We start from the raw sequence: 54,192 nt of genomic DNA, 5'->3' as shown, positions 1-54,192 counted from the left end.
GCCGGCCTGGAACCGGTGATCGCCCGGCTGGCCGCCGAGGGGGTGCCGTGCGAGCCGATCCGCACCGACGAATACACCGGCCAGCGCTTCACCTTCTTCGCCGACCCCGACGGGCTGCCGCTGGAGCTGTACGAAATCGGCTGAATGAGTCGCTGATGTCGCGACCGACGCGTTCCGTACCGGAGCGAATGGGTATACAGTCCGGCTGTACCGGCCCCGCGCCGGCATTCACGGACATCCCTGGGAGGGGAACATGCGCAAGACCTTCAAGACCCTGCTGCTGGCACTGCCGCTGATGATGGCCGCGATGTCGGCCAGCGCCGCCGACGGTGCCGCCGGCCGCTGGAAGACCATCGACGACAAGACCGGCAAGGTGAAGTCGATCGTCGAGATCACCCAGGCCGCCAATGGCACGCTGACCGGCAAGGTGGTCGAGATCCTGCATTCGGACAAGGGCCCCAACCCGGTCTGCGACGGCTGCGAGGGTCCCAACCACAACAAGCCGGTCAAGGGCATGACCATCCTGTGGAACCTGGCGCAGGACAAGGGCAGCAAGACCAAGTGGTCCGGCGGCACCATCCTGGACCCGGCCAATGGCAAGACCTACAAGTCCAAGATCGAACTGCAGTCCGGTGGCGGCAAGCTCGAGGTGTCGGGCTGCATCACCTTCATCTGCCGCAGCCAGACCTGGCTCCGCGATTAAGCCACCCGCGGGCGGAATTGCTGGCAGATCAACGGCCTGGGGCCGGAGCGGGGTGACCGCTTCGGCCCTTCGCCTTTTCAGGGAGCATGCGATAATCCCGCGTTCCCCCGGCCCCCATGCAGATCATGACCCGCACCGCTCTTGTCACCACCGCACTGCCCTACGCCAACGGCCCGCTGCACCTGGGCCATCTGGTCGGCTACATCCAGGCTGATATCTGGGTGCGTGCGCGGCGAATGAGCGGCGGCAAGACCTGGTTCGTGTGCGCCGATGACACCCATGGCACCCCGATCATGCTGGCCGCGGAAAAGGCCGGGGTGACCCCGGAAGCCTTCATCGCCAACATCCAGGCCAGCCACGAGCGGGATTTTGCCGCCTTCGGCGTCGATTTCGACCACTACGACTCGACCAATTCGGCCGGCAACAAGGCGTTGACCGAAGCGTTCTACCTCAAGCTGGAGGCGGAAGGCCACATCGCGCGCCGTTCGGTGGCGCAGTTCTATGACCCGGCCAAGGGCATGTTCCTGCCCGACCGCTACATCAAGGGCATCTGCCCCAACTGTGGCAGCGCCGACCAGTACGGCGACAACTGCGAAGTGTGCGGCGCCACCTACGCCCCGACCGAACTGAAGGACCCGCGCTCGGTGATCTCCGGGGCGACCCCGGAAATCCGCGATTCGGAGCACTTCTTCTTCGAGGTCGGCCGCTTCGAGTCGTTCCTGCGCGAATGGCTGGCGGGCGACGTCGCGCTGCCGGGCGTGAAGGCCAAGCTGGGCGAGTGGCTCAATGCCGAGGGCGGCCTGCGTGCATGGGATATCTCCCGCGACGCGCCGTACTTCGGCTTCCAGATTCCCGGCCACCCGGGCAAGTATTTCTATGTCTGGCTGGACGCGCCGATCGGGTACCTGTCCAGCTTCCAGGCGCTGTGCGCGAAGAACGGCGAAGACTTCGACGCGCACCTGCGCGCCGGCACCAGCACCGAGCTGCACCACTTCATCGGCAAGGACATCGTCAATTTCCACGGTCTGTTCTGGCCCGCCGTGCTGCATGGCACCGGCCACCGCGCGCCGACCCGGCTGCATGTGAACGGCTACCTGACGGTGGAAGGCGCCAAGATGTCCAAGTCGCGCGGCACCTTCGTGATGGCCCGCACCTACCTGGACGTCGGCCTGGAGCCGGAGGCGCTGCGCTACTACTTCGCCGCCAAATCCTCGGGCGGCGTGGACGATCTTGACCTCAACCTGGGCGACTTCATTGCCCGGGTCAACGCCGACCTGGTCGGCAAGTTCGTGAACCTGGCCAGCCGCTGCGCCGGCTTCATCAGCAAGCGCTTCGACGGCCGCCTGGCCGACGCGCTGCCGGACGCCGGCCAGTACGACCGCTTCGTCGCCGCGCTCGCGCCGGTGCGCGAGGCCTATGAGCGCAACGACCCGGCGGCGGCGCTGCGGCTGACCATGGCGCTGGCCGATGAAGCCAACCGCTACATCGACGAACAGAAGCCGTGGGTGATCGCCAAGCAGGACGGCGCCGATGCGCAGCTGCAGTCGGTATGCACCCAAGGCCTGAACCTGTTCCGCGTGCTGGTCACCGCACTCAAGCCCGTGCTGCCGTCCACCGCCGCGCAGGCCGAGGCCTTCCTCGCCGCCCCGGTGCAGACCTGGACCGACATCGCTTCACCGCTGCTTGCCCACACCATCGCCGTGTACAGCCCGCTGTTCACGCGTATCGACCCCAAGATGATTGATGCCATGACCGACGCTTCAAAGGACACCCTCGCCGCCCCGGCGCCGACCGCCCCGGCAACGCCCGCCAAGCCGGCGGCGCCTGCTGCCACACCGGCCGCCGCGCCCGCTGCCGCTGCTGAAGGCCCGGCCTATATCGGCATCGACGATTTCGCCAAACTCGACCTGCGCATCGGCAAGGTCGTGGCCTGCGAGTTCGTGGACGGTTCGGACAAGCTGCTGCGCTTCGAGCTGGACGCCGGCGAGCTGGGCACGCGCCAGATCTTCTCCGGCATCCGCGCCAGCTACGGCGAGCCGGAGAAGCTGGTCGGCCGCAGCGTGGTGTTCATCGCCAACCTGGCCCCGCGCAAGATGCGCTTCGGCCTGAGCGAAGGCATGATCCTGTCGGCCGGTTTCGATGGCGGCGCGCTGGCGCTGCTGGACGCCGACAGCGCCGCGCTGCCGGGCATGCCGGTTCGTTGATTCGGGCCCGACGCGGAGGGTAGACATGGAGTTGGCCCTGATCGACTTCGACAACACCGTCACCGACTGCGATACGTATGCGCGGTTCCTGCGCCGCGTGGCCACGCCCGAGCAGCTGGCCCAGGCGTGGTGGAAGGTAGGCCCGTGGCTGCTGGCCTACCGGTTGAAGCTGATTTCCGCCAGGCGCATCCGCGCGCGCGTGACCTGGCTGGTGATGCGCAACCGCCATGCGGACGATATCGCCGCCCAGGCCGCCGGGTTTTCCCGTGAAGTGCTGCCCGAGGTCGTGCGTCCGAAGATGCTGGAGCAGATCCGCTGGCACCTGCAGCAGAAGCACACGGTGGTGATCGTGTCCGGTTCGCTGGATCTGTACCTGCGCACGTGGTGCGAGGCATTGGGGCTGGAGATGATCTGCAACCGGCTGGAAAGCCGGGATGGCCGCCTCACGGGGCGCTATGCCGATGGCGACTGCGCGCCGCACAAGGTCGAGCGCATCCGCGCGCGCTATGACCTGTCGCGCTACGTTCGCATCCATGCCTACGGCGACAGCAGTGAAGACCGCCCGATGCTGGCCCTGGCGCACGAACGCTGGTATCGCGGCAAACCCTTGAAATGAAGCACCCGCGCAGCCGACGCCACGCATGACATCCTCTCCGCTACCCCTGGTTGAACGCCTCGACCGCTTGTTGCCGCAGACCCAATGCGGGCAATGCGGCTACGACGGCTGCCGCCCATATGCCGAAGCGATGGCGAGCGGCGCGGCGGGCGTGGAGCGCTGCCCGCCCGGTGGCGACGCCGGCGCGCGCGCGTTGGCGAAGGTGCTGGAGGTAGCGCCCGTGCCGTTTGACCGCAGCCGTGGCGAGCACACGCCCGCCCAGGTGGCGGTGGTGATCGAGGCCGATTGCATCGGTTGCACCAAGTGCATCCAGGCCTGTCCGGTGGATGCGATCGTGGGCGGCGCGAAGTACATGCATACGGTCATCGCCGACCTGTGCACCGGCTGCGGGCTTTGCATTCCACCGTGTCCGGTGGATTGCATTGATCTGGTGCTTACGGCAACGCGGCCGTAATCACGATCTCCACCTTCCAGCTCGGGTCAGCCAACTTGGCTTCGACCGTCGCACGGGCCGGGGTCATGCCGTTGACCACCCATTCGTCCCACGCCGCGTTCATGCCGGCGAAATCGCCGATGTCGGCCAGGTAGACCTCCGCGCGCAGCACGTGCTGCTTGTCACTGGCCACCAGCGCCAGCAGCTTGTCGATCTCCGCCAGGACCTGCCGGGTCTGCCCGGTGATGTCCTGGCTGGTGTCTTCGGGGATCTGCCCGGACAGATAGGCAACCTTGTTGTGCACGGTCATCTCGGACATGCGCGGACCGACGTCGAAACGTTCCAACATGGCGATGGCTCCTCTGTGATGGTGTGGCCATTGTCACCGATGCGGCCACAGACCGCACAGTCACCCCGCTTGGCAAGCGCCGGCCAGAAGCGCACGATTCGCCCGCGAGGCACTGTGGGTGCCTTGACCCTTTCGTCGCCTGCGCCGGAGCATGCTGTCCCGATGACCGAACCCTCCCCTGCCCCCTCGTCCCGCGTCGGCTGGCGCCGCGCGGCGACCGTCATCTTCAGCCTGGGGATCCTTGCGCTGGCCCTGCGCGGCCTGGCGAACGAGTTCGACGATCACGGATATCGTGCCATTCGCGACGCGTTCCACCAGCTCGGTGCCGGGCAGATCGCACTCACCGTGGTGCTTGGACTGGCCAGCTATGCCTGCCTGATCGGCTTCGATGCCATCGGCCTGCGCCGCAGCGGCAAGCGTCTGCACCCGGCACGCGTCGGCATCACCGCGTTCCTGGCCCACACGCTGGGGCAGACGCTGGGCTTCGCGGCGCTGACCGGCGGTGCGGTGCGGCTGCGCGGCTATGGCGGCGCCGGGCTCACCCTGGCCGAGATCGGCCAGGTGGTGCTGATGAGCACACTGGGCTTCATGTTCGGCGCGTGGCTGCTGCTGTCGCTGGCCTTCCTGCTGGAGCCGGGCGCCGCCGCGCTGGCCCTGCCGGTGTCGGCGCAGGCGGTGCGCGTGCTGGGCGCGGCGGGATTGCTCGCCTACCTCGGCACGGTGCTGCTGGTCGGGCGCGAGGGCCGCAGTTTCCAGATCCGCGGCCACGCACTGTGGCTGCCCGACCGCCGCACCATGCTGGGGGTCACCGTGCTCAGCGTGGTCGAACTGGTGCTGGCCAGCGCCGCGTTCTATGTGCTGTTGCCGATGGATACGCCGACCGGCCTGCCGGGCTTCGTCGGCCTGTATCTGGTCGCTGTGCTGGCCGGCTTGATTTCCAGCGTGCCGGCCGGGCTGGGCGTGTTCGAGTGGAGCCTGCTCAAGCTGCTGCCGCAGGTGGCGCCTGCGGCGGTGCTCGCGGCGGCACTGATCTACCGGGTCACCTACTACGTGCTGCCGCTGCTGCTGGCCACTGTGCTCGGCGTCGCGCCGGCGTTGCGCAAGCCGCTGCGGGTCAGCGCCGGGGCCACACGCGCCGGCTGGACCGCGCTGCGCCCGTGGCTGCCTCAGATCATCGCGCTGGCGGTGTTCAGCGTGGGTGCCGCGCTGGTGATCGACGGCACCCTGCCCACGCCGCGCCGACACCTGCTGCACGCCTCGCTGCCGGTGCTGGAAACTTCGCACCTGATCGGCAGCCTGGCCGGCGTGGTGCTGCTGCTGATCGGCCAGGGCCTGCAGCGGCGCAGCCATGCGGCCTGGATGCTGGCGTTGGCCATCTGCGTGATTGCACCGCTGCCGATCTGGCTGCGCGGCGGCCAAGTGCTGATCGCACTGGCGTCGGTGCTGGTGGCAGCGGCGCTGTGGGCCTCACGGCGCGAATTCTACCGGCAGGGCGCGCTGCTCGACGAAGCGTGGTCGTGGCCGTGGATCCGCAACCTGGGGTTGGTGCTGGTGGCGGTGATCTGGCTGCTGTTCTTCGTCTACAGCCATGTCGAATACCAGAATGAACTGTGGTGGCAGTTCGCCGCGCAGGGCAATGCACCGCGTGCGCTGCGTGCGCTGCTGGTGGTGGCCATCGCGCTGGCCATCTTCGGCCTGGCCCGGCTGCTGCACAGCACGCGTACGCCGCTGCCGTCGGCCGATGCCGCAACGCTGGACGCGCTGGGCCCGATCCTGGCGGACGCACAGGACACCCAGGCCTGCCTGGTGCTGACGGCCGACAAGGCGGTGCTGCGCGACGATGCACAGCGCGGCTTCGTGATGATGCAGCGCTACGGCGGCTCGCTGATCGCGATGGGCGACCCGGTGGGGCCGCCGGAGGTGGCCCGTGCGCTGATCTGGCGGTTCCGCGAGGAGGCCGACCGGCTGGGGCTGCGGCCGGTGTTCTACCAGGTGGGCGAAGCCTACTGGCAGACCTATCTGGACCTGGGTCTGACCCTGGTGAAGCTGGGTGAAGAGGCGATGGTGCCGTTGCAGGGCTTCACGCTGGAAGGCCGCGAGCGTGCCGACCTGCGCCAGGCGTGGAACCGGGGCAAGCGTGGCGGGCTGAGCTTCCGCGTGGCCACCCCCGCCGAAGTACCGGCGCTGATGCCGGCGTTGGCCGCCGTGTCGCAGCAGTGGCTGGACGAGAAGGCGGGCGATGAAAAGGGGTTCTCGCTGGGCAGCTTCGACCCGGTCTACCTGGCGCGCTTCCCGGTGGCGGTGGTCGAGGCCGAAGGCCGCATCGTCGCCTTCGCCAATCTGTGGCAGGCGCCGGCCGGGCAGGAACTGTCGGTGGACCTGATGCGGCACGTGGACGATGCGCCCAAGGGCACCATGGATTTCCTGTTCATCGAACTGTTCCTGTGGGGCAGCGCGAACGGCTTCCAGCGCTTCTCGCTGGGCATGGCGCCGCTGTCCGGACTGGCCCAGCACCGGCTGGCCGGGCGCTGGAACCGCTTCGCCAACGTGGTGGCGCGGCACGGCGAACGCTTCTACGGCTTCAGCGGCCTGCGCCGCTTCAAGTCCAAGTTCGCGCCGGTGTGGCGCGCCCGCTACCTGGCCGCGCCGGGCGGCATGCACCTGCCTGCGGCGCTGCTGGATGCCACCCGGTTGATCTCATTGGATCCGCGCCGAGGAAAGAATGAGGCCCCAGTGAGATGAACGCATCGCCATGCGCCCATGTCTTTCAGCGCACGTAACACAGCTTGAAATGCAAGGGCGCACGTACACGTCAGTGAACGCATCGGCATGCGCCCATGGCTTACCGCACACCACGTAGCACAGCTTGAAATGCACGAGAACGCGTCCCCACCCACCCATGGCATCACCGCTCGGGAATGTGCTCCAGCAGCGTCTTCGCCAACCGATCGTAGTCACCCTTGAAGTGATGGTCGCCAGGCAACCCGATGACGGTTGCCTGGCCGGCCGGCAACGCCGGGCACAGCGCGTCATCATCGTCCTGCCCGTACAGGCACAGCGTGCGGTCGGCCGGTAGACGAGCGATTTCCGGCGCAATCGGCAGGCCGCCGCCGCTGCTGCCCAGCCAGTTGCTGACGTGGAACTCGTAATCCGCGGTGCGCCCGACCGACATCAGCCCGATCAGTGCCACCGTATCGCGCGTGGCCGGGTCGAGCTGGTTGATCGCGGCGGGCAGCACGTCGGCGCCCTGCGAGAAGCCGACCAGGACCAGCCGCTTGCGCTGCCACTGCGTACGGTAGTGGTGGGCGATGCGCTCCAGATCGCGGGCGAAGCCCTCCGGCGTGCGTTCGGTCCAGAAGTAGCGCAGGGAATCCACCCCGACCACCGATACCCCGGCGTCGCTCAGGGCAGACGCTACTTCCTTGTCCAACCCCGCCCAGCCACCGTCGCCAGAGACGAAGATGGCCAGCGTGTCGCCCGCCACGCGGGACGGAATTTCCACCACCGGCAGCCCCTTCAGGTCGTCCGGCGGCGGCGCCAGGCTCACGCCCTTCTGCGCGCCGATCACCTGTGCCGCGGCCAGCAACCCGGGCAGGTCGTCACCGGCCGCGGTGCGCTTGAACTCGCGCCCCATCGCCACGCCGCGCACGAACGCGGAGGCCTTGCCGGCCGCACACTGGCGGTCACCGGCGGCGTTCAACCAGGGGAAATTCAGCTCCGCCGGCTGCAGGCGGCCATGGCTGACGCCCGCGCCGCAGACCTTGCGCTCGCGCACGCCCTCGGGGCAGAAGTCTGTCGTGAGCAGGCCGGCAAACACCTGGGTATCGGCCTGCGCCGCCACCGCATAGGCCAGCTCGGCGCCCGCGCCATCCCCGCCAATCAGTGGCAGGTGGTAACCAGGCACATGCAGGTACGCCTGGAAAAAGCGCGAGAAGTTCTCCACGTCGCCGGCGCCGAAGGCGCAGTTGCCGCCGCCTTCCCGGGCCAGTACCTGGCGCAGCCGCGCCACGTCCACCCGCGCTACCAGCGCGCCCTGTGCACGCAGCGCGTCGATCCGCTGCTGGGTGCGTTCGCCTTCGCGACCGCCGTCGAACCACACCACCACACGCTGCGGATGGCCCTCGGGCACGTACAGCGGGACGTCATTGAAGCGCCCGTGGCTCACCTGCTGCGGCGCCGCCGAGGCGGACAGCGCGCTCATCACCGACACCAGGCCCAGCACCACACCCAGAACCCTGCCCACACTGGCTTGCCGCATCGTCACGCATCCCGGAAAAGTCGCTCAACGATACGCCAACCTGAGTAGAACGGGCGCGTCGCCACACCTGCAGCGCTGCCACGGCCAGCCACAGCACCACCACCGCGATCACCAGTTTCTGACCGGCACCGCGCGGCGGGCCGCGCCACAGCACGTGCAGCCACAGCAGCGCGAAGCACAGCCACGCCCACCACCAGCCGGCCGTGGCCCAGCGCGCCCATTGCGGGTCGGCGCGCAGGTACCAGCTCTGCAGCAGCATCGCCACGCTGACACACAGGAACGCGGTGTTGGCCGCCACGCCGTGGATCAGCGGTGCCAGCAGGGGCGCCCGCTCGGGCAACCAGCTGTCGCCAATGGCCACACCCAGCAACCCCAGGCCCGCCATGCAGAACAACAGCGGCGCCGCCACGCTGCGCCGCGGCGAGCGGTGGGCGCCATGCAGCGACCAGGCCAGCAGCATGATGGCCACCGCCAGCACGCAGTAGGCCGTACGCAGCGCCAATCCCCACGGCCCGTGCAGGTACAGGCTCAGCGTGGCCTGCACCCAGTCCAGGTCCTGCCGTGCCCACTGGGTCCAGAGAGCGGTGAGCACGAAGCCGGCCAGCGCCAGCAGCGCCAGCCCACCCACCCAGGCCTGCGCAGGCTGGCTCCGAGGGGAATGGGCAGAAGGGTTCATGCGCCGCTGCGCTCAGGATTCGGCGTCGGGATGACGCAGCCGCCACGCCGCCAGCGCCGCGCGGTAGCGCTGCAGCTCATCGGTGTACAGGTCCAGCACGCAGAGCGGGCAGCCACTGCCGCAGCACTCGTTGGGGCCGGGTTCTTCCGGCGGCTGCGGGCGCGGGTCGGTATCGGGAACGGTGGGCAGGAAGGGAACAGGCATGGGCGCGGCGGGAAGGAATCAGCCCGTACAGTGTAATCGACCGGTCTCAAACCCCCAGGCGGCGCCGTAGGTTGGCACGCGCGGCGGCATCCAGCCGCGCGTGGAAGAAATCGCTCAGGAAGATCCGCGGGCTGCGCAGCAGGTGCTTGAGGAAGCGCCGGCGGTTGAGCCGGAACAGGAAGCCCGGCACGTGCCCGGCATATTCCTCGGCGATGCCGCGGTCATAGGCGTCGAACACGTCGGCCGGCGCTCCCAGGATCGCCATGTCGCAATCCAGGAACAGGGCCGCGTCCGGGTCGCCGTCGAGGTCGGCGGCGGTCAGCGTGCCATGCCGGGCGGTCAGCAGGATCAAGGCCTCCACCTGAGCCACGTCCACGCCCGCGCCCGGCAGCCAGCGCTCGATCTGCGCGCGGGCCAGCGCCGCCGAGCGCGCCTCGTTGTCGCTGCGCCCGGCGTCATAGATGGCGTCGTGGTACAGCGCGGCCAGCTGGACTTCGCGCGGCCGTCGCCAGCCGGGGCCCTCGGCCACGGCCTGGCAGTGCTGCAATACCGCGCGCACATGCGGGTAGCCGTGGTAGGCCCGTGGCGGCATGGCATAGGCAGCTTCCAGGTCGGCCTGCATGGCCGCCGGCAGGGAGAGCGGTTCGAAGGACATGGCCGCATGATTGGCTGCCGCGGGCCGTGCTGGCAAGCCCGGCCCGGTCATTTTTTCGCCACGGCTGGCAAAGTGCCGCGCGGCGGGCGCTGACCAGAGTTACCCACAGGTTTGCCCCGCGCTGGTCCACACCTGCTGTGGATGGCCGCATCCGCCGATGAAAGGCGCGCCAGCCCGCGCCATCGGGCATAGACTGGAATGGCGAACGACCCGCCTACCCAGCGAGGTGAGTGTGATGTCTGGCTGGAAACTCCTGGCCCTGATGGCCCTGCTGGTCACTGCGCCTGGCTTCGCGGCGCCACCTGCCACTACGGTGCCTGCCGCTGCGGCGGCGCCCGCTCCGGCTGCCGCGCAGCGAAGCGAACCGGTCCCCTCCCCCGAGCAGATCCTGGCCATTCCGCCGGATCTGCGGGCGATGCTGCAGCAACGGGTGATCGCCCCGGCGGTTTCGCGCGAACAGCGGGTGGCGCTGCTGGTGCATCTGATCTTCGATGAAGACGCCATGCACCTGGAATACGACCCCTACGCCACCCACACGCTCACCGAGACGTGGCAGACCCACCGCGCCAACTGCCTGTCCTTCACCCTGATGTTCGTCACCCTCGCCCGCGCGGCGGACATCGATGCGCGCGTGCAGGAGGTGGCCCAGGTCGTGACCTGGCATCAGGACCAGGGCGTGATCTACAACGTGGGTCACGTCAATGTCGGGGTGTCCTTCAATGGACGCACCGCCGTCGTCGACCTCGACCGCGACGTACTGTACGACCGCTACGGGCCGCGCCCGATCACCGATGCACGCGCGATGGCGCACTTCTACAACAACCGCGGCGCCGAACACATGGCCGACGGGGATACCGCGCAGGCACGCGCCTATCTGGACGCGGCGCTGGCGATGGCGCCGGCCTTCCCGGCGGGCTGGAACAACCTGGGCGTGCTCGATACCCGCGAAGGGCATCTGGACCAGGCCCGGCAGGACTACGAGAAGGCGCTGCAGTTGCAGCCACGGCACGCGGCGGCGCTGACCAATGCCAGCGCGCTGTACCGCCGGCTGGGCGATGAGCACCGCGCAACGCAGTTGGCGCAGCGGCTGGCGCGGGTACAGCAGGACGATCCGTTCGCGCAGTTCCGTTTCGGCAACGAGGCCGAGCAGCGCCACGACTACGCCCAGGCCATCCACTATTACCAGCGCGCGGTGCGGCTCTACAGCACCGCGCACCAGTTCCATTTCGGCCTGGCGCGCGCCTATTTCCTGGCCGGCGACAGCCGCCGCGCGTCACGGGAGATGCTGCGCGCGCGCGACCTGGCCGGCGAGGATGCCGATGTGCTGCGGGCGACCTACCAGGCCAAGCTGGACACGCTGCAGAAGTGGCGCCAACGCACTGCGGCCAATTGAGGCCGGCGTGCCGCCTGCAGGTGTAACGACCAACGGTCGTTACCTACCCGTTGATGCGCAACGACCAACGGCCGTCACCTACGCCTTCTTCAAAAAACAGGTCTTGAGGACCAGGCCTTTGATCTTGTCGGAATTGCCCTCAATGTGCTCTGCATCGTCCTCGACCAGGCGGATATTGCGGATCACGGTGCCCTGCTTGAGCGGGATCGAAGAGCCCTTGACCTTCAGGTCCTTGATCACGGTGACGGTATCGCCACTGACCAGCGTGTTGCCGTTGCTGTCCCGTACGACCTGCGCCTGGCCACCGGTATCGCCGGCCGCCCACTCATGGCCACAATCGGCGCAGATCCACAGCGCGCCATCGGCGTAGGTGTTTTCCAGGGAGCATTGCGGACAGGCAGGAACGGCGGACATGGTGAAGCCTTCAGGGTCGGAACAGTGGCTATTGTAACCGCCCAGCCCGTTCGGGCCTTGCACCGGCGGTCCGCTTGCCGCAAAGTGCGCGCCCCCTGACCTTCGGCCCGGCCCCGCATGAAAATCGGCATCGACTTTGGCACCAGCAACTCCGCCGCCGCCGCCGTGGTGGACGGACGGGTCGTGCCGATCCGGTTCGGCGAGGCCGAACAGTTCCGCACCACGGTGTACTTCCCCGAAGTGATGCGCGACCCCAACGACTTCGAACTGACCCCGGCGCTGGAGCACGAGCTGGCACGGCTGGTGGACGCGGCGGCGCGCGATGCGCGCGCGGCCGGGCAGGAGCGCGCGCCCGACGCGCTGCGCCGCGAGGCGCTGCGGGTGGTGCGGCGACAGTGGATGGAAGAACAGATGCAGGCCCCGCTCAGCTCCACCAAGCTGCTGCAGAACGCGGTCTACGGTGACGAGGCGCTGGAAGCCTACTTCGAAGAGAACGAAGGCAACCTGGTGCAGAGTCCGAAGTCGATGCTGGGCTACAACCTGCACCCGCGCGCACGCCAGACCATCACCGGCATCGCCACCCACATTCTGGAACACATCCGGCTGACCGCATCGCGCCAGCTGGAAACGCCGGTACGCACGGCCACGCTGGGCCGCCCGGTGCAGTTCCGCAGCTCGATCGGCGCGGCAGGCAACGACCAGGCGCTGGACATCCTGCACACCGCCGCGATCGCGGCCGGCTTCGACAGCGTGGATTTCCTTGAAGAACCGGCGGCCGCGGCGATGCACTACCACGCCGAAAGCGCACAGGAGCACGACGCGGTGGTGGTCGATATCGGCGGTGGCACCACCGATGTAGCGCATGCGCGGGTGGGCGGCGCGCAGGCCCCGAAGATCCACCGTGCGTGGGGTATCGCCCGTGGCGGTACCGATATCGACCTGGCCTTGAGCCTGGGCGGCTACATGCCGCTGTTCGGTCGCGGCGAAAGCCGGGTGCCGGCGCACCACTATGTGGAAGCGGCGATGGTGCAGGACATGACCCGCCAGCGCGACTTCCGCCAGCACAACTACCGCGACGCGGAAGCGCCGTGGGGCAAGCGCCTGCAGGCACTGCAGGAAACCGGCAACACCGCGCGGCTGTACCGTGAGGTGGAACGCTGCAAGATTGCATTGAGCAGCGATGAACAGCACGACAGCGCGCTGGGCTTCATCGAACGCGACCTCGGCGTGCGGATCGACAGCCCACGCCTGCAGGCCGCCGCCGGCGGCTACCTGGCCGAACTCACCGCGCTGCTGGAGCAGGTACGCGCGGATATCGGGCATGACCCGGCGGCGATCTTCCTGACCGGCGGCATGTCGCGCGCGGGCTACCTGCAGGCGGCCGTGGGCGCGGCCTTCCCCGCCTCGACCCTGGTGCGCGGCAACCCCTCGTTCGGCGTGGTGCACGGCCTGGCTTGGGCGGCGGCGGGCTGATCCCTTGCGCCACAAGGGTTTCCAGCCGTGAAACCCTGCCATTAACAAAACGTTACGCCGAAAGCGCTATCATCTTTCGGCTTCGATGCGCAATGCGCGTGTCGCTCCGGGCCTCGTACAGGCCACCCTCCTCGTCGATGCTGCCGCCTGCTGGATCCGTCCGGGGCGCCGGGATCGTCTATCGCTGTCAAGAGAGATTCGATTGGGCGAACGCCTGGCTTCACCAGCCCCTGCCTCACCTGCCGAGCCGGACCCCATCGACTGCCGCCGCTGCGACGCGGTGTGCTGTCGGCTTTCGGTCACGGTGATGCCCGATGACGCGGTTCCCGGCCATCTGCTGGATACCGACGAAATGGGGCGGACCGTCATGGCCCGCAATGAGGAAGGCTGGTGCGCCGCGATCGACCCTTACCATCTTCGCTGCACGATTTACTCGCAGCGTCCCGCGATCTGCCGCCAATTTGCGATGGGCGGCGATGACTGCCGCCATGTGCGGCAGGACTACCGTCGACAACAGCACGATGCGTCGACGATTTTTTCCACGTTACACCCATGACAGGAGCATCCATGGCCCGTACGCCAAAGACCTCCCCCAAGGCAGCCAACACCGTTCGCGTTGACCGCAAGCAGGGTTCCAACACTGCACTCAGCAGTGCCAGCATTGCTGCCGACCTGGCCGCGTTCCGCAAAAGCGGCGGCAAGATCGAAGTTCTGGGCAACACCCTGGCGCTGAAAAGGGCCGGCTGACGCCGCAGCCGTCCGCACCGGCCCCAGGCCGGTGCGGGGGCCGCACTCAGCGGCCGTCGAGCGTGACCCGCACGTTGCCCGAATGGGCGTTGATCGAAATATCGCCGTCGCCTCCGCCCAGCCGCGTATCCAGGCTGCGGCCCGGACCGTAGCGCGGCCGCTCCACCTGGCCCGCATCCGACTGGATGTCGCCACTGAAGGTCTTCACCGCCAGCTGCGCCGACACCTTGGCCGGCAGCTTCAGCGCGATGGAACCACTCACCGTCTGCAGCGTCACCTTGCCGCCCGGCGCCAGTCCCGTCGCGCCCACCGTCAGGCTGCCTGACACCGCTTCGGCGGCAAGCCGCTGCACCTGCGCGGCATCCAGGCGGATGCTGCCCGAGACGGTCTCGGCCGCCACTTCACCGGCAATGCCCCCACCCGCCTGGATGGAACCACTGACCGCGCGCAGCGCCATGCGCTGGGTATTCACCTGCGAACGGATGCTGCCGCTGACGGTGGTCAGCGCGGTCTCGGCACTGCGGCCGGCCGCGGCGATATCACCACTGACCGCATTGGCCTGCAGCCGACGCAGTTCGACATCGGCCACGTCGATGTCGGCGCTGACCGTACCCAGCTGCACCTCCACCGAGCGCGGCACCCGCAGTTCCAGCGTGGCACCGCCGTTGTTGCCGTTGCGCGGATAGATCACTTCCCAGCGGACCCGGTTGGTGCTTTTGTCCTGCTGCAGGCGGAGGCCGTCGGCCATGCTGCCGCTCAACGCCACTTCATTGCGGTCCCAGCCGCGCACGCTGACCTTGCCGGCGATGTTGCTGATCTCAACCCGCCCGCCTGCCGCCAGCGGATGGCGCTCGTCGACGCGGGTGGCCGCCTGCGCCGCCAGCGGCAGCAGCAGGCCCAGGGCAACGATCAGACGCAATGGGGTATGCATGGGACTCTCCTTCAGGATGGCAGGCCAGCGGCAATCACTGCCTGCTGGGTAAGTTCAAGGCGCAGCGCGTAGGTGCGCTGCAGTTGGTTGAGCAGGTAGCGCGAGCGCGGGTTCTCGGCGATCGCGGCACGGATGTGGGTGGCGCTCGAATCGAGTTCGTGCAGCGCCGGTTGCCAGTCGGAACCGATCTGCGCCGGCGGCAGCGTGGCCATCGCCTGCTGGTACTCGGCGGCGATGGCGTCGGCCTGCCGCTGCAGCGGCGACGGACGCGGCGTGGGCGGCGTCGGGGTGGGCACCACCATCAGCACGGCCAGTGCGGCGGCCAGGCCAAGACCTATGCGCAGGGGCCAACGCCGCGCTCGCCGGGTAGGCAGCACCGTCGGTTGCCCGGTGTGCCGGGCGGGCAGCTGCGCGGCAATCTGCTGCCAGGCGTGCGCCGGCGGCACCCGTTCGCTGGGCAATGCGCGCAGGCGCGCCTGCAGGTCGGCGTCGATATCGTGATCGTGATCGTGGGTGGTCATGCGGGTTCTCCCAGACGCGCACGCAGCAGGCCGCGCGCGCGATGCAACTGTGCCTTGGAACTGCCGACAGCCATCTGCAGCTGCTCGGCGATTTCATGATGTTTCCAGCCTTCGATGTCATGCAGCACCAGCACGGCGCGCGCACGCGGCGGCAGGGTTTCCAGCGCCCGTTCCAGGTCCAGCGTGGTGCCGGCGCAGCGGTCCACCGACGGCACGGCGGCGAGCAGCTCCCAGCCATCGTCACCCGCCTCGCTGGCCTCGCGGGTCGCGCTGCCGCGTAGTTCCATCAAGGCTGCATTGACGCCCAGCCGGTGCAGCCAGGTGCCCAGGCTGCTGTCGAAGCGGAACCCCGGCAGCGCGCGCCAGGCCTGCAGGAAGGTTTCCTGCAGCGCGTCTTCGGCACGTGCGGCGTGGCCGCCACAGAGCCGCCACAGCACCGCATACACACGTGGCGAATGCCGCCGGTAGATGCGTTCATATGCACCGGTGTCGCCGGCCACCGCGGCCCGGACCAGGCTGGGGTCGTCGGCGTGGTCGGCGTGGTCGGCGTCGGTGGCGGCGCGGGTGGCGGGCATGGTCGTGTCGAGCATATCCCTTGGATGCAGCCGGGGGCCCAAAAGGTTTAAAGCGATTGACACGTTATCGGTATAAACCTTTTCGGCAGTGGCGGCATCCAACCCTGTGTCCCCCGCACGGCGCCGCCCCAGGAGTTCCCATGTCGCCCAGTTGTCTTGCGCTGCTGCTCTCGCTGGCCAGCGCCTGCACCGTGCCGTGGAGCCCGGTGACGCTGCGGGTATCGCTGCCACCGCGGCCGGACCTGTGCATGCAGTACCAGCAGCACGCGCCGATGTGCGTTTCACAGCTGATGGCCGCGCTCGAACAGCCCCACGGCCTGCCCTGACCCAGCGCGCTAAAATGCGGTTCCCCCGGCACTACCGCTGCAAGGAACCACGCCACGCATGAAAGACCACCTGCCCGTCTGGACCCACGAGTGGCTGCAGTACGGGGCCCCGGCCCTGAAGATTCTGATCACGCTGCTGGTAGCGTGGCTGGTGCGCCTGGTCGCGCGCCGGCTGCTGCGCCGGGTCGGCGAGCACTACACGCTGCCGCCGGAAATGGTGATGGGCGCGCGCCGCGTGTTCACCTTCGTGGTCTATTTCACCGTGCTGCTGGTGGTGCTGCAGATCATCGGCGTGCAGGCCAGCGTGCTGTGGACCGCGTTCACCGGTTTCGCCGCCGTGGGTGCGGTGGCGTTCTTCGCCGCGTGGAGCGTGCTGTCCAACATCTTCTGCACGCTGCTGATCTTCACCACGCGACCGTTCCGCCTGCACGATTACATCGAGATCCTGGAGAACGGCGAGAAGCCTGGGTTGAAGGGGCGCGTCATCGACGTCAACCTGATCTACACCACCCTGCAGGAGAACGGCGGCGGCCACGAAGGCACCGTGCTGCAGATTCCGAACAACATGTTCTTCCAGCGCACGGTGCGCCGCTGGCGCGATCCGTCGCAGGCACCGGGCGGGATCCAGGGTGACGGTTGATCCGGCGTACCGACCAACGGTGGGTACCTACCGCAAGGACAGTCAGCGAAGCTGACTGTCCTTGCTGCCCCTCCGGTTGATCGTACCGGCATCCTGTTGCGCGGCGTCTTCGGCTTCCTGGCAGCGCACGCACAGGCGCACGCCGGGCACGGCACGGCGGCGCGCCTCGGGTATCGGCGCCTCGCATTCCTCGCAATGGGTCAGCCCCGGGCCCTGGCGCAGCTGCGCGCGCGCACGCTGGATGGCCTCGTCGACGGTTGCGTCGATCTGGTCCTGGACGGCGCCGTCGCCTGCCCACCCTGTCGCCATGCCGTGTCTCCCATGCCGTTGCCGGACAACCAGCATAGAACCGTCCGGTCGGCCCCGGTTTACGGTCGGCTGAACACCCGGGCCATGGGCTGAACCCTTCAGCCCGGGATCACCAGATCAGGTCGTCGGGAACCTGGAACTGGGCGTAGTAGGCATCGTCGTCCGGGTTGCCGGTACTGGGCTCGATGGCAGGCGCGCGATCCTTGCCGTTGTCGAGCACGATCGCGGCAGCATCCCGCTCGCGGATCTTCTCGGCGGCCGGCCGGGGCACCAGCTCGAATGCCTCGCCCAGCCGCACAATGACCAGGCTGCCCACGGCCAGCTGACGGCGCAGGGCCTCGTTGACAAGCATCGTGCGGATCACGGTGCCGTCGTTGAAGCGGTACTCGCTTTCGCCTTCGCGCTTGATCCGGTTGCTTTCAATGATCTGGCGCACCTGCGCCTGCAGTTCCTGCAGGCGGTTCTTTTCCTTGCGTTCGGCTTCCAGCGCGCGGTCGCGCTCGGCCTTCTCCAGGCGCAGCCGCTCGGTCTCGCGCTGGCTGTCGGTGGGGGCGGCCGGGGCCTTGCCATGGCGGGCCTTCACCTGTTCACGCGCGGCCTGCGAGACCTGGGACTTCTTGACCAGCCCGGCCTTGAGCAGCTGTTCCTGCAGGGGATTTGCCTTCGCCATTGCCTTTGCATCTGTTGGTACGGGATTCCGGGGGCCATCATACTGCCCTCACCGCCGCTCCCCAACCGCCGCATGACCGCCCTGAAGTACCTCGCCGGCTACCCCGACGCCCTGCAGCAGCAGGTGCGCGAGCTGATCGCGGCCGACCGCCTGGGTCCGTGGCTGGAACGCCGCTATGCCGAGCTGCACACGGTGCGCAACGACCGCCAGTTGTACGACTACACCCAGGCGCTCAAGGAGCGCTACCTGCGCCAGTCGGTGCCCTTGTCAAAGGTGATCTACGACAGCCGCCTGCAGGTGCTCAAGCACGCGCTCGGCACGCATACCACGGTGTCGCGGGTGCAGGGCAGCCGGCTCAAGGCGAGCCGCGAGATCCGCATCGCCAGCGTATTCCGCGAGGCGCCCGCGCCGTTCCTGAAGATGATCGTGGTGCACGAACTGGCGCACCTGAAGGAGTCGGACCACAACAAGGCGTTTTACCAGCTGTGCACGCACATGGAAGCGGACTACCACCAGCTGGAATTCGACCTGCGCCTTTACCTGACCCACCTCGAACGGGCCAGCGGCTGACCCTCAGCCGATCCCGGCCCAGCGCAGCAGGGCGGCGGCCACCGCCCCCAGCACCACCACCAGCAGGAACGGCAGGCGCAGCAGCAGGGCCACGGCGGCCACCGCCAGCGCCCCCAGCCGCGCATCCAGCGCCACCGACGCGCCGGCCGCCACCGCATTCATGGCGGTCAGCGAGGCCAGCAGCCCGATCGTCAGCGTGCCGGCCACGCGGGTCATGCGCGGCGATTCCAGCCAGCGCGCCGGCACCAGCCAGCCGGCCAGCTTGATCGCATACGCCGCCGCGCAGCCCAGCAGCAACCATCCCCACAGGCTCATGTGCGCTCCTGCGTCGAACGCGGTTCCACATCCGGCTCCAGGCCTTCATCACGCGGTCCGGGCACGAAGGCGCCCCACAACGCGGCCACTGCCGCCGCCAACAGGATCGGCACGCCCGGCGGTACCCACGGCAGCGTCAGCACGGTGACCAGGGCCGCCACGATGGCGATGGCCACCGCGTCGCGCTGGCGCAGCCGCGGCCACAGCAGCGCCAGGAACGCCGCCACCGCAGCGCCATCCAACCCCCATTGGCGCGGGTCGCCCAGCGCATCGCCGGCCATCGCGCCCACGGCGGTGAACAGGTTCCAGAGCAGGAACACACCGATGCCGGCGGTCCAGAAGCCACGCCGCTGTTCCAGCGGCACGGTCTGGCTGGAGGCGGTGGCCGCCGACTCGTCGATGGTGATCTGGGCGCCCAGCGCGCGCCGCCAGCCACGCAAACCCAGCATGCGGTTCATCTGCATGCCGTACACCGCATTGCGCACGCCCAGCAGGGTGGCGGCGGTAAACGCGGCCGAACCGGCGCCGCCGCCGGCAATCACGCCGATGAACGCGAACTGCGAGCCACCGGTGAACATCAACAGGCTCAGCGCCTGTGCCTGCCACGGGCTCAACCCGGCCGCAACGGCAAGGGCACCGAAGGAAATGCCGTACAGGCCGGTGGCCACGGCGATGGAAAGGCCGACTTTCACGGCGGGGGAGGCATGCCAGTTCATGTTGTGATGATGCCAGTCCCGACCCGCCGCCGCAGCGACCCGGCGCGCAGTCCCGGCGCCGAGCCAGTACACTCCCCGCCCGCGTCCCGCTTTGTGCTGCCTGCCTCATGACTGATCCGATCCGACTCGACAAACGCCTGACCAGCCTGATCGGCTGCTCCCGGGGCGACGCACAGCGTTACATCGAAGGCGGCTGGGTCACCGTCAACGGCCAGGTCGTGGAACAGCCGCAGACGATGGTCACCGACGAGGTGATTCTGCTGCGCGACAACGCCGAGGCGACCCGCGCCGAAACGGTAAGCATGCTGCTGCACAAGCCGGCCGGCATGCGCGCCGACGAACTGAGCGCGCTGGTCACGCCGGACAGCCGCAGCGAACTGGACGCCACCGGCGTGGCACTGCTGCAGCGGCATTTCCATGCGTTGCAGCTGGTGATGCCGCTGGCCGACGAGGACAGCGGGCTGGTCGTGGTCAGCCAGGACGGCCGCGTGGTGTCGCACCTGAAGGATCGCGGCGCCACCCTGGAGCAGGAATACCTGGTGGAGGTCAGCGGCGAACTGGTGCCCTACGGCATGAAGCGGCTCGCCCACGGCCTGAGCTTCCGCAACTGGCCGTTGCCGCCGTGCAAGGTGAGCTGGCAGAACGAGACGCGCCTGCGTTTCGCGATCAAGCCGGTGGCCCCCGGCCAGCTGCGCGACATGTGCCGCCAGGTCGGCCTGGAGGTGGTCAGCGTCCGCCGCCTGCGCATCGGCCGGGTGGCGATGGGCAAGCTGGCACCGGGCCAGTGGCGTTACCTGGCGCCGGACGAGCGTTTCTGATTCCCGCGCGGTCCCGGCACTCGCCGTGCGCACGCGGGCCGCTTAGGATCGGGGCATGACCGACAAGAAGCCGTTGTGGCGCCGATGCCTGCGCGGACTGTGCGTGGTGCTGGCGCTGCTGATCCTGCTCGTGCTCAGCGGCCTGCTGCTGGGCGACCACCTCACGCCCAAGGCGATGGGGCCGAACAGCCGCGTACTGCCGCTGCAGCCGGCGCAGAGCGTGATCGACCGCGAACTGGTGCGGCTGCAGGCCGAGCATCCGGACCAGTCCGGAGTGGCGTTCCTGTCCGAGGGGCTGGATGCCTACGCCGCCCGCGCGGTGATCACCCGCCACGCGGCGCGCAGCCTGGACCTGCAGTACTACATCTGGAAAGACGACCTGATCGGCCACCTGATGGCGCAGGAACTGTACCAGGCGGCCGAACGCGGCGTGCGGGTGCGCCTGCTGCTGGATGACATGAACGCGCAGGACAAGGACGCGTTGATGATGGCGCTCGATGAGCATCCCAATATCGAGATCCGCCTGTACAACCCGTTCCGCAACCGCGACGGGCTGTGGCGGGTGGTGGAGATGGTGCAGCGGTTCTTCAGCGTCAACCACCGCATGCACAACAAGTCCTGGATCGCCGATGGTCGGGTCGCGATTGTCGGTGGGCGCAATATCGGCGAGGAGTACTTCAGCGCGCGCAGCGATGTGAACTTCCGCGACCTGGACCTGATCGTGGCCGGCAAGGCGGTAGCGCAGGCCAACACGATCTTCGACGAATACTGGAACAGCGAGGCTGCGGTGCCGGTCGGCGCCCTCGCCTTCCACACGCCTGCGCAGCTGCGGCTGTTGATGCTGGAATCGGCGCACGAGGCCAAGCTGGCCGCGGCCCAGCCCTATCTGCAGCGGGTGGAGCGTTCGGCGTCGGCACGCTCGTTCTATCGCAATGCCGTCGATCTGCACTGGTCGCCCGGGGTGGAGATCGTGTCCGACCCGGCGATGAAGCACCGCCGCGACGACAAGGCCAACTGGCTGGTCACGCGACTGGTGCGCGAGCTGGAGGAGACCCAGCACAAGGCGTTGCTGATCTCGCCCTACTTCGTGCCCGGCGAAGAAGGCACGCGCGGAATGGGCGCGATGGTGAAGCGCGGCGCGTACGTCGGCGTGGTGACCAATTCGCTGGCGGCCAACGACGTGGCGGCGGTGCACAGCGGCTACATGCGTTACCGCGCCCCGCTGCTGCGCGATGGCGTGCACCTGTACGAGCTGCGGTCGCGCCGGCATGAAGGCGGCGGCAGTGGCGGCCTGTTCGGCAGCAGCGGCGCGAGCCTGCATACCAAGGCGTTCATGATCGACGACCAGCGCGGCTTCGTGGGCTCGTTCAACCTGGACCCGCGCTCGGCGTACCTCAACACCGAGATGGGCGTGCTGTTCGATGATCGCGAGCTCGCCGCCCAGCTGCGTGGGGAATACCTGCGCCTGGCCGATCCGAAGCAGAGCTACTGGCTGACGCTGGACCCGGACAACGAGGTCCGTTGGCTGGACCGTGCCGAACAGCCGCCGCAATTGCTGGATCGCGAACCGGACACCTCGCTCTGGCAGCGCGCGAGCGCGCGTGCAATCAGCTGGTTGCCCTTGGAATCGCAGCTCTAGAGCAGCCACCCATGGGGTGGCTCTACGGATATCGGCCGTAAGCCACCGGCGCGGTCGTCCTGCGCACGTAACAACTCGTAGAGCCACCCCATGGGTGGCTACCGCGCGCAGCGCGGCACAAGCATCCGAAGCCAACGTTCGTGACACCGGACACCAACCCACCGACGATTAGCACCCACCGAAGCCACCCATCAGACGTCCAGAACCCTCCAGAATCACCCCTCCACCATCTCCTCCGCGTCCAGCGTCTCCACCGACCGCCCATGCAACCGGCGCCAGATCCACTGCAGCGCATGCACCGGCGTGCCCTGGCACTGCTCCAGCAGCGCCAGCGCCTGGGCTTGGCTGATGCGTCCGTGCCGGCACAGCAGGCTGGCCGAGGCCGCCGCGCGGGCAAACCGCAGGCTGGCCGCCAGGCCGCCACCGGAGGCCTCGGCATCGCGCGAGAGGGCCTCATGCACCGACGGCGGCAGCTCCCACGCAGCCGCGATCCGGCTGGCAACCGGCAGCGTCCAGGCATCCAGCAGCTGGCTGGCCACCGCCTGCGAGGGCGTCGCGGCCTGGTCGTGCGCCGCGTCCAGCAGGTGGCGCATCACCAGCGCCGCTCCCAGGCCCTGGGTCAGCCCCATCCATTGCGCCGCGAAGGCGTCCTCGTGGGTGACCATGCGGGCGTGGTCGGCTGCCGCGCGCGAGGCCAGCAGGGCGTGCTCCCAGATCACCGTGCCGAACTGCGGGAACGCCTCGCAATGCAGCTGCATCACCGGCTGCACCAGCACCGCGCTGATGATCTGGCGGATTCCCTCGGTGCCGACCAGGGTCACCGCCCGCTGCAGGCTGTCCACCGGCTTGGCCTGCAGGCGGTAGATCGGGCTGTTGGCGATGCGCAGCAGATTGCCGGTCAGCACCGCGTCCTGGCCGATGATGGCGGCCATGCTGCGGGCAGACGCGTCGCTGTCATTCACGGTCTGGATCAGCTGCGGCAACAGCTGCGGGCGTCGCGGCAGGTGCCGGGCCGACCAGTCCCGTGCCTCCAGCGCGGCGGCCACCGCCGCTTCCAGCGGCTCGTCCCGGGACAGCACTGCAGGGCAGGCGCCGCCGCTGCGCGGTACCAGCGCCAGCGCGTGAAAGCCGGCCAGCAGGATCTGGCCGGCGTCGCCGTCGGGCACCGCCGGCATCGCCATCGCCGGCGCCTGGCGCTCACCAGACCTTGTCGCCGCGCGTTCCCGCGTTGGCGCCCCCGCCCGTCGGCCTTGCAGCCACCAGGCCACCAGGGCGGCCACCACCAGGCCCACGGCCCCCACCAGGACAGCCACCATCAGGTCGCGCCCTTGCTGGCGCCGCACCGCATCCGCATTGTCGCCCCTGCACCCACGTGATCCATCCTGGCCATACCGGTACCGCGCACCGTTGCCACGGCATCGGCCCGGTTCGGCGCAACTTTAGCCGCGCCCCCTCGCAGGGGTATGTGACGGCCGCGGCGTGCTGACAACGCCGTCCGGCGGAATGCACTAGAATGGCGCCGCGCGACCCGTCCCTCCGATCAGACGACGTCGCTTTTTTTGTTTTACACCCCTCTTTTTGCTGGTACGTTCGCCGGCGTTGGCCACCGTTCGCACCTTCGGAGTCACCATGTTATTTGAAACCCTCGAATCTACCGGTCACGAACAAGTGGTGTTCTGCCACAGCCGCGACGCCGGCTTGAGGGCGATCATCGCCATCCACAACACCACCCTGGGCCCGGCCCTGGGTGGCGTGCGCATGCGCCCCTACGCCAGCACCGACGACGCGCTGGCCGACGCACTGCGACTGAGCCGCACCATGACCTACAAGAACGCCCTGGCGGGTCTGAACGTGGGCGGCGGCAAGGCGGTGATCATCGGCGACCCCCGCAAGGACAAGACCGAGGTGCTGTTCCGCGCCTTTGGCCGCTATGTGGATTCACTGGGCGGGCGCTACATCACCGCCGAGGACGTGGGCACCGACGTCAACGACATGGAAAACATCTACCTGGAAAGCGAGTACGTGACCGGCGTGCACCAGGTCCACGGCGGCTCGGGTGACCCGGCGCCGTTCACCGCCTACGGCGCGCTGCAGGCGCTGATGGCCGCGCTGCAGCACAAGCTGGGCCACGAGGAAGTGGGCAAGACCAGCATCGCCGTGCAGGGGCTGGGCCATATCGGCATGGAACTGGTGAAGCTGCTGCGCGACCGCGGCGCCAAGCTGTTCGTGACCGACCTGGACAGCACGCTGGTTGACCGCGCGGTCACCGAATACGGCGCCGAGGCGGTCAAGCCGGACGATATCTACGACGTGAATGCCGACGTGTTCGCGCCGTGCGCGCTCGAGGGCGCGATCAACCCGCAGACCCTGCCGCGCCTGAAGTGCAAGATCGTCTGCGGCACCGCCAACAACCAGCTGTCCAGCCTGGAAGTTGGCGACGAGCTGCATGCGCGCGGCATCCTGTATGCGCCCGACTACGCGGTCAACGCCGGCGGCGTGATGAATGTGTCGCTGGAGATCGACGGCTACAACCGCGAACGCGCCATGCGCCTGATCCGCAGCATTTACCACAACCTGGGCCGCATCTTCGCGCTGTCGCAGCAGGAAGGCATTGCGCCGCAGCGCGCGGCCGACCAGATCGCCGAAACGCGCATCCAGTCCATCGGCAAGTTGAAGATGCCGCTGGGCCGCGCACGGCCGCGACTGGGGACGCTGCGCGGCGGCTGATCCGCCGCAGCCGCAGAAACGAAGAAGGGCGCGATCCGATCGCGCCCTTCTTCGTTTCTGCGGCTGCCAAGGCCGCCGTGATGCGATCAGAACGCCGCTGCGTAACGCAAGGCGAGCTGGCTCAGATCGCCGCGCGGACCGAAGCGCTGGTCGTAGCCGAACGACAGCTGCGCGTTGCGGGTCAGCCACGTCTGCAGCGAAACACCGAACAGGCCGCCGGAACGCGTCGGCTGCAGCCCGGCAACCGGCGCCCACGCATCCACGCCAACGAAGCTGGCATCGAAGGCGAGGCCATCGCTGGACAACATCTGCTGCCATTCGGCATAGCCACGCAGCGACCAGCCACGCAGGCGGGTTTCCGCACGCAGGCCGGCGAGCGCCTGGCTGCGGCTCGACGACCGGCGGTCGGCCCGCAGACCGAAGCCGAACCCGCCGTTCTCGGTGAAGCTGTCGCTGTCCAGCCGCGCGTAGTCGGCGCCGAGGTAAGGCGTCAACGATGCCGCAGCGCCGCCGAAGCGATAACCGGACTCGACACTCGCGGTACTGAAGGTGCCGCCGTAACGGGCATTCACCCCGTACTGGCCCGGGCCCAGCAGCAACTGCCGATCGATCTCCCGCGTGAACTGCCCCGCGCCGACCTGGCCGAGCGCGTACGCGGCCCCGCTGTTCCAGCCGGCATACAACTGGGCCTGCGACTGACGGTCGCGACCGCTGTCGCCCGCCCATTCGCGGCTGCTGTTGCTGCGGGTTTCACCGAAGGCAAAGCCCATCACGCCGTTGCCGCCCAGCGCCATGTCCTGGCCCATCATCCAGCCCTGGGTCTGGAAGCCACTGCCGGCGAAACTGCCCTGCCGGGCCTCACCCAGCGCGCCGTACCACGCACCGCGCAGGCGCGGCGCGGCCGACACCGCATCGAAGCGCGCCGACAGCGCGCGGCGATTCATGTCCAGGTTGTCGAATGTCATGCTGGTGGCCAGGCTGTGCGCCTTGCCCGAGAGGCTTTCCAGCGTCTGGTTCAGACTTTCGTTCGTCGTGCCGCGCTGGATGTCCCCTGCGGCCGTCACCAGACGGGTATCAAGCACAACGTCGCGGGATGCGGTCATGGGCTGGAGCTGGGCATCCAGGACCTGGAACGCGGTCTCCAGGCGCACGGCGGACGCCATCGCCGTCGGCGTGCCCGATACCCGCGCCGCAGCCGTGGTCACCGATGTCGGCTCCACGTCCAGATAGACACGATTGGGATCGTAGTGCAGCGTTGCCTGCAAAAGCGGCAGCGTTCCAGAGTTGAAACCCCAGCTGGCAAACGTACCGTTGACACCGCCGTCGGCCACCAGCACTTCGTGCACGCGCCGCGGGACGTAACCTTCGGCCAGACCGTAGACGAAAAGTCGCCCGTCCAGCGCGGCAGTGCCCTTGATGCGGAGCGGGTCCGTGCCAAGCAACATCCAGAATTCACCCGCGGCGCTCTGGCTGAAGTTGGCGTTGAGCGTGGTGTTGGCGAAATCGCGATTGAAGAAGATGCCGTTGTTCTGCAGATTTCCGTTGAACTGGGTTGCGATCTGGAAGTTCTTGTTGGAGTTGATCTGCATCACGCCGTTGTTGGTGATGGTGCCATTGGTGACCACATCCCACGCGTACAGATAGGAACCGGGATCCACCACAACGTTGGACTGATAAAGGCCATTGATTGAAACGGTAGCGCCGCCGGTTATCTGAAGGCGGCCCGCGTTGCGGTTCTGCCCCGACAGCGACATGACGGGATCATCGACGCCGTCGACGACATTGCCACCGCCGTCAACCACCACGCCACCCGCTCCGGAAAGCCCTCCCCACCACACCGTGGGCGACGTACCGAGCTGCACCCGGAAGTCCCCCCAATCCAGCCGGCCCGGACCGCGCAACGCGCGGCCCACGTTCAACAGGCCATGACCAAACACGGGGTCGTTGCCGGGCGCGCCCAGGTCGGTCGCGGTGCCGAGCAGCACCTGGCGAACCTGGTCATTGCTCATGTAAGGGAATTTCTCCCACACCAGCGCGGCTGCGCCGGAAACCAGCGGTGCCGCGTACGACGTGCCGGCGCCCCACAGGTAACTGGGGGTGCCACCCTTGCTTTGCGGGTCGACGAACACCGCCTCACCCGGAGCCGCCAGGCAGTAAGCGGCCGCAACACCGCAGGCATTGGCATACGCGGCCAGGGTGTCGGGCTTGGTCGAGTTCACGGCGGTGACCGCCAACCAACCACGCTCCAGGTCGGCCGCCGGACGTGTGTTGGCGGGACCGGGCTGGCTTGGCAGCGCCGCCATGTCGGACGGATTTGCCTTGCTCTCGTTGCCGGTCGCGAATACCACCAGGCCGTTGTGGGTGATGATGAAGGGGCGGTACTCGGCGGCGATGGGCGCCGTGGCGGCGGCATTGGTCCAGTACAGCCCCCCCCATGAGTTGTTCATGATCTTCACACCATCGGTGATCAGATTTTGATGGATTGCCGCCAACCCCAGCGCCCCGTTCACTTCGTTGCCATCACCGGAGCCGTCGTCAGCCGGTGCCTTGTCCGCAATGATGCGTGCGGAGACGATCTCGGCATCCGGCGCGACGCCACCCGGCCAGCTGCCGAATGCCCGCCCGGCGGCCAGCGACGCCACCGTGGTGCCATGGCCTACCACGTCGTCCACGTTGAGGTTGTTGGTGCTGGGATCCACGTAGCTGCGGCTGCTCACAACCCGGCCGGTCAGTGTCGGGTGGGCGCGGTTGACGCCGGAATCCACCACACCGATGCGAATGCCCTTGCCGGTAACGCTTCGACCGTCGTTGCCATTGATGATCGTCAGATGGGCATCGATGGCCGGCTGGGCGGGGCTCACCGGCGGGGTCACCGGCGGGGTCACGGGCGGATTCACCGGCGGGGTCACCGGTGTGACGGGGGGCGGATCCACGCGCACGTTGCCACCGCTACCGCCCCCACCCCCACACGCGCTCAACGCCACGGCCAGTGCACCGGCCAACACGTTCCTGCTGAACTCAACCTGCTTCATCCCTGCTCCCCAACGTAAATGAAATCACGCGCGGCATCCTGCCCGTCCGGCGGACACCGGTGGTAAACGTCGACCCTCTATACTGGGCCACCCCACGCAGTCTGCCGGGAAACCGCGTTGCAATCCATTGCACCGGTTCCCATTTCGTAAATCGCTCACGCAACAACGAGATTGCCATGTCCAACATTGTCATTGCCGCCGCCAAGCGCACCGCCATCGGATCCTTCCTCGGCCAGTTCAACGGCGTGCCCACGCCCACCCTGGGCGCCGCGGCGATCACCGCCGCGCTGGAGCAGTCCGGCGTGCCGGCGGCCGACGTTTCCGAGGTGATCATGGGCTGCGTGCTGCCGGCCAACCTGGGCCAGGCCCCGGCCCGCCAGGCCGCCGTCGCTGCGGGAATTCCGTATTCGACCGGTGCCACCACGCTGAACAAGGTGTGCGGCTCGGGCATGAAGGCGATCATGCTGGGCCACGACCTGATCAAGGCCGGCTCGGCCCGCATCGTGGTGGCCGGGGGCATGGAGTCGATGTCCAACGCGCCGCACATGCTGCCCAATTCGCGCACCGGCAACCGCTTCGGCAACTTCCAGGCGGTGGACCACATGGCCCACGACGGCCTGGTCAACGCCTACGACGGCAAGGCCATGGGTGAATTCGCCGAATGCGCGGTGGACAAGTACCAGGTCAGCCGCGAGGAGCAGGATGCGTTCGCGATCGAATCGGTGCGCCGTGCGCAGGCCGCACAGGCCGCCGGCGCCTTCGACGACGAAATCGTCGCGGTGAAGGTCGCCGGTCGCAAGGGCGAGGTGGAATACAACCAGGACGAACAGCCCGGCCGTTCGGACATCGCCAAGATCCCGACCCTGCGCCCGGCGTTCAAGAAGGACGGCACGGTCACCGCGGCCAGCTCGTCGAGCATCTCCGACGGCGCTGCCGCCGTGGTGCTGCTGGCGGAAGAAGACGCCGCCGCCCGTGGCCTGCAGCCGCTGGCGCGGATCGTGGCCCATGCCACCCATTCGCAGGAACCGGAGTGGTTCACCACCGCGCCGATCGGCGCCATCGGCAAGCTGCTGGAGAAGACTGGCTGGAGCCTGGACCAGGTAGACCTGTTTGAAATCAACGAGGCGTTCGCGGTGGTGGCCATGGCGCCGATCCGCGAACTGGGCATCCCGCATGACAAGGTGAACGTGAACGGCGGTGCCTGCGCACTGGGCCACCCGATCGGCGCCTCGGGCGCGCGTCTGGTGGTGACGTTGGTCAACGCCTTGCGCAAGCGTGATGCAAAGCGCGGAATTGCCACGCTCTGCATTGGCGGCGGTGAAGCGACGGCCATTGCCATCGAATTGATTTGATTGGATTTAACGCGCATTTCTCAAAACTGAATGCGCGATCGCTTGACAGCCAATCGTGGCTTGTCATCATGTTGCCGGGCGCGCAATAGCGCGTTGCCTAATCTAACGACGAGGATTCACACAAATGAGCATCAACAAGCTGCTGATCGCAATGGCCCTGGGCCTGGCTCTGACCGCCTGCTCGAAGCAGGAACAGGCTGCTGACGCCGCCGCTTCGGCCAACGAAGCTGCTGCCGACGCCCAGGTCGCTGCCGACCAGGCCGCTGCTGCTGGCGCCCAGACCGCCGACGCTGCCCAGGCTGCCGCCGACACCGCCACCACCGCTGCTGACGCTTCGGCTGACGCCGCTGCCCAGGCTGCTGGCGCTGCCACCGACGCTGCTGCCGGCGCTGCTGCCGACGCTGCCAAGGCCGGTGAAGCCACCGCCGAGCAGGCCAAGGACGCTGCTGAAGAAGCCAAGAAGTAATAACTTCTTTCTTCAAGCAAGTCTGAAGAAGCCGCTGGTTCGCCAGCGGCTTTTTCTTTGGGCGAACGCGTGGCGAGCGGGTACCTACCGTGCCTTCACGGATGGGTGAATAGGCTGTCGGTCCTATTCCCAACCTTGGACAGCGCCATGAAGATTCGTTCGATCACGCCCGTACTGATGGCCGCTTCGCTGCTGCTTGCGCTGGCCGCCTGCAAGGGTCCGGAAGCCGAGAAGGCGCGCGCCGATGCCGCGCAGGCCGCCGACAGCACCGGCGCGGCCGCCCGTGAGGCGGTCGACCAGGCGGCGGCATCCACCCGCAACGCCGCCGACGAGGCTGCTGCCGCGTCCGAGCGCGCAGCTGCCGACGTGCAGCCGGCGCTGGACCGGGCCGCGGATGCCAGCGCGGCTGCCGCAGCGGATGCGAAGGTTGCTGCGCGTGACGCGGCCGCCCATGCCAGCGACGCGACCGCCAATGCGGCAGAAAAGGTGGCCGACAAGGCCCGCGAAGTGGCCAATGATGCCAAGCAGAACGCCGACGCGGCCAAGCACTGACCCCACGCGGGGGCCGATCGGCGCCGCCGGTCGGCCCATGCGTAATAGCCGGTAGCGCCGGGCTCTGCCCGGCATTACGGCAAGGCGCGCGCCATGATGGCGTGGAAGTCGACGTCATCGGCCAACGAGCCGAATGCCGTGCCGTGTTCTCCGCCGAGGCGGGAAGCGACGAACGCGGTTGCCAGCGGGCTCTGTGCACGCAACAGGACCGAGGCCTGCAACAGCAACGCCAGTCGTTCGGTCACCCGCCGTGCCTGCGCCTCCGCAGGGGTGGCGGCCAACTGCTCGCGCAGTGCCTGCAAGGCGGCGTCGTAGCGGGCGTCCTGCCCCACCACCGTCCCCAGCTCCGCCTCCAGCACCGGCACGACCTGCGGCTCGCGTGACAGAGCGCGCAACACGTCCAGGCACTGGATGTTGCCGCTGCCTTCCCAGATCGAATTCAGCGGCGCCTGGCGGTACAGGCGCGGCAGCATGGATTCCTCGACATAGCCGGCACCGCCCAGGCACTCCTGTGCCTCATTGACGAACACCGCCGCGCGTTTGCACACCCAGTACTTGCCGACCGCCGTTGCAATGCGCGCGAAGGCGGCTTCCTGCGCATCGTGCGGCGCCTGGTCCACGGCACGGGCGACGCGCATGGCAAAGGCGGTCGCCGCCTCCGATTCGATCGCCAGGTCGGCCAGCACGTTGGCCATCAACGGGTGATCGCACAGGCGGCGGCCGAAACTGCTGCGGTGCCGGGTGTGGTGCAGGGCCTGCGCCAGCGCCATGCGCATTTCCGCCGCAGCGCCGAGCATGCAGTCCAGCCGCGTCAGCATGACCATGCCGATGATGGTCGCCACACCCCGTCCTTCGTCACCGACCCGGCGCGCCCAGGCGCCACACAGCTCGATCTCGCTGGAGGCATTGGACCAGTCGCCCAGCTTGTCCTTGAGCCGCATCAGCCGGAAGGCATTGCGGTTGCCGTCGGCCAGCCGCCGCGGCATCAGGAAACAGGTCAGCCCACCCGGCGCCTGCGCCAGCACGAGAAAGCCGTCGGACATCGGCGCGGAGAAGAACCACTTGTGCCCGACCAGCGCGTAGCTGCCGTCGGCGCGCTTCTCGGCGCGGGTGGCGTTGCTGCGCACGTCCGAACCGCCCTGCTTTTCGGTCATGCCCATGCCCAGGGTGATGCCGGCCTTGTCGGCGATCGGCACATCGCGTGGGTCGTAGATCGGCGCTGCCGCCTTGTCGGCCCACTCTGCCAGCGCGGGGTCCTGGCGCAGCACGGCCACCGCCGCATGGGTCATGGTCAACGGACAGCTGGTGCCGGCCTCGGCCTGATGATGCAGGAAACTCAGCGCCGCGCGCGCGACGTGTGCACCCGGGCGGCCATCGTGCCAGGACAGCCCGGCAACACCGTGACGCTTGGCCGCGTCCATGAGCTGGTGGTAAGCGGGGTGGAATTCGACGGTGTCGATGCGGTGCCCCTGCGCGTCGTGGGTACGCAGCCGGGGACGATCGCGGTTGGCGTCAAAGCCCAGCCGGTACAGCGTGTCGCCCGCGTTGCCGCCATAGGACTGCAGCAGGTCGACGAATGCCGCGCCGCCCTCGCGCTGCACGGCATCCGCCAGGGCCACGTCGTCGGCCCATAGATTGCGACCGCCGAACGGCGGCGGCTGGTTGGTGACTTCGTGGGTCTCGAACGCGGGCAATGCGGACGTCATGACGCGGGGCCTCCTGGCAGATGCCACGATTCTGCCGCATCCGCGCGCGGCTCGCCGTTCAGCCGGATTCTCACCTCCTGCACGAGCGCGGCGGCACAGTGCAGGCATGACCGTGAATGTGGCGAACAATGATCTGGTGGTGCTGCGCCCCGAAGGCCTGTACTGCCCGGCAGGCGACTTCCATATCGATCCGTGGCGGCCCGTGCCGCGCGCAGTCATCACCCATGGCCACGGCGACCATGCGCGCAGCGGCATGGGCCAGTACTACTGCAGCACCGGCAGCGTGCCGATCCTGCGCTGGCGGCTGGGCGATGTCGCGCTTGACGCACACGACTACGGTGAACGCTTCACGTTGGGCGGCGTGCAGGTGTCGCTGCATTCGGCCGGCCACGTGCTGGGTTCGGCGCAGGTGCGCATCGATGACGGCACGCAGGTCTGGGTGGCGTCGGGCGACTACAAGCGCCAGCCCGATCCTACCTGTGCACCGTTCGAGGTGGTGCCGTGCGATGTCTTCATCACCGAAGCCACGTTCGCGCTGCCGATCTACCGCTGGCAGGACACCGCCGCGGTCGCTGCCGAGATCGTGGCCTGGCGGCACGAGTGCGAACAACGCGGCGAGGCCGCGATCCTGCTGTGCTACGCACTGGGCAAGGCGCAGCGGGTGTTGGCCGAACTGCTGCCGCTGGACGACCAGCCGGCGTGGCTGCACGGCGCCATTGCCAATGGGGTGGCGGTGTACCGGCAGGCCGGCATTGCGATGCTGGAAACGCACACGGTGGCCGAACAGGGCCGCGAGCCCGATGCCGCGGGCAAGCTGATCCTGGCACCGCCGTCGGCCGCCGGCACCACGTGGCTGCGCCGCTTCGGCAAGCACCAGCTGGGCTTCGCGTCGGGCTGGATGCGGCTGCGCGGCAATCGCCGCCGGCGCAATTACGACCGCGGCTTCGTGGTGTCCGACCACGCGGACTGGCCGGCGCTGCTGCAGACCATCGAACAGACCGGGGCGCGGCGCGTGATCGCCACCCACGGCAATACCGATGCGCTCATTCCGTTCCTGCGCGAACGCGGCATCGCGGCCGAGGCCTTCCGCACCGATTTCGGGAGCGAGGAATGAGGGCCTTCGCCGCGCTGTACCAGCGCCTGGACCGCAGCACCGCCACGCTCGACAAACGCGCCGCGCTGGTCGCGTACTTCCGCGCCGCGCAGCCGCACGATGCAGCGTGGGCGCTGTACCTGCTGAGTGGCGGCAAGGTGGGCGGCGCACGCCAGAAGATTGCCAGCAGCGGCGAACTGCGCGCGTGGATCGCCGCCGCGTCCGGGTTGCCGGACTGGCTGGTGGCCGACAGCTACGACCAGGTCGGCGACCTGGCCGAGACGCTCACGCTGCTGCTCGACGACCCACACGCCTCCGCGCCGGAACGGCCGTTGGCCGAGTGGATCGAAGGCCATCTGCTGGCGGTGGCCAACCAACCCGAAGCGGTACGGCGCGCGGCCGTGGAAGAAGGCTGGCGGCAACTGCCTGCCGGCGAACGGCTGGTGTTCAACAAACTGCTCACCGGCGCGCTGCGCGTGGGCGTGTCGCAGCGCCTGGTGCAGCAGGCACTGGCCGAGCTGTCGGGCATCGACATCGCACGCATCGCCCAGCGCATGCTCGGGGCGTGGGTGCCCTCGCCCGGCCTGCTGGCCACACTGCTGACGCCGGAGGAACTGCCCGAGGACCGGCAGCAGCCGTACCCGTTCTATCTTGCCTCGCCACTCGAAGCCGACGTGACCGGCCTGGGTCCGATCGACGACTGGACGCTGGAATGGAAGTGGGACGGCATCCGCCTGCAGCTGCTGCGCCGCCAGGGCGAGGTCGCCTTGTGGTCGCGCGGCGAGGAACGCCTGGACGGTCGCTTCCCGGAGATCGAGCACGCGGCGATGGCACTGCCGGAGGGCACCGTGATCGACGGCGAGCTGCTGGCATGGCGCGATGACGAGACGCAGCCACTGCCGTTCACCGCACTGCAGACACGCATCCAGCGGCGCAAGCCCGGCCCGAAGACCCTGCGCGACACGCCGGTGCGCGTGCTGGCCTACGACCTGCTGGAGCTGGCCGGCGAGGATCTTCGCCAGCTACCGCTGGCGACGCGGCGCGCGCGTCTGGCGGCGGTGCTGGACACGCTGGGCGACCCACGCCTTGTCCTGTCACCGGCGCTCGCCGCCGCCGACTGGCCTGCCGCGGCGGCGCAACGCACGCAGGCGCGCGAGCGCGGCGTGGAAGGACTGATGCTCAAGCGCAGCAGTTCGGTCTATCAGAGTGGGCGGCGGCGCGGCGACTGGTGGAAGTGGAAGATCGATCCCCTCACCATCGATGCGGTGATGATCTACGCGCAGGCCGGCCACGGCCGGCGCAGCACGCTGTACACCGACTACACGTTCGGCGTGTGGGACGGCGAGCGGCTGGTGCCGGTGGCCAAGGCGTACTCGGGCCTGGACGACAAGGAGATCCTGGCGCTGGACCGCTGGATCCGCGCCAACACGCTGGAACGCTTCGGCCCCGTGCGCAGTGTGCGCGGCGAGCAGGTGTTCGAACTCGGCTTCGAGGCGGTGAACCGCAGCACACGACACAAGTCGGGCATCGCGGTGCGCTTCCCGCGCATCCTGCGTTGGCGGCACGACAAGCCGGCCAGTGAGGCCGATACGCTGGCGCAGCTGCAGGCGCTGGCGCGGTGACGCGGCGTGAGGCGATGGCCCGGCTGACCGCGTGGTTCTCCAGCCGCGGCTGGGCGCCGCTGCCGTTCCAGAAGACGATGTGGCGGCACTACCTTGCCGGTGAATCGGGCCTGCTGCACACACCCACCGGCAGCGGCAAGACGCTGGCGATGTTCGGCGGCCCGCTGCTGCAGGCGCTGGCCGATCCGCTGCCGCGTGCGACCACCGGGCGCAAGGGCAAGACGGTACCGGCCTTGCAGGTGCTGTGGATCACCCCGTTGCGTGCACTGGCCAGCGACACCGCACGCGCGCTGCGCGAACCGTTGGATGCGTTGGGGCTGGACTGGCAGGTGGGCCTGCGCACCGGCGATGCCAGCGCGCGCGACAAGCGGCTGGCGCGCGAAGGTCGCGTGGACGTGCTGGTGACCACGCCCGAGTCGCTGGCGCTGCTGCTGAGCTATCCCGACACCCTGGCGCATCTGCGCCAGCTGCGCTGCGTGGTGGTGGATGAGTGGCACGAGCTGGTGGGCAACAAGCGTGGCGTGCTGCTGCAGTTGAACCTGCGGCGGCTGCGCGATGCGCTGCCCGCGCTGCAGGTGTGGGGGCTGTCGGCGACGCTGGGCAACCTGGATGAGGCGCGCGAGGTATTGCTGCCCGATCGGCCCGATGCACCGCTGGTGGCGGGCGTGCGCCCGCGTGCGGTAGCGGTGGAGACGCTGCTGCCGGCGCAGGGCGAGCGTTTCCCGTGGGCCGGCCACCTGGGCCTGTCGCAGCTGCAACGCGTGCAGGAGAAACTCTTTTCGGTTGGCACCAGCCTGCTGTTCACCAATACCCGCGCGCAGGCCGAGCTCTGGCACCAGGCGCTGTCGGCGGTGTGGCCCGAAGACCCCGCCACGCTGGGCCTGCACCATGGCTCGCTGGACCCGGCGCAACGGCGCGTGGTGGAACAGGGCCTGCGCGACGGCGTGCTGCGCTGCGTGGTGGCCACCTCCAGCCTGGACCTGGGCGTGGATTTTCCTGCGGTCGACCAGGTGCTGCAGATCGGCAGCCCGAAAGGCATCGCGCGGCTGGTGCAGCGCGCCGGGCGTGCACGCCATCGCCCGGGCGAATCCGGGCACATCGTGTGCGTGCCTTCGCATGCGCTGGAGCTGGTGGAGTATGCCGCCGCGCGGCGCGCGCTGGCCGACGGCGTGATCGAGGCGCGGCGCCCGTTGCGGCTGTCGCTGGACGTGCTGGCGCAGCATTGCGTGAGCTGCGCGCTGGGTGGCGGTTTCGAGGCGGATGCGCTGCTGGAGCAGGTCCGCCGCACGCACGCCTTCGCGGCGCTGGATGCGGCGCACTGGCAGGGCGTGCTCGACTTCATCGTGCAGGGTGGCCAGGCGCTCGCACAGTACCCGGACTTCCACAAAGTCGTGCGCGACGCCGATGGCGTGTACCGCGTGCACGACCGCCGCGTGGCACTGCGCCACCGGCTGTCGATCGGCACCATCACCAGCGACGGCAGCGTCATGGTGCAGTTCCTGCGCGGCGGTCGGCTGGGCACCGTGGAGGAACAGTTCGTGGGTCGCCTGCGTCCCGGCGACCACTTCCAGTTCGCCGGCCGCCTGCTGGAACTGGTACGCCTGGAAAACCTCACGGCCTATGTGCGGCTGGCGCGCGGCGGCGAAGGCGTGGTGCCGCGCTGGCAAGGTGGGCGGCTGCCATTGTCTGCGGCGCTGGGGCAGGAAATGGAGGCCGTGCTCGCCGCGCCCGCCACCAGCCCGGAAATGCAGTGGCTGACGCCCCTGCTGCGCCTGCAGGCGCGCGTCTCCGCCCTGCCCGGCCCATCGCTGCTGCTGGTGGAAACGGTGCGGCGGCGGGACGGCCAGTTCGTGTTCGTGTATCCCTTCGCCGGACGCCAGGTCAATGAAGGCATCGCCGCGTTGATGGCAATGCGCTGGACGCGGGTGCAGGCCAACACGTTTGGTTACGCCGCCAACGACTATGGCTTCGTGCTGGCACCGGCACGCGCGGTCGAGGTGGACGCGGCGCGGATCGGCGCACTGCTGCAGCCGGACGGCGTGTTCGCCGACCTGCGCGACAGCCTCAACCTGGGTGAGCTGGCCCGTCGCCAGTTCCGCGACATCGCGCGGGTGTCCGGGCTGTTGATCCCGGCGCTGCCCGGGCGCACGCCACGCAGCCTGCGCCAACTGCAGGCCTCCGCCGGCCTGCTGTATGACGTGCTGCGCCAGCATGACCCGGACCATATTCTGTTGGGCCTGGCCGAACAGGAAGTGCTGCACGGCCAGCTGGATCTGGAGGGCCTGGCCAACACGCTGCGCCGCTGCCAGGCGCGTACGCTGTGCCTGCAGGCGCCCGCCACGCTGGGACCGCTGTCGTTCCCGCTGTGGGCCGAGCGCCTGCGCGGGCAGCTCAGCAATGAAGACTGGAAGACGCGCGTGCTGCGCGCGGCCAGCCAACTGGCGACGCGCCATGCCAACTGATGCGGCTATTACGCTTGCCGGCGAAGACATGCGGCTGCTGGGCGAGCGTGCCCTGTATTGGCCTGCGCGCGAGGCGCTGCTGATCGCCGACCTGCACCTGGGCAAGGCGGATCTGTTCCGGCGTGCCGGCATCGGCCTGCCCAGCGGCGGCACCGGCGAGGACCTGGCGCGGTTGACGCGGCTGCTCGCCGAGCATCCCGTGCGCACGCTGTGGATCCTGGGCGACGTGCTGCACGGCGCGGCGCATCGCGCCGCCTGGTACCGTCAATGGCAAGGCTGGCGGGAGCAGCACCCGACGTTGGAAATCGGTGCGCTGGCCGGCAACCACGACCGCGTGCTGCCGAAGGCGGACCTGGGCATCACGCTGCTCGGTGAGCGCGTGCAGGAAGGGCCGTTTCTGCTGCGGCACGATCCGCAGCCGCACCCTGCGCTGCATGTGCTGTGCGGCCATCTGCATCCGCTGGCCAAGCTGCCCGGCATGCAGCGGCGCTGGCCGGCGTTCTGGCTGCGCGATCGGCTGACGGTGCTGCCGGCCTATTCGAAATTCACCGCGGGTATCGCACCGGTGCTGGATGCCGGCGAACAACTGGTGGCGTGCGTCGAAGACCACGCCATTGTGTTGCCCGTGCGGTAGGTATGTGTTGCCCCGCACGGTAGAGCCGGCCTCTGGCCGGCTGTTCACGCCGCCGAGGGCAGCAACACCTCGGGCATCAAACGGATATCCGGCGCATTCGGATTGGGCCGCACGGGGCGGCTGAGCACGTCGGCCAGCATCGCCCGCGCCGCAGCGCGGATGCGCGCGTGGTGTTCCTGCGCGGCGTGGGTGATCAGGCTGGTCACGTGGAATTCGAAGATATCTTCCATCACGTCCGGCTGATCCTCGTGCAACATCTGCAGCAGTCCGCGCAGTTTGCAGATTTCAGTATCGAGAACGTCGGCCGGAAACAACATGTCTATCTCCTTGGGGGATGAGGTCCAGTAACGTTTCCTTTCTCCCATGGCGACGGTGATTCCACCGTCAACAAGTGTTGGTTGAACCTTCACGCAGCACCCTGTTCACCGCTACGAAGCGTTATGTGCTGATGCCTCTTCCGATTCGCGTGGGCGCATCGCCTCGACAAAACCGGGCGAGAGCTTCAGCTTCCCCAACCAGCCGCGCTGGGTGCCGCTGAGTACGCGCAGCATGTGCCCGCGGCCACCCGGAAGATTCCCCATCGGCTTGAACAGCACATCGCGCGCCTGCGCCAACGTATCGCGTTCGGACTGGAACAGCGGGGTCAACCACCGGCTCCAGAAGTGATAGACGGCCACATGCGCACTGCGTTGCGCCTGGTACGCACGCAGCGCGGCATCGCGATCGGCATGCGCGCGCAATGCGTCGCGCAGTGCCAGCGCATCCATCAGCGCCATGTTGACGCCCTGCCCCAGCTGCGGACTCATGGCATGCGCGGAATCGCCGGCCAGCACCAGCCGCTCGCGATGCCAGCGCGTCATCACCGCATCGCGGTAGCCGGCGCGCGCCAGCTGCGCGCCATCGCGTACGTCCTGCAGGCGCAGGTGGGCCTGTGGCCACAGCGTGGCCACCTCGTCCAGCCAACGCGGCATGCCGTCCTGCTCCCATTGCGCGAACTGGTCGCGCGGCAGGCTCCAGAAGAAGCTCAGCTGCGGCTGCGGATTGCCCGGGCGGGTGCCCACCGGCAACAGGCCGATCATCTTGCGGGCGGCCACGTAGCGCTGGCGCAGCTCGTCATGATGCGCCCAGTCGCCGCGTGGCAGCAGGCACCACAACGCACCCCACGGGTACTCGCGGTCCAGCCGGGTGCCCTGCACCAGGGTGCGCAGCGACGAAGCCGAGCCATCGGCGGCGATCACCAGGTCATACGGCCCGTGCCACGTTCCGCGTGTATCGCGTACGCGCCCGTTGGCGGTGTCCACATCGACGACGGTGGTGTCGGCCTGCAGGTTGCCCGGCTGTTCCCAGGCATCGGCCAACAGCGAGAACAGCGCGCCGCGCTGCATGCCGATGCCATGCAGGTGCGCGTGCAGGCCTGCGTAGTGCATGTCCATGACCGGGCGGCCACAGGGCGTTTCGCCATACAGGCGGCGCACGGCCGCGCCATGCTGCAGCACCTGGGGCAGCAGGCCCATCTGCCACAGTACATCCAGGCCGCTGGGTTGCAGCAGGAAGCCGGCACCGACCGGACCCGGCGCGGCGGCACGCTCAAACACATGCACCTGGTGGCCATCCCGCGACAACAGGACGGAGAGCGCCTGGCCGGCGGTGCCGTAGCCGACGATGGCGATGGTGCGGTGGTGCATGTGACGTCCTGTCGCGGTGCGAAGCCGCCATTATCGACGATCTGCACCGGGACCGGGGTCCCCGGTCCCGGGACATCGACCTGCTCAGATTTTCAATAGCTCAATGCCGCGGATAGCCATGGAACGATCGGGCTGTCCCGGGAAGTCGTAAAGCTTGATCGACACATCGCCGACATCGCAGCGTTCGGGAACGTCGAACGCGCGTGACACCATTCCCCAGCTCGGGTACACATCGAACGTGTCCATGGACTGCCAGTAGGTCGTGCCATCGAACAACAACAGCGCCAGCTGTGCCTTGAGCAGGGGCTCCTCGCGCTGCACGCGGGGCAGCTCCAACGGCGACGGCCGCACCATCGACGTCTGCCAGACGGTGGGCTTCAACGGATAATCGCCAACCTCGAAACGCAGCAGCCATCGCATGCCGCCTTCCATGCCGTTGAGCTCCTGGGTAATTCCCACGCCCTTGTCGAAGTACGCGTAGTGGCGGCCGCCGTCGACAGCAGTGTCGACCCCCTTGTTCGCCTTCCAATGTGACAGCCCGCTGCTGAAATCCCCGTTGCGGATGATGTTTTCCATGATTGTGGCTTCCAGGTGATGATGCGAACCAACAGGAAAAACGCTGTCCACAGCGACATGCTGGGACATCGGCATTTCCCCCGTTGCATTGCAGATCACCCGGCCATGGCGCAGCGCAGGCAAGCCCGACCGTAATGGAGCGAATGTGCAGGCCACATGAAGATCGCGAGAGTACCGCAGCCGAAAAAAAACCCCGCCGGAGCGGGGTTTTTCAGCACGCGGCGGAGTGGATCACTCGACCGGCGCGATGTTCGAGGCTTGGGCGCCCTTCGGGCCCTGGGTCACGTCATACGTGACCTTCTGGCCTTCCTGCAGACTGCGGAAGCCCTTGGAGTTGATCGCGGAGAAGTGCGCGAAGACGTCGGCGCTGCCGTCCTCCGGCGAAATAAAGCCAAATCCCTTGGCGTCGTTGAACCACTTGACGGTACCGTTCGGCATGGTAATGCGAGACCTTCTTCAATGAATGGGTGGTGTACGCTCAACCAGCGCACTGGCGGAGTATGCAAAGCTTGTTACGCAATGACAATCACCCGCGTGCCATTTCGCCAATCAGTTCCGGCAATCCGGCCGACGCCGCATCCACATTGGCCAGCACCTCGGCCATGGTGATCTCGTCGCCATCGCCACAGCCGGCGGCCCAGTTGGCCACGATGGCCAGGCACGCATAGTCCAGGCCGAGTTCGCGGGCCAGGCTGGCCTCGGGCATGCCGGTCATGCCGACCAGGTCGCAGCCATCGCGGCGCATCCGCGCGATTTCCGCATTGGTTTCCAGCCGCGGCCCCTGCGTGGCGCCATAGCAGCCGCCGTCGTGCAGGCGCACGCCGGTCACCTTGGCCGCCGCCAGCACCTTGCTGCGCAGCATCGGCGTGTAGGGATGGCCGAAATCAACGTGCAGTACTTCGCTGCCCGGCTCCTCGCTCAGGGTCGAGATACGGCCCCAGGTGTAGTCGATCAGCTGGTCGGGACAGGCCAGCACCCGCGGACCGAAGTGTTCGGTGATGCCGCCCACGGTGTTGAGCGCCAACACGCGCGTGGCACCAATTTGCTGCAACGCAGCAAGGTTTGCGCGGTAGTTGATCTTGTGCGGCGGCAGCGAATGGCCTTCGCCGTGTCGGGCCAGAAACGCCACCCGCTGGCCGAGCAGCGTGCCGACGCGGATCGGACCGGACGGGGTGCCGTAACGGGTTTCCACCGCATGGCTGCTCACGTCATCGAGCTGGGCCAGCTTGTACACACCGGTGCCGCCGATGACGGCCAGGGAGATGGCTTCCATGGGCGCTGCTTATTCCTTCATCGCATAGATGGCGGGCACGCCGCGCAACGCTTCGTTGACGTCCATGCCGAAGCCGAACACGTAGCGGTCCGGCAGTTCGATACCCGGGTAGTCGGCCTTGACGTCGGGCAGCGCGCGGTCGTGCTTCTTGACGGTGAGCGCGGCAATGCGCACGTCGGTGGCGCCCTGCTCCAGGCACCAGGTGCGCACGCCCTGCAGGGTGAAGCCTTCGTCGAGGATGTCATCGACCAGCAGCACGCGGCGGCCGAACAGCGCGGTGGCCGGCTTGTGCTTCCATACCAGCTCACCGCCGGTGGTCTCGCCGCGGTAACGGGTGGCGTGCAGGTAATCGAACTGCAGGTCCTGGCCGCGCGCGCCCAGCTCCAGCGCCAGCTGGCCGGCGAACGGCAGCGCACCGTGCATGATCGACAGGAACAGCGGCACTTCGCCCTTGTAGTCGGCCGCGATGGCATCCGCGATGCCGGCGATGGCCTTGTCGATGGTGGGACGGTCGACCAGCAGGTCGGCCTGGGCCAGGGCCTGGGAAATGGTGAGGTTGGGCATCAGACGGTTCTTCCAAGGGTGTCAAGCAAACGGGATTGGGAGCTGCCATGGCGGGCGTCAGCCAGCAGGCCGTCCCAGCCAAGCGCGCCGCGGCCGATCAGGCCGAGCAGCGCGGCAGTATTGAGTGGGCGGCCCTCGACGGCGCGCAGCGCCTCGTCGACCAGCTCCGGGTGGCAGACCAGCACGACGTCGCAGCCCGCATCCAGGTGCGCATGCACACGCGCCTGCACGCCACCGACGGAGAACGACCCGGCCATGCCGATGTCGTCGGAGAACACCACGCCACGGAAGCCCATGTCCCCGCGCAGGATCTGCTGGATCCAGCGCGGCGAATAGCCGGCCGGTTCCGGCGCGACCTGCGGGTAGACCACATGGGCCATCATCACGGCATCGGCGCCGGCCTCGATGCCGGCCGCAAACGGCAGCAGGTCCAGCGCGCGCAGTTCGTCAAGCGCGCGCGGGTCGCTGGCCGCCGCCACGTGGGTGTCTTCCAGCACGCTGCCGTGGCCGGGGAAATGCTTGAGCGTGGCGGCCATGCCCACGCTGTGCATGCCGCGCACGTACGCGCGGGTGAACGCGGCGACAACCTGCGGGTCGGCGCTGAAGGCGCGGTCGCCGATGGCGCGGTTGCCGCGCCCCAGGTCCACCACCGGGGCGAAGCTGAGGTCCACGCCACTGGCGCGCACTTCGCTGGCCATCAGCCAGGCGTGCTGCTCGGCCAGGGCCAGCGCGGCGTCCGGGTCCTGCGCGTACAGCGCATCGAAACCCTGCAGCGGCGGCAACGCACTGTATCCCTCGCGGAAGCGCTGCACGCGGCCGCCTTCCTGGTCCACGCAGACCAGCACCGGCCGCGGCGCGGCGGCGCGGATGGCCGCCGACAGGTCGGCCACCTGCTGCCGAGAGGTGAAGTTGCGCTTGAACAGGATGACGCCGGATACGGCGTCGTGCTGCAGCCAATCGCGTTCCTGGGCAGTGAGTTCGGTCCCGGCAACGCCGATCACGAGCATGGGTCAGTCTCCAAAACGGGGCACCAGCATGGCGCACCGCCGCATTGTCGCAGAACCCGCACGCGCTAGGCCACGGCCGGGGGGCCGTGGCGGGCGGTCAGGCGCAGCCCTGTGCGTCGCAGGACTGGCCTTCGGCAGGCGGCGGGTCCGGCATCTCGGCCGCGATCTGGCGCAGGGCCTGGGCGAACGCCTCCGGCGGCTGGGCGCCCTGCAGCGCGTAGCGGTCATTGATCACGAACGTGGGCACCGACTGAATACCCAGTGCGTGGGCCCGTGCCAGCTGGGCCTGGATCTCCTCCAGGCCCTCGTCGCCGGCCAGAAGCGCGGTGATCCGCTCGGCGGCCAGGCCGCCGGCCGCCCCGGCCTCGGTCAGGGTCTGCGGGTCGGCCAGGTTGCGGCCCTCGACGAAATGGGCGCGGAACAGCGCCTCGCCGACCTCGGCCTGCACGCCTTCACGACCGGCCAGCCACATCAGCCGGTGCGCAGGCAACGTGGTGACACGGACCTGGCCCTGGTCGAAGTCCATCGGCAGGCCTTCGGCGCGCGCGGTGGTCTGGGTCTGGGAGAGGATCTGTTCGGTGCGCTCGGCACTGCCGAACTTGGCGGCATACGCCTCACGCAGGGGCACCGGTCGGGTGCCGGCGTCCGGGTCGAGCAGGAAGGGATGCCAGACCACCTCGACGGCAGGCGCATCGTCGCCCAGCAGGGCCAGGCCCTGCTGGAAACGGTGCTTGCCGATCCAGCACCAGGGGCACACCACGTCGGACCAGATATCGATTTTCATCCCCCCGACATGGGGATGCGCCCTTCCAACACAATGGGCAGTGCCGGCCTGGGGGGGGGGCCCCCCCCCAAACGCCCCCCCCCCCGCCCGCGGGGGGCCCCCGCGCCCCGCGGTGTTAGGGGGGAGGGCGGGGAGCACAACGCCCCCCCCCCCCCCGCACCACAATCATATTTCCACCCCCCCCATATGGGTTCCCCCCTTCAAAAAAAAGGGGCCCGGCCGGCCGGCGGGCGGCCACCCAGCTACTTCGCCCAGCGGCTGAACGGGTGCGCGGCCAGGGCCAGGTTGTAGTAGCGGACGTCGTCGGTCACTTCGGCGCCCACCCACTCCGGCAGGTCGATGGCCTGCGCGGCATCGTCCAGCTCGACTTCGGCCACGACCAGCCCGGCGTTGTCGCCCAGGAACTCGTCCACTTCCCACAGCAGGCCGCCGTGCCGGACCAGGTGCCGGCGCTTGTCGATCAGCCCGCCCACGCACAGCGCCAGCAGCGCGCGCGCGTCATCGACCGGAATCGGGTAGTCGAACTCCTGCCGGGTGTGGCCGATGTCGCGCGACTTCAGGTTGAGGAACGCCTGTTCGCCCTGGATGCGCACGCGCACCGAGGCCTGCTGCGTGCCGCTGTCGATCGAGGCGCTGTCGTTGATGTAGCCCTGCGCCATCGGCAGCACCGCATGTGCGGCGGCGCGCCAGCCATCACCGTTGACCAGGAACTTGCGTTCGATCTCGATGCCCATGTCAGCGCTTCTCGAAGACCGCAATGCTTTCTACATGCGCGGTATGCGGGAACATGTCCATCGCGCCCGCCGAGACCAGGGTGAAGCCCTGTTCGTTGACCAGGTAACCGGCGTCGCGCGCCAGCGAACCCGGGTGGCAGCTGACGTATACGATGCGCTTGAACTGCTTCAGCGGCAGCTGCTGCAGCACTTCGATCGCGCCCGAACGCGGCGGGTCCAGCAGCAGCTTGTCGAAGCCCTGGCGCATCCACGGGGTCTGGCGCTGGTCCTGGGTCAGGTCGGCGGCGTAGAACTGCGCGTTGTCCAGGCCGTTGCGTGCGGCGTTCTCCTTCGCGCGCGCCACCAGCCCGGGCTCGCCTTCCACGCCGACCACTTCGCGCACGGTGCGCGCCAGCGGCAGGGTGAAGTTGCCCAGGCCACAGAACAGATCCAGCACGCGCTCGTCCGGACCGGCGTCGAGCAGTTCCAGCGCCAACGCGATCATCTTCTCGTTGAGGGTGGCGTTGACCTGGATGAAATCGAGCGGGCGGAACGCCAGTTCGATATTCCATGGGGCCAGGCGGAACGAGAGCGGCACCTCGGCCACGAGCGGATGCACCGACTCCACGCCGCCCGGCTGCAGGTAGATGGCAAAACCGTGCTCCTCGCCGAAGGCGGCCCAGGCATGCTTGTCGGCATCGCTCAGCGGGAGCATGTGGCGGATGGTGAGCACGATCGCGTCGTCGCCGGCGATGAACTCCACCTGCGGAATATCGCGCTTGCCGTCCAGGCTTTCGATGAAGGTCGACAGCGCCGAGACCTTCATGCCGATCTGCGGAATCACGGTCAGGCACTGGCTCAGGTCGGCCACGAAGCGCGGGTCCAGCTCACGGAAGCCGACCAGGGTCTTGTCCTTCTTCTCGACGCGGCGCACGGAGAAGCGGCCCTTGCGGCGGTAACCCCAGGCATCGCCGACCAGCGGCGGCAACACGCTGCCCGGGGTGACGTGACCGATGCGGGTCAGGTTGTCGATCAGCACCCGCTGCTTGGCCACGATCTGCTGCGACTCCTCCAGGTGCTGCAGCACGCAACCGGCGCAGACGCCGAAATGCGGGCAGCGCGGGGTCACCCGCTGCGGCGACGGCTGCAGCACCTCGACGGTACGGGCCTCGTCGAAGTGCCGGTTGCGGGCCGTGGGTTCGGCGCGCACCACTTCGCCGGGCAGCGCGCCGGAGATGAAGGTGACCTTGCCGCCCTCGCCTTCACGGCGGGCAACGCCCCGTCCGTCATGGCTGAGGTCGAGGATGTCGGTCTGGAACGGGGTCTTGTCGAGGCGGGAACGGGATCGGGCCACGTGGCAACAGGCTGCGGGCAAAAAGGGTGCGTATTGTCGCAGATACGCGTGCCCGGCTGCCGGCTGGCCGCTTCGTAACGCTTGCAGGACGCCGCATCGTGTTTAATATGCGCATAGCTGACATGGAGGCAGCCCCCAATGCAGATGACCCCGAGGGTACCCGTCCCCCGACTCCTGCTCGTCGAGGACGACACCATCAGCCGCGGCTTCTTCAAGGCCGCGCTGGAGACCCTACCCGCCCAGGTGGACACCGCCGATTCGCTGGCCAGTGCCATGGACCGTGGCCAGGCCGGCCTGCACGACCTGTGGCTGATCGACGTGAACCTGCCGGACGGCAATGGCGCCGAGCTGCTGCACGCGCTGCGCCGTTCGCGACCGGATACCCCGGCGCTGGCCCATACGGCCGATGGCGACACCAGCATCCATGCGCGCCTGCGCGATGCCGGCTTCAGCGACACCCTGGTCAAGCCGCTCAGCCGTGAGCAGTTGCTCAAGGCCGTGCGCCGGGCGCTGGTGAACAGCCCGGGCGGCGCCCCGGCATCGAGCGACAACACCGACGCCGAGCGTGAAGACTGGGACGAGATCACCGCCCTGGCCGCCCTGAATGGGCAGCGCAACCATCTGATCGCCCTGCGCGAGCTGTTCCTTGCCGAGCTGCCAGGGGTCCGCGATGCGGTGGCCCAGGCGGTGTTGCAGCACGATGTGGGCACGCTCAAGGGCCAGTTGCACCGCCTGCAGGCGAGCTGCGGTTTCGTAGGCGCGGCCCGTCTGGCCCGCGCGGTCCGCCAGCTGCACCAGACCCCGGAATCCAACGGCGCCCACACCCAGTTCCGCGCGGCGGTAGAGTCCCTGTTGCATTAGGCACCCCGCAGACACGCATGGCGTGTCCCTACGGGTGCAGCCCACCCCCAACGTTCGACCCCAAACCCGGTCGACCAAGGATCGTAGTGACACGCCATGCGTGTCAAAGCCATGACCCTGCGCACGTAAACCGCCATGCGTGTCAAAGCCATGATCCTGTGCACGGAAATCACCGCCGCCGCGCCAGATCCTCCAGCATCTCCCACGATTTCAGCCCGCGCCCGCCCAGGTGGTGCAACAGCAGCGCGCGCATGCCGCGGCGCAGGCTGGCCAGGTCGTCGGCGCCAGGCTGTATGTCTTCCCCAAGCGCAAGCAGCGCGCTGCCGGTGGCCGTGCCGCGGCGCGGGTCGATGCCGCGTTCGCTGAGCAGCCGGCGCGGCCCCTCCAGTGGGTCCAGTTCATAGCGGGCGGCCGGATCGATCGGCTCGCCATCGCTGCCATGGGCCAGGTCGAAGCCGAAGCCCAGATCTTCCAGCAGGTCCCGCTCGAACCGGCGCAGGGTCCAGGCCAACGGCTCCCCGCTCCCCAGCCGGTGCCGGACCAGGCCGTAGTGTTCGAACAGCTCGGGCAGCGGATCCTGGCGGGGTGCCAGCCGCATCACCAGTTCATTGACGTAGAAGCCGGCGAGCATGGCGTCGCCGGTCAAGCGCGGCGCGGCATCCAGTGCCTCGGCGCCGCGCAGCTGGGCCAGCTCGCCGCGCTGCACCGCCGTCAGGCGGATCCACTGCAGCGGCTGCAGGGCGGCACGCAGCGCCTGGCTGCGCGGACTGCTGACGCCACGCGCCAGCACCCCGATGCGCCCGTACTGTTCGGTCAGTACTTCGACCAGCAGGCTGGTCTCCCGCCAGGAGCGGGCATGCAGCACGAACGCCGGTTCGTCTTCGATGCGCATGGCCTGCGGTGCCGGAGCAGCCCGACGGGCTTACTCGTAGCCGAAGGCCTTCAGCGCGGCTTCGTCGTCGGACCAGCCTTCGCGCACGCGCACCCAGGTCTCCAGGAAGACCTTGGCGTCGAACAGGCGCTCCATCTGCATGCGCGACTTGGCGCCGATGTCCTTCAGGCGGGTACCGCCCTTGCCGATCACGATCGCCTTCTGGCCTTCGCGTTCGACCCAGATGACCGCACCGATGCGCAGCAGGTTGCCGTCTTCGACGAAGCGCTCGATCTCCACCGTAGTAGCGTACGGCAGCTCTTCGCCCAGCTGACGCATGAGCTGCTCGCGGACCAGCTCGCCGGCAAGGAAGCGCTGGCTGCGGTCGGTGATTTCATCTTCGCCGAACATCGGCGGGGCGACCGGCAGCAGCTTGAGCAGGTCGCGCACCAGCGCTTCCAGGCCGTTGCGCTTCTGCGCCGAAATGGGATGAACGGCGGCGAACGTGCGGCCTTCGGTGACCTGTTGCAGGAACGGCAGCAGTGCGGCCTTGTCCTTCAGGCGGTCCACCTTGTTCACGACCAGCACCACCGGCACGCCAGCATCGCTCAGCACGTTGAATGCCAGCGTGTCCTCGTCGTCCCAGCGGCCGGCTTCGATCACCAGCATGCCGGCGTCCACGCCCTCGAGCGAGCCGCGCGCGGCGCGGTTCATGACCCGGTTCATGGCGCGCTTCTGCACGCGGTGCAGCCCGGGGGTGTCGACCAGCACCAGCTGCCCTTCCGGGTAGCTGGCAATGCCCAGGAGCCGGTGACGGGTAGTCTGCGGCCGGTTGGACACGATGCTGACCTTGGCGCCCACCAGGGCGTTGGTCAGGGTGGACTTGCCGACGTTGGGGCGGCCAATGACGGCCACGCTGCCGCAATGATGGGGGGTTGCTGCTTCGCTCACTTGGAATCCAGTTGCTCGAGGGCGGCCGCAGCCGCCTGTTGTTCGGCCAGCCGTCGCGAGGCACCTTCGCCTTCGGTGCTGACAGCGGGATCGGCTACGCCGCAGCGTACCCGGAAGGTCTTGGCGTGATCGTCGCCTGATTCTGACACCAATTCGTACAGCGGCAGCGCCTTCTGTCGGCCCTGCAGCCATTCCTGGAGCCGGGTCTTGGGGTCTTTCTCGGGCTTGCCGGTGGCCGGCAGGGCCTCCATGGAGGGGCCGAACCAGGGCAGCACCACCGCCTGGCAGGCCGCGAAGCCCGCATCCAGGTAGATGGCGGCCACGATGGCCTCCAGCGCATCGGCCAGGATCGAGTCCCGGCGGTGGCCACCGGATTTCATTTCGCCGGGCCCCAGCGTGAGCCGGTCGCCCAGTTCGAGGGTGCGGGCGATCACCGCCAGCGCGCCTTCGCGCACCAGCTCGGCCCGGGCGCGGGTAAGCGCGCCCTCGTCGGCCTTGGGCCAGCGCTGGTATAGCGCCTGGGCAATCATCATGTTGACGATGCTGTCGCCGAGGAACTCCAGCCGCTCGTTGTTCGGCGTGCCGGCACTGCGATGCGTCAGGGCCTGCTGAAGCAGGCCCGGGTCGCTGAAGGCGTGACCGATGCGGTCACCGCGTTTGAAAGTGTTAGTCGGCACCGCTAAGGGTCAATTCCTGGTGGGCTTCAAATTTGCCAACCACGTCGAGGTTGCCGATCAGCGGGCGACGCACTTCGTAGTTGACCTTCATGTTCCAGCCGCCGCTGACGCGTTCGAACTTCACGTTGGCCGGCTTCACGGTTTCGGAGTAGTTGATGTACAGACGACGGAAGAACATCTCCTGCACCTGTCCCGGCTCCTTGTTGGCCACGCCAGGTTCCTGGGCGACGCCCTTGAGCGCGGCCTTGACGGCGTAGAACTCCGAATACATCGGGAACAGCTTCATGCCGATGTAAAGGGCGAAACCTACAGCGCACAGCACGACCAGGAAGGAGGTCAGGGTCATGCCACGCTGCGTCTTCATCGTCTTCATTGCGTTCTCCCCAGATACGCGTTTGCCAGAAAATCAGTTGATCCCGGTACCGATCCGCGACGGCTCGAAACCGTCCTTGCAGAACCAGCCCGAGCAGTTCAGCCAGATCAGGAAGGCCTTGCCACGGAGGTTCTCCTCCGGCAGCAGGCCCCAGAAGCGGCCATCATCGCTGTTGTCGCGGTTGTCGCCCATCACCAGGTACTTGCCTGCCGGAACGGTCCACTGGCCTTCGCCACGCGGGTAATCGGTCTCCAGGACGGTATGGGTGCGGCCCGGCAGGTGTTCGACCAGCAGCGAGCTGCCCTCGCCCTGGCCACGGTGCCCAGCATACAGCCCCTTGTTCTCGTACTTGACCGGGGTGCCGTTGAGGATCAGCCCGTTGCCCTGGAACACCACCTCGTCACCCGGCACGCCGATGACGCGCTTGATGAAGTTTTCGCCCTTGTTCGGGTCGTTGTCCGAATGGCCGGGGAAGTGGAACACCACCACGTCGCCACGCTTGGGCTCGCCGATCGGCACGATCTTCAGGTTGTTCAGCGGCAGGCGCAGGCCGTAGGCGAACTTGTTGACCAGGATGAAGTCGCCGATCAGCAGGTTCGGCATCATCGAACTGGAGGGAATCTTGTACGGCTCGGCAATGAAGCTGCGCACCACCAGCACGATCGCCAGCACCGGGAAGAAGGCCCGGGAGTAGTCCACCAGCACCGGCTCGGAGTCCAGCAGCCCGGCGTTCGCGTGGCGGCGCTTGGCGAAGTACAGCTTGTCGGCCAGCAGGATCAGACCCGAGGACAGCGTCAATACGACCAGGAGGATCTCAAACAGTTTCATGCAGTGTCCTTGGGAACGGGAGCCTTACTTGTCCATCTGCAGCACGGCGAGGAAGGCTTCCTGCGGGATCTCCACGCGGCCGACCTGCTTCATGCGCTTCTTGCCTTCCTTCTGCTTCTCCAGCAACTTCTTCTTGCGCGAAACGTCGCCACCATAGCACTTGGCCAGCACGTTCTTGCGCATCGCCTTGACCGTGGTGCGGGAGATAATCTGCGAGCCGACGGCGGCCTGGATGGCCACGTCGAACATCTGCCGCGGGATCAATTCCTTCATCTTCTCGCACAGCTCGCGGCCGCGGCGGTCGGCATGGCTGCGGTGCACGATCAGCGACAGTGCGTCGACCTTGTCGCCATTGATCAGCACGTCCACGCGGACGAACGGACCGGCGTCGAAGCGCACGAAGTGGTAGTCCAGCGAGGCATAGCCGCGGCTGACCGACTTGAGCTTGTCGAAGAAGTCCAGCACCACCTCGGCCATCGGCAGCTCGTAGCTGATCTGCACCTGGCTGCCCAGGTAATTGATGCCGATCTGGCTGCCGCGCTTCTCTTCGCAGAGCTTGATGATGCTGCCGATGTACTCCTCGGGGGTGAGCACGTTGGCGCGGATGATCGGCTCGCGGATTTCATCGACCATGTTCACCGGCGGCAGCTTGGCCGGGTTGTCCATGTTGATGATGGTGCCGTCGGTCTTGAGGACCTCGTAGACCACCGTCGGCGCGGTGCTGATCAGGTCCAGGTTGTACTCGCGCTCCAGGCGCTCCTGCACGATTTCCATGTGCAGCATGCCCAGGAAGCCGCAGCGGAAGCCGAAGCCCATCGCCTCGGAGCTTTCCGGCTCGAAGCGCAGCGCGGCGTCGTTCAGGCGCAGCTTGTCGAGCGCTTCGCGCAGGTCCGGGTAGTCCTCGGCATCGACCGGGAACAGGCCGGCGAACACGCGCGGCTGCATTTCCTGGAAGCCGGGCAGCGGCTTGGCGGCCGGGTCGGCGGCCAGGGTCAGGGTGTCGCCCACCGGGGCGCCGTGCACGTCCTTGATGCTGGCCGTGACCCAACCCACTTCACCGGCACGCAGCGCCGGCAGCACCTTGCGCTTGGGGGTGAACACGCCGACGTTGTCGACCTGGTGGTTGCGGCCGGTGGACATCACCTGCAGCTTGTCGCCGGCCTTGATCTGGCCCTGCATCACGCGCACCAGCGAGACCACGCCCAGGTAGTTGTCGAACCACGAGTCGATGATCAGCGCCTGCAGCTTGTCGGTATCGCGCGGCACCGGCGGCGGGATGCGATGCACGATCGCCTCCAGCACGTCCACCACGTTCAGGCCGGTCTTGGCGCTGACCGCCACCGCGTCGGTGGCGTCGATGCCGATGACGGCCTCGATCTCGGCCTTGGCGCGTTCGATGTCGGCGGTGGGCAGGTCGATCTTGTTGATCACCGGCACCACTTCCAGACCCTGTTCGACCGCGGTGTAGCAGTTGGCGACCGACTGCGCTTCCACGCCCTGGGCGGCATCGACCACCAGCAGCGCGCCTTCGCAGGCGGCCAGCGAGCGGCTGACTTCATAGGAGAAGTCGACGTGCCCGGGGGTGTCGATGAAGTTCAGGTGGTAGGTCTGCCCATCCTTGGCCACGTACGGCAGCGACACCGACTGGGCCTTGATGGTGATGCCACGCTCGCGCTCGATCGGGTTGGAGTCGAGCACCTGCGCCTCCATCTCGCGGGCCTGGAGGCCACCGCAAAGCTGGATGATGCGATCGGCCAGCGTGGACTTGCCGTGGTCGACGTGGGCGATGATGGAGAAGTTGCGGATGTTCCGCATCGAATCAGAGGACATAGGTGGCGGCGGCGCGTCGCGTCGTCAGGATAACGGCACATTATCGCATGCCCGACCCCCTCCCGCGTGCCGGAGGCCAAATACGACCGGGCCCGCCGAAGCGGGCCCGGAAACGCAGCAATGGCGGGGGCTACTGGCCGGCCTTCACCGGCACGAAGGCACTCCTGTCGTTGGCGCGGATCAGCAGCATGACCACATCGCCCTTCTTGTAGCCGCCCAGCGCCTTGTTCAGCGCACCGACATTGCCGACCGGGGTCCGGCCGACCTGCAGGATCACCATGCCCGGCGACAGCCCGGCGTCGCGGGCGGCCTGGCCGTTCACGCGGGTGACGCGAACGCCCTCACCCGCATCCAGGCCCAGCTGCTGACGCTGCGGGGCGGTCAGGTCCGCCACGTCCAGGCCCAGCAGGGCATTGGCGCCGGCCTGCGGCGCGGCGTCGGCCGCTGCCGGGCCGGTCGGGCCGCGGGCGGCGTCGTCGGCCAGCTCGGTCAGGGTCGCGGTGATCTCACGCTCCCGCCCGTCGCGCAGCACGCCCAGGCGGACCTTGCTGCCCGGCGGCTGCGCGCCGATCAGCGGCGGCAGGTCGCTGAAGGTGTTGATCGGCGTGCCGTTGACCGAACGGATCACGTCGCCGACCTCCAGACCGGACTTGGCGGCAGCACTGCCGGGCACCAGTTCGTTGACCAGCGCACCGCGGCTGTCGGGCAGGTTGAAGCCCTGCGCCACATCGCCGGTGATGGCGCCGACGATCGCGCCAAGCTGGCCGCGGCTCACCCGGCCGTTCTTCTTGATCTGCTCGACCGCGCCCATGGCCAGGTCGATCGGGATCGCGAAGCTGATGCCCATGTAGCCGCCCGAGGCGGAGAAGATCTGCGAGTTGATGCCGACCACTTCACCGCGGGTATTGAGCAGCGGGCCGCCCGAATTGCCCTGGTTGATGGCCACGTCGGTCTGGATGAACGGCACGTAGCGCTGATCCTGGCCGCCGGTGCTGCGCCCGACCGCACTGACCACGCCGGCGGTCACCGAGTGGTCCAGGCCGAACGGCGAACCGATCGCCACCACCCACTGGCCGGGCTTGAGCGTGTTCGAATCGCCCACGCGCACGGTCGGCAGGTTCTTGCCCTCGATCTTCAGCAGGGCCACGTCGTACTGCTGGTCGCTGCCGACCACCTTGGCGACGAACTCGCGGCGGTCGCCCAGCTTGACCTTCACTTCGCCGGCGTCTGCCACCACGTGGTAGTTGGTCAGCACATAACCGTCGGGGGAGATGATGAAGCCCGAGCCCATGCCGCGACCGCGGATGCTGGGGCCTTCATCGTCACCACCGGGCTGGCCCGGCATCTGGAAGTCCGGCCCGAAGAAGCGCCGGAAGAACTCCGGCATCTGGTCGTCGCCACCGCCGGGCCCGGCACCCCGCGCCTGGCGGTTGCTGCGCACGATGGTGGTTTCGACATTGACCACGCCCGGCCCGACCTGCTCCACCAGGTTGGTGAAGTCCGGCAGGCCACTGACCAGCGGCGCGGCGGGCGCACGCGGTGCAGCGGCGGCCGTCGGCGCGGCCGGGGCCGGCGACTGGGCGCAGGCCACCAGGGGAAGGGTCATGGCCACCAGGGCCATGGCGTGCATGCGGATACGGGCGGTCATCAGACTCGAGCCTCCGGGTCAGGGATCAGAAAGAAAGGGGGGAGCGCTGCGCGGCATGCGCAGCGCCCGATGGGACGGTGACAACCGGCTCAGTCGCGCTGCCTGCGCGCCGGGGGTGCGGCCGAGCCTTCGTCCTGGAGGCGCGGTTCGAACGGGTAAAACGCCGCCTGTGGCTCCTGGGTGGAGAAGCTGGCGTTGAGCGCGCCGCTGCCGCCCAGCGTGGAACGCGGCCACGGCCGGGCCTGCAGGGTGCTGACATCACCGAACGGCAACGGGCGGTGCTCGGCGTTGGGCGGGGCCGGCACGGGCGATGCCTGGCTGGCCACCGCGCGCTGCGGTTCGGCACTGCGGCTGCCCACGCCGCGGGCGGCCTGCTGGGTGCGGGTGGCGCTGGCC

56 protein-coding genes and 2 pseudogenes (1 of these 58 only partly in view) are annotated in these 54,192 nt (G+C 68.3%); 24 read left to right on the top strand and 34 right to left on the bottom strand.

Going from position 1 to position 54,192, the window contains the following annotated elements:
• The 5 genes from ACOZHM_RS13520 to rnfB form a co-directional block, all read left to right on the top strand.
• Positions 1–144, top strand: partial view of a VOC family protein gene (locus tag ACOZHM_RS13520; RefSeq protein ID WP_421569834.1) — the final stretch only. Its footprint begins 252 nt before the window's first position; 144 of the gene's 396 nt are visible here — the last part of the coding sequence; the start codon falls outside the window, past its left edge; it ends in the stop codon at positions 142–144.
• 109 nt (positions 145–253) lie between these two features.
• Positions 254–703, top strand: coding sequence for a DUF2147 domain-containing protein (locus ACOZHM_RS13515; protein WP_421569833.1), 450 nt, complete (start codon positions 254–256; stop codon positions 701–703).
• Positions 704–828: 125 nt separating this feature from the next.
• A complete protein-coding gene (gene metG, locus ACOZHM_RS13510) occupies positions 829–2,907 on the top strand; it encodes a methionine--tRNA ligase (RefSeq protein ID WP_421569832.1) in 2,079 nt (692 codons plus the stop codon).
• A 25-nt stretch (positions 2,908–2,932) separates the two neighbouring features.
• Positions 2,933–3,523 (top strand): HAD family hydrolase, encoded by a 591-nt coding sequence (locus tag ACOZHM_RS13505; RefSeq protein ID WP_421569831.1) that lies wholly within the window; start codon positions 2,933–2,935, stop codon positions 3,521–3,523.
• Positions 3,524–3,548: 25 nt separating this feature from the next.
• Positions 3,549–3,977: an Rnf electron transport complex subunit RnfB gene (gene rnfB, locus ACOZHM_RS13500; protein ID WP_421569830.1), complete on the top strand. Its 429-nt coding sequence runs from the start codon at positions 3,549–3,551 to the stop codon at positions 3,975–3,977.
• Here the strand turns inward: rnfB and ACOZHM_RS13495 are convergent.
• The gene (locus tag ACOZHM_RS13495; RefSeq protein WP_282245297.1) at positions 3,958–4,305 is read right to left on the bottom strand and encodes a RidA family protein; all 348 of its coding nucleotides are present in this window, start codon (positions 4,303–4,305) and stop codon (positions 3,958–3,960) included. The two genes, rnfB and ACOZHM_RS13495, sit on opposite strands and share 20 nt — an antisense overlap.
• A gap of 162 nt (positions 4,306–4,467) precedes the next feature.
• Between ACOZHM_RS13495 and mprF the strand changes: the two genes are divergently transcribed.
• On the top strand, positions 4,468–7,047 hold the full coding sequence (gene mprF / locus ACOZHM_RS13490) for a bifunctional lysylphosphatidylglycerol flippase/synthetase MprF (RefSeq protein WP_421569829.1): 2,580 nt from the start codon (positions 4,468–4,470) through the stop codon (positions 7,045–7,047).
• A 163-nt stretch (positions 7,048–7,210) separates the two neighbouring features.
• Here the strand turns inward: mprF and ACOZHM_RS13485 are convergent, their stop codons facing one another.
• The 4 genes and pseudogenes from ACOZHM_RS13485 to ACOZHM_RS13470 form a co-directional block, all read right to left on the bottom strand.
• On the bottom strand, positions 7,211–8,563 hold the full coding sequence (locus ACOZHM_RS13485) for a virulence factor family protein (RefSeq protein ID WP_421569828.1): 1,353 nt from the start codon (positions 8,561–8,563) through the stop codon (positions 7,211–7,213).
• A 49-nt stretch (positions 8,564–8,612) separates the two neighbouring features.
• Positions 8,613–9,239 (bottom strand): annotated as a pseudogene (locus tag ACOZHM_RS13480) (DUF998 domain-containing protein); the annotation flags it as partial.
• 12 nt (positions 9,240–9,251) lie between these two features.
• Entirely contained in the window at positions 9,252–9,443 is a 192-nt protein-coding gene (locus ACOZHM_RS13475) for an oxidoreductase-like domain-containing protein (RefSeq protein ID WP_421569827.1), read from the bottom strand.
• A gap of 46 nt (positions 9,444–9,489) precedes the next feature.
• Positions 9,490–10,098 carry a hypothetical protein gene (locus ACOZHM_RS13470; RefSeq protein WP_421569826.1) on the bottom strand — a complete coding sequence of 203 codons (609 nt, stop codon included), beginning with the start codon at positions 10,096–10,098 and terminating at the stop codon, positions 9,490–9,492.
• A 235-nt stretch (positions 10,099–10,333) separates the two neighbouring features.
• Here ACOZHM_RS13470 and ACOZHM_RS13465 point away from each other — a divergent pair, with 235 nt between their 5' ends.
• Positions 10,334–11,491 carry a tetratricopeptide repeat protein gene (locus ACOZHM_RS13465; protein ID WP_421569825.1) on the top strand — a complete coding sequence of 386 codons (1,158 nt, stop codon included), beginning with the start codon at positions 10,334–10,336 and terminating at the stop codon, positions 11,489–11,491.
• Positions 11,492–11,569: 78 nt separating this feature from the next.
• Here the strand turns inward: ACOZHM_RS13465 and ACOZHM_RS13460 are convergent, their stop codons facing one another.
• Positions 11,570–11,905: a zinc ribbon domain-containing protein YjdM gene (locus ACOZHM_RS13460; RefSeq protein WP_421569824.1), complete on the bottom strand. Its 336-nt coding sequence runs from the start codon at positions 11,903–11,905 to the stop codon at positions 11,570–11,572.
• Positions 11,906–12,022: 117 nt separating this feature from the next.
• Here ACOZHM_RS13460 and ACOZHM_RS13455 point away from each other — a divergent pair, with 117 nt between their 5' ends.
• The 3 genes from ACOZHM_RS13455 to ACOZHM_RS13445 all read left to right on the top strand — a co-directional run bounded on the left by ACOZHM_RS13455 (position 12,023) and on the right by ACOZHM_RS13445 (position 14,125).
• Entirely contained in the window at positions 12,023–13,378 is a 1,356-nt protein-coding gene (locus tag ACOZHM_RS13455; RefSeq protein ID WP_421569823.1) for an Hsp70 family protein, read from the top strand.
• 256 nt (positions 13,379–13,634) lie between these two features.
• Complete coding sequence (locus ACOZHM_RS13450) at positions 13,635–13,934, top strand: YkgJ family cysteine cluster protein (RefSeq protein ID WP_421569923.1); 300 nt, start codon at positions 13,635–13,637, stop codon at positions 13,932–13,934.
• 11 nt (positions 13,935–13,945) lie between these two features.
• Positions 13,946–14,125: a hypothetical protein gene (locus tag ACOZHM_RS13445; RefSeq protein WP_421569822.1), complete on the top strand. Its 180-nt coding sequence runs from the start codon at positions 13,946–13,948 to the stop codon at positions 14,123–14,125.
• A gap of 46 nt (positions 14,126–14,171) precedes the next feature.
• Here ACOZHM_RS13445 and ACOZHM_RS13440 read toward each other — a convergent pair whose 3' ends face one another.
• The 3 genes from ACOZHM_RS13440 to ACOZHM_RS13430 are packed head-to-tail and all read right to left on the bottom strand — an operon-like array spanning position 14,172 to position 16,167.
• The gene (locus ACOZHM_RS13440; protein WP_421569821.1) at positions 14,172–15,056 is read right to left on the bottom strand and encodes a DUF4097 family beta strand repeat-containing protein; all 885 of its coding nucleotides are present in this window, start codon (positions 15,054–15,056) and stop codon (positions 14,172–14,174) included.
• Between the two features lie 11 nt (positions 15,057–15,067).
• Positions 15,068–15,577: a hypothetical protein gene (locus tag ACOZHM_RS13435; RefSeq protein WP_421569820.1), complete on the bottom strand. Its 510-nt coding sequence runs from the start codon at positions 15,575–15,577 to the stop codon at positions 15,068–15,070.
• Positions 15,574–16,167 carry an RNA polymerase sigma factor gene (locus ACOZHM_RS13430; RefSeq protein ID WP_421569819.1) on the bottom strand — a complete coding sequence of 198 codons (594 nt, stop codon included), beginning with the start codon at positions 16,165–16,167 and terminating at the stop codon, positions 15,574–15,576. Before ACOZHM_RS13430 ends, ACOZHM_RS13435 begins: the two co-directional genes overlap by 4 nt.
• Positions 16,168–16,292: 125 nt before the next feature.
• Between ACOZHM_RS13430 and ACOZHM_RS13425 the strand changes: the two genes are divergently transcribed.
• Positions 16,293–16,478, top strand: coding sequence for a hypothetical protein (locus tag ACOZHM_RS13425; RefSeq protein WP_421569818.1), 186 nt, complete (start codon positions 16,293–16,295; stop codon positions 16,476–16,478).
• A gap of 58 nt (positions 16,479–16,536) precedes the next feature.
• On the top strand, positions 16,537–17,118 hold the full coding sequence (locus ACOZHM_RS13420) for a mechanosensitive ion channel domain-containing protein (RefSeq protein WP_421569817.1): 582 nt from the start codon (positions 16,537–16,539) through the stop codon (positions 17,116–17,118).
• Between the two features lie 42 nt (positions 17,119–17,160).
• On the opposite strand, the gene ACOZHM_RS13415 is transcribed toward ACOZHM_RS13420, so the two are convergent.
• Positions 17,161–17,427, bottom strand: coding sequence for a DksA/TraR family C4-type zinc finger protein (locus ACOZHM_RS13415; protein ID WP_421569816.1), 267 nt, complete (start codon positions 17,425–17,427; stop codon positions 17,161–17,163).
• A gap of 109 nt (positions 17,428–17,536) precedes the next feature.
• On the bottom strand, positions 17,537–18,097 hold the full coding sequence (locus ACOZHM_RS13410) for a DUF2058 domain-containing protein (protein ID WP_421569815.1): 561 nt from the start codon (positions 18,095–18,097) through the stop codon (positions 17,537–17,539).
• Positions 18,098–18,169: 72 nt separating this feature from the next.
• Between ACOZHM_RS13410 and ACOZHM_RS13405 the strand changes: the two genes are divergently transcribed.
• Positions 18,170–18,667: a M48 family metallopeptidase gene (locus ACOZHM_RS13405; protein ID WP_093533469.1), complete on the top strand. Its 498-nt coding sequence runs from the start codon at positions 18,170–18,172 to the stop codon at positions 18,665–18,667.
• A gap of 3 nt (positions 18,668–18,670) precedes the next feature.
• Here the strand turns inward: ACOZHM_RS13405 and ACOZHM_RS13400 are convergent, their stop codons facing one another.
• Positions 18,671–18,982, bottom strand: a complete 312-nt coding sequence (locus tag ACOZHM_RS13400; protein WP_421569814.1) for an AzlD domain-containing protein — start codon at positions 18,980–18,982, stop codon at positions 18,671–18,673.
• Entirely contained in the window at positions 18,979–19,698 is a 720-nt protein-coding gene (locus ACOZHM_RS13395; RefSeq protein WP_421569813.1) for an AzlC family ABC transporter permease, read from the bottom strand. The genes ACOZHM_RS13400 and ACOZHM_RS13395 overlap by 4 nt, the downstream gene beginning before the upstream one ends.
• A gap of 107 nt (positions 19,699–19,805) precedes the next feature.
• On the opposite strand from ACOZHM_RS13395, the gene ACOZHM_RS13390 reads away from it, so the two are divergent.
• On the top strand, positions 19,806–20,516 hold the full coding sequence (locus ACOZHM_RS13390) for an rRNA pseudouridine synthase (protein WP_421569812.1): 711 nt from the start codon (positions 19,806–19,808) through the stop codon (positions 20,514–20,516).
• A 55-nt stretch (positions 20,517–20,571) separates the two neighbouring features.
• Positions 20,572–22,155 carry a phospholipase D family protein gene (locus ACOZHM_RS13385; RefSeq protein WP_421569811.1) on the top strand — a complete coding sequence of 528 codons (1,584 nt, stop codon included), beginning with the start codon at positions 20,572–20,574 and terminating at the stop codon, positions 22,153–22,155.
• A 215-nt stretch (positions 22,156–22,370) separates the two neighbouring features.
• Here ACOZHM_RS13385 and ACOZHM_RS13380 read toward each other — a convergent pair whose 3' ends face one another.
• Entirely contained in the window at positions 22,371–23,471 is a 1,101-nt protein-coding gene (locus ACOZHM_RS13380) for an HDOD domain-containing protein (protein ID WP_421569810.1), read from the bottom strand.
• Between the two features lie 313 nt (positions 23,472–23,784).
• Here ACOZHM_RS13380 and ACOZHM_RS13375 point away from each other — a divergent pair, with 313 nt between their 5' ends.
• Positions 23,785–24,882, top strand: a complete 1,098-nt coding sequence (locus ACOZHM_RS13375; protein ID WP_421569809.1) for a Glu/Leu/Phe/Val dehydrogenase dimerization domain-containing protein — start codon at positions 23,785–23,787, stop codon at positions 24,880–24,882.
• An 86-nt stretch (positions 24,883–24,968) separates the two neighbouring features.
• Here ACOZHM_RS13375 and ACOZHM_RS13370 read toward each other — a convergent pair whose 3' ends face one another.
• Positions 24,969–27,914: a S8 family peptidase gene (locus tag ACOZHM_RS13370; protein WP_421569808.1), complete on the bottom strand. Its 2,946-nt coding sequence runs from the start codon at positions 27,912–27,914 to the stop codon at positions 24,969–24,971.
• A gap of 176 nt (positions 27,915–28,090) precedes the next feature.
• Between ACOZHM_RS13370 and ACOZHM_RS13365 the strand changes: the two genes are divergently transcribed.
• From ACOZHM_RS13365 to ACOZHM_RS13355, 3 genes are all read left to right on the top strand, one after another.
• Entirely contained in the window at positions 28,091–29,266 is a 1,176-nt protein-coding gene (locus ACOZHM_RS13365) for a thiolase family protein (RefSeq protein ID WP_421569807.1), read from the top strand.
• A 124-nt stretch (positions 29,267–29,390) separates the two neighbouring features.
• Positions 29,391–29,732: a hypothetical protein gene (locus tag ACOZHM_RS13360; protein WP_282246914.1), complete on the top strand. Its 342-nt coding sequence runs from the start codon at positions 29,391–29,393 to the stop codon at positions 29,730–29,732.
• 147 nt (positions 29,733–29,879) lie between these two features.
• Positions 29,880–30,284, top strand: coding sequence for a hypothetical protein (locus ACOZHM_RS13355; protein WP_421569806.1), 405 nt, complete (start codon positions 29,880–29,882; stop codon positions 30,282–30,284).
• A gap of 74 nt (positions 30,285–30,358) precedes the next feature.
• Here the strand turns inward: ACOZHM_RS13355 and ACOZHM_RS13350 are convergent, their stop codons facing one another.
• Positions 30,359–31,990 (bottom strand): isovaleryl-CoA dehydrogenase, encoded by a 1,632-nt coding sequence (locus ACOZHM_RS13350; RefSeq protein ID WP_421569805.1) that lies wholly within the window; start codon positions 31,988–31,990, stop codon positions 30,359–30,361.
• A 106-nt stretch (positions 31,991–32,096) separates the two neighbouring features.
• On the opposite strand from ACOZHM_RS13350, the gene ACOZHM_RS13345 reads away from it, so the two are divergent.
• Genes ACOZHM_RS13345 through pdeM form a run of 4 tightly spaced genes read left to right on the top strand, consistent with a single transcriptional unit; the run spans position 32,097 to position 37,801 of the window.
• Positions 32,097–33,104: a ligase-associated DNA damage response exonuclease gene (locus ACOZHM_RS13345; protein WP_421569804.1), complete on the top strand. Its 1,008-nt coding sequence runs from the start codon at positions 32,097–32,099 to the stop codon at positions 33,102–33,104.
• Complete coding sequence (locus tag ACOZHM_RS13340) at positions 33,101–34,705, top strand: ATP-dependent DNA ligase (RefSeq protein WP_421569803.1); 1,605 nt, start codon at positions 33,101–33,103, stop codon at positions 34,703–34,705. Before ACOZHM_RS13345 ends, ACOZHM_RS13340 begins: the two co-directional genes overlap by 4 nt.
• Positions 34,706–34,719: 14 nt before the next feature.
• Complete coding sequence (locus tag ACOZHM_RS13335; RefSeq protein WP_421569802.1) at positions 34,720–37,167, top strand: ligase-associated DNA damage response DEXH box helicase; 2,448 nt, start codon at positions 34,720–34,722, stop codon at positions 37,165–37,167.
• On the top strand, positions 37,157–37,801 hold the full coding sequence (gene pdeM / locus ACOZHM_RS13330; protein WP_421569801.1) for a ligase-associated DNA damage response endonuclease PdeM: 645 nt from the start codon (positions 37,157–37,159) through the stop codon (positions 37,799–37,801). Before ACOZHM_RS13335 ends, pdeM begins: the two co-directional genes overlap by 11 nt.
• 44 nt (positions 37,802–37,845) lie before the next feature.
• Here the strand turns inward: pdeM and ACOZHM_RS13325 are convergent, their stop codons facing one another.
• The 10 genes from ACOZHM_RS13325 to rlmD form a co-directional block, all read right to left on the bottom strand.
• The gene (locus ACOZHM_RS13325; protein WP_421569800.1) at positions 37,846–38,118 is read right to left on the bottom strand and encodes a hypothetical protein; all 273 of its coding nucleotides are present in this window, start codon (positions 38,116–38,118) and stop codon (positions 37,846–37,848) included.
• A gap of 111 nt (positions 38,119–38,229) precedes the next feature.
• Entirely contained in the window at positions 38,230–39,486 is a 1,257-nt protein-coding gene (locus ACOZHM_RS13320; RefSeq protein ID WP_421569799.1) for an FAD-dependent oxidoreductase, read from the bottom strand.
• 84 nt (positions 39,487–39,570) lie between these two features.
• Positions 39,571–40,131 (bottom strand): hypothetical protein, encoded by a 561-nt coding sequence (locus ACOZHM_RS13315; RefSeq protein WP_421569798.1) that lies wholly within the window; start codon positions 40,129–40,131, stop codon positions 39,571–39,573.
• Between the two features lie 162 nt (positions 40,132–40,293).
• The gene (locus ACOZHM_RS13310) at positions 40,294–40,500 is read right to left on the bottom strand and encodes a cold-shock protein (RefSeq protein WP_421569797.1); all 207 of its coding nucleotides are present in this window, start codon (positions 40,498–40,500) and stop codon (positions 40,294–40,296) included.
• A gap of 88 nt (positions 40,501–40,588) precedes the next feature.
• A complete protein-coding gene (locus ACOZHM_RS13305; RefSeq protein WP_421569796.1) occupies positions 40,589–41,335 on the bottom strand; it encodes an S-methyl-5'-thioinosine phosphorylase in 747 nt (248 codons plus the stop codon).
• A 9-nt stretch (positions 41,336–41,344) separates the two neighbouring features.
• Positions 41,345–41,899 carry a hypoxanthine-guanine phosphoribosyltransferase gene (locus ACOZHM_RS13300; protein ID WP_421569795.1) on the bottom strand — a complete coding sequence of 185 codons (555 nt, stop codon included), beginning with the start codon at positions 41,897–41,899 and terminating at the stop codon, positions 41,345–41,347.
• Entirely contained in the window at positions 41,899–42,906 is a 1,008-nt protein-coding gene (nagZ, locus tag ACOZHM_RS13295) for a beta-N-acetylhexosaminidase (protein ID WP_421569794.1), read from the bottom strand. Before nagZ ends, ACOZHM_RS13300 begins: the two co-directional genes overlap by 1 nt.
• 97 nt (positions 42,907–43,003) lie before the next feature.
• A complete protein-coding gene (locus ACOZHM_RS13290; RefSeq protein WP_421569793.1) occupies positions 43,004–43,690 on the bottom strand; it encodes a DsbA family oxidoreductase in 687 nt (228 codons plus the stop codon).
• Between the two features lie 242 nt (positions 43,691–43,932).
• Entirely contained in the window at positions 43,933–44,424 is a 492-nt protein-coding gene (locus ACOZHM_RS13285; protein ID WP_421569792.1) for a CYTH domain-containing protein, read from the bottom strand.
• Between the two features lies 1 nt (position 44,425).
• Positions 44,426–45,757 carry a 23S rRNA (uracil(1939)-C(5))-methyltransferase RlmD gene (gene rlmD / locus ACOZHM_RS13280; protein ID WP_421569791.1) on the bottom strand — a complete coding sequence of 444 codons (1,332 nt, stop codon included), beginning with the start codon at positions 45,755–45,757 and terminating at the stop codon, positions 44,426–44,428.
• A gap of 138 nt (positions 45,758–45,895) precedes the next feature.
• Between rlmD and ACOZHM_RS13275 the strand changes: the two genes are divergently transcribed.
• Positions 45,896–46,618 (top strand): Hpt domain-containing response regulator, encoded by a 723-nt coding sequence (locus ACOZHM_RS13275; RefSeq protein ID WP_421569790.1) that lies wholly within the window; start codon positions 45,896–45,898, stop codon positions 46,616–46,618.
• Positions 46,619–46,787: 169 nt separating this feature from the next.
• Here ACOZHM_RS13275 and recO read toward each other — a convergent pair whose 3' ends face one another.
• The 8 genes and pseudogenes from recO to ACOZHM_RS13235 all read right to left on the bottom strand — a co-directional run.
• Positions 46,788–47,510: a DNA repair protein RecO gene (gene recO / locus ACOZHM_RS13270; protein WP_421569789.1), complete on the bottom strand. Its 723-nt coding sequence runs from the start codon at positions 47,508–47,510 to the stop codon at positions 46,788–46,790.
• A 30-nt stretch (positions 47,511–47,540) separates the two neighbouring features.
• On the bottom strand, positions 47,541–48,440 hold the full coding sequence (gene era / locus ACOZHM_RS13265; RefSeq protein ID WP_421569788.1) for a GTPase Era: 900 nt from the start codon (positions 48,438–48,440) through the stop codon (positions 47,541–47,543).
• Positions 48,437–49,117 carry a ribonuclease III gene (gene rnc / locus ACOZHM_RS13260; protein WP_421569787.1) on the bottom strand — a complete coding sequence of 227 codons (681 nt, stop codon included), beginning with the start codon at positions 49,115–49,117 and terminating at the stop codon, positions 48,437–48,439. The genes era and rnc overlap by 4 nt, the downstream gene beginning before the upstream one ends.
• On the bottom strand, positions 49,107–49,490 hold the full coding sequence (locus tag ACOZHM_RS13255; protein ID WP_421569786.1) for a DUF4845 domain-containing protein: 384 nt from the start codon (positions 49,488–49,490) through the stop codon (positions 49,107–49,109). The genes rnc and ACOZHM_RS13255 overlap by 11 nt, the downstream gene beginning before the upstream one ends.
• A 33-nt stretch (positions 49,491–49,523) precedes the next feature.
• Positions 49,524–50,318, bottom strand: coding sequence for a signal peptidase I (lepB, locus tag ACOZHM_RS13250; RefSeq protein WP_421569785.1), 795 nt, complete (start codon positions 50,316–50,318; stop codon positions 49,524–49,526).
• A gap of 24 nt (positions 50,319–50,342) precedes the next feature.
• Positions 50,343–52,133, bottom strand: a complete 1,791-nt coding sequence (gene lepA / locus ACOZHM_RS13245) for a translation elongation factor 4 (protein ID WP_421569922.1) — start codon at positions 52,131–52,133, stop codon at positions 50,343–50,345.
• Positions 52,134–52,278: 145 nt separating this feature from the next.
• The gene (locus ACOZHM_RS13240) at positions 52,279–53,796 is read right to left on the bottom strand and encodes a DegQ family serine endoprotease (protein WP_421569784.1); all 1,518 of its coding nucleotides are present in this window, start codon (positions 53,794–53,796) and stop codon (positions 52,279–52,281) included.
• Between the two features lie 89 nt (positions 53,797–53,885).
• Positions 53,886–54,192 (bottom strand): annotated as a pseudogene (locus ACOZHM_RS13235) (anti-sigma factor); the annotation flags it as partial.

It is taken from the genome of Stenotrophomonas sp. PD6 (assembly GCF_049199305.1).
GTDB lineage: Bacteria > Pseudomonadota > Gammaproteobacteria > Xanthomonadales > Xanthomonadaceae > Stenotrophomonas.
The sequence above is the reverse complement of the archived record's forward strand: the minus strand, read 5'-3'. Positions and strand labels throughout refer to the sequence as shown.

What these genes read in the sequence shown, in the direction of transcription:
- ACOZHM_RS13440 (WP_421569821.1), bottom strand. Translation starts at nt 15,056, where the DNA reads ATGCATACCCCATTGCGTCTGATCGTTGCCCTGGGCCTGCTGCTGCCG.
- ACOZHM_RS13420 (WP_421569817.1), top strand. Translation starts at nt 16,537, where the DNA reads ATGAAAGACCACCTGCCCGTCTGGACCCACGAGTGGCTGCAGTACGGG.
- ACOZHM_RS13315 (WP_421569798.1), bottom strand. Translation starts at nt 40,131, where the DNA reads ATGTCCCAGCATGTCGCTGTGGACAGCGTTTTTCCTGTTGGTTCGCAT.
- ACOZHM_RS13435 (WP_421569820.1), bottom strand. Translation starts at nt 15,577, where the DNA reads ATGACCACCCACGATCACGATCACGATATCGACGCCGACCTGCAGGCG.
- ACOZHM_RS13365 (WP_421569807.1), top strand. Translation starts at nt 28,091, where the DNA reads ATGTCCAACATTGTCATTGCCGCCGCCAAGCGCACCGCCATCGGATCC.
- ACOZHM_RS13430 (WP_421569819.1), bottom strand. Translation starts at nt 16,167, where the DNA reads ATGCTCGACACGACCATGCCCGCCACCCGCGCCGCCACCGACGCCGAC.
- nagZ (WP_421569794.1), bottom strand. Translation starts at nt 42,906, where the DNA reads ATGCTCGTGATCGGCGTTGCCGGGACCGAACTCACTGCCCAGGAACGC.
- ACOZHM_RS13385 (WP_421569811.1), top strand. Translation starts at nt 20,572, where the DNA reads ATGACCGACAAGAAGCCGTTGTGGCGCCGATGCCTGCGCGGACTGTGC.
- metG (WP_421569832.1), top strand. Translation starts at nt 829, where the DNA reads ATGACCCGCACCGCTCTTGTCACCACCGCACTGCCCTACGCCAACGGC.
- ACOZHM_RS13465 (WP_421569825.1), top strand. Translation starts at nt 10,334, where the DNA reads ATGTCTGGCTGGAAACTCCTGGCCCTGATGGCCCTGCTGGTCACTGCG.
- ACOZHM_RS13305 (WP_421569796.1), bottom strand. Translation starts at nt 41,335, where the DNA reads ATGGAAGCCATCTCCCTGGCCGTCATCGGCGGCACCGGTGTGTACAAG.
- lepB (WP_421569785.1), bottom strand. Translation starts at nt 50,318, where the DNA reads ATGAAACTGTTTGAGATCCTCCTGGTCGTATTGACGCTGTCCTCGGGT.
- ACOZHM_RS13415 (WP_421569816.1), bottom strand. Translation starts at nt 17,427, where the DNA reads ATGGCGACAGGGTGGGCAGGCGACGGCGCCGTCCAGGACCAGATCGAC.
- ACOZHM_RS13345 (WP_421569804.1), top strand. Translation starts at nt 32,097, where the DNA reads ATGACCGTGAATGTGGCGAACAATGATCTGGTGGTGCTGCGCCCCGAA.
- ACOZHM_RS13495 (WP_282245297.1), bottom strand. Translation starts at nt 4,305, where the DNA reads ATGTTGGAACGTTTCGACGTCGGTCCGCGCATGTCCGAGATGACCGTG.
- ACOZHM_RS13515 (WP_421569833.1), top strand. Translation starts at nt 254, where the DNA reads ATGCGCAAGACCTTCAAGACCCTGCTGCTGGCACTGCCGCTGATGATG.
- ACOZHM_RS13400 (WP_421569814.1), bottom strand. Translation starts at nt 18,982, where the DNA reads ATGAGCCTGTGGGGATGGTTGCTGCTGGGCTGCGCGGCGGCGTATGCG.
- ACOZHM_RS13505 (WP_421569831.1), top strand. Translation starts at nt 2,933, where the DNA reads ATGGAGTTGGCCCTGATCGACTTCGACAACACCGTCACCGACTGCGAT.
- ACOZHM_RS13425 (WP_421569818.1), top strand. Translation starts at nt 16,293, where the DNA reads ATGTCGCCCAGTTGTCTTGCGCTGCTGCTCTCGCTGGCCAGCGCCTGC.
- ACOZHM_RS13275 (WP_421569790.1), top strand. Translation starts at nt 45,896, where the DNA reads ATGCAGATGACCCCGAGGGTACCCGTCCCCCGACTCCTGCTCGTCGAG.
- ACOZHM_RS13395 (WP_421569813.1), bottom strand. Translation starts at nt 19,698, where the DNA reads ATGAACTGGCATGCCTCCCCCGCCGTGAAAGTCGGCCTTTCCATCGCC.
- ACOZHM_RS13360 (WP_282246914.1), top strand. Translation starts at nt 29,391, where the DNA reads ATGAGCATCAACAAGCTGCTGATCGCAATGGCCCTGGGCCTGGCTCTG.
- ACOZHM_RS13470 (WP_421569826.1), bottom strand. Translation starts at nt 10,098, where the DNA reads ATGTCCTTCGAACCGCTCTCCCTGCCGGCGGCCATGCAGGCCGACCTG.
- ACOZHM_RS13410 (WP_421569815.1), bottom strand. Translation starts at nt 18,097, where the DNA reads ATGGCGAAGGCAAATCCCCTGCAGGAACAGCTGCTCAAGGCCGGGCTG.
- ACOZHM_RS13310 (WP_421569797.1), bottom strand. Translation starts at nt 40,500, where the DNA reads ATGCCGAACGGTACCGTCAAGTGGTTCAACGACGCCAAGGGATTTGGC.
- ACOZHM_RS13285 (WP_421569792.1), bottom strand. Translation starts at nt 44,424, where the DNA reads ATGGGCATCGAGATCGAACGCAAGTTCCTGGTCAACGGTGATGGCTGG.
- rnfB (WP_421569830.1), top strand. Translation starts at nt 3,549, where the DNA reads ATGACATCCTCTCCGCTACCCCTGGTTGAACGCCTCGACCGCTTGTTG.
- ACOZHM_RS13255 (WP_421569786.1), bottom strand. Translation starts at nt 49,490, where the DNA reads ATGAAGACGATGAAGACGCAGCGTGGCATGACCCTGACCTCCTTCCTG.
- ACOZHM_RS13290 (WP_421569793.1), bottom strand. Translation starts at nt 43,690, where the DNA reads ATGAAAATCGATATCTGGTCCGACGTGGTGTGCCCCTGGTGCTGGATC.
- lepA (WP_421569922.1), bottom strand. Translation starts at nt 52,133, where the DNA reads ATGCGGAACATCCGCAACTTCTCCATCATCGCCCACGTCGACCACGGC.
- ACOZHM_RS13335 (WP_421569802.1), top strand. Translation starts at nt 34,720, where the DNA reads ATGGCCCGGCTGACCGCGTGGTTCTCCAGCCGCGGCTGGGCGCCGCTG.
- ACOZHM_RS13350 (WP_421569805.1), bottom strand. Translation starts at nt 31,990, where the DNA reads ATGACGTCCGCATTGCCCGCGTTCGAGACCCACGAAGTCACCAACCAG.
- ACOZHM_RS13375 (WP_421569809.1), top strand. Translation starts at nt 23,785, where the DNA reads ATGTTATTTGAAACCCTCGAATCTACCGGTCACGAACAAGTGGTGTTC.
- ACOZHM_RS13455 (WP_421569823.1), top strand. Translation starts at nt 12,023, where the DNA reads ATGAAAATCGGCATCGACTTTGGCACCAGCAACTCCGCCGCCGCCGCC.
- ACOZHM_RS13460 (WP_421569824.1), bottom strand. Translation starts at nt 11,905, where the DNA reads ATGTCCGCCGTTCCTGCCTGTCCGCAATGCTCCCTGGAAAACACCTAC.
- recO (WP_421569789.1), bottom strand. Translation starts at nt 47,510, where the DNA reads ATGCGCATCGAAGACGAACCGGCGTTCGTGCTGCATGCCCGCTCCTGG.
- ACOZHM_RS13355 (WP_421569806.1), top strand. Translation starts at nt 29,880, where the DNA reads ATGAAGATTCGTTCGATCACGCCCGTACTGATGGCCGCTTCGCTGCTG.
- ACOZHM_RS13325 (WP_421569800.1), bottom strand. Translation starts at nt 38,118, where the DNA reads ATGTTGTTTCCGGCCGACGTTCTCGATACTGAAATCTGCAAACTGCGC.
- ACOZHM_RS13370 (WP_421569808.1), bottom strand. Translation starts at nt 27,914, where the DNA reads ATGAAGCAGGTTGAGTTCAGCAGGAACGTGTTGGCCGGTGCACTGGCC.
- ACOZHM_RS13320 (WP_421569799.1), bottom strand. Translation starts at nt 39,486, where the DNA reads ATGCACCACCGCACCATCGCCATCGTCGGCTACGGCACCGCCGGCCAG.
- ACOZHM_RS13380 (WP_421569810.1), bottom strand. Translation starts at nt 23,471, where the DNA reads ATGGTGGCTGTCCTGGTGGGGGCCGTGGGCCTGGTGGTGGCCGCCCTG.
- ACOZHM_RS13240 (WP_421569784.1), bottom strand. Translation starts at nt 53,796, where the DNA reads ATGACCGCCCGTATCCGCATGCACGCCATGGCCCTGGTGGCCATGACC.
- ACOZHM_RS13445 (WP_421569822.1), top strand. Translation starts at nt 13,946, where the DNA reads ATGGCCCGTACGCCAAAGACCTCCCCCAAGGCAGCCAACACCGTTCGC.
- ACOZHM_RS13405 (WP_093533469.1), top strand. Translation starts at nt 18,170, where the DNA reads ATGACCGCCCTGAAGTACCTCGCCGGCTACCCCGACGCCCTGCAGCAG.
- ACOZHM_RS13390 (WP_421569812.1), top strand. Translation starts at nt 19,806, where the DNA reads ATGACTGATCCGATCCGACTCGACAAACGCCTGACCAGCCTGATCGGC.
- pdeM (WP_421569801.1), top strand. Translation starts at nt 37,157, where the DNA reads ATGCCAACTGATGCGGCTATTACGCTTGCCGGCGAAGACATGCGGCTG.
- ACOZHM_RS13340 (WP_421569803.1), top strand. Translation starts at nt 33,101, where the DNA reads ATGAGGGCCTTCGCCGCGCTGTACCAGCGCCTGGACCGCAGCACCGCC.
- ACOZHM_RS13475 (WP_421569827.1), bottom strand. Translation starts at nt 9,443, where the DNA reads ATGCCTGTTCCCTTCCTGCCCACCGTTCCCGATACCGACCCGCGCCCG.
- ACOZHM_RS13485 (WP_421569828.1), bottom strand. Translation starts at nt 8,563, where the DNA reads ATGCGGCAAGCCAGTGTGGGCAGGGTTCTGGGTGTGGTGCTGGGCCTG.
- mprF (WP_421569829.1), top strand. Translation starts at nt 4,468, where the DNA reads ATGACCGAACCCTCCCCTGCCCCCTCGTCCCGCGTCGGCTGGCGCCGC.
- ACOZHM_RS13300 (WP_421569795.1), bottom strand. Translation starts at nt 41,899, where the DNA reads ATGCCCAACCTCACCATTTCCCAGGCCCTGGCCCAGGCCGACCTGCTG.